Origin of the sequence: Sphingosinicella rhizophila (genome assembly GCF_032378825.1) — a bacterium.
GTDB classification, from domain to species: domain Bacteria; phylum Pseudomonadota; class Alphaproteobacteria; order Sphingomonadales; family Sphingomonadaceae; genus Allosphingosinicella; species Allosphingosinicella rhizophila.
The window spans coordinates 57,672-114,745 of the sequence record NZ_JAVUPU010000001.1 but is presented as its reverse complement, the minus strand read 5'-3'; the positions used below and the strand labels follow the sequence as shown (position 1 = coordinate 114,745).

At 62.6% G+C, this 57,074-nt stretch carries 50 protein-coding genes (2 of these 50 cut by a window edge); 27 read left to right on the top strand and 23 right to left on the bottom strand.

The window, feature by feature from the left end; translation table 11 throughout:
- Positions 1-1,252, bottom strand: the 5' portion of a protein-coding gene (locus RQX22_RS00490; RefSeq protein WP_315723496.1) for an NAD(P)H-dependent flavin oxidoreductase. 155 nt of this gene lie to the left of the window's left edge; only the first 1,252 of its 1,407 coding nucleotides appear in the window; it begins with the start codon at positions 1,250-1,252; the stop codon falls past the left edge of the window.
- Between the two features lie 58 nt (positions 1,253-1,310).
- Complete coding sequence (locus RQX22_RS00485) at positions 1,311-2,450, bottom strand: glycosyltransferase (RefSeq protein ID WP_315722647.1); 1,140 nt, start codon at positions 2,448-2,450, stop codon at positions 1,311-1,313.
- A 240-nt stretch (positions 2,451-2,690) separates the two neighbouring features.
- Between RQX22_RS00485 and RQX22_RS00480 the strand changes: the two genes are divergently transcribed.
- Complete coding sequence (locus RQX22_RS00480; protein WP_315722645.1) at positions 2,691-3,584, top strand: PilZ domain-containing protein; 894 nt, start codon at positions 2,691-2,693, stop codon at positions 3,582-3,584.
- Positions 3,585-3,586: 2 nt separating this feature from the next.
- Here the strand turns inward: RQX22_RS00480 and RQX22_RS00475 are convergent, their stop codons facing one another.
- Positions 3,587-4,474, bottom strand: coding sequence for an alpha/beta fold hydrolase (locus tag RQX22_RS00475; protein ID WP_315722643.1), 888 nt, complete (start codon positions 4,472-4,474; stop codon positions 3,587-3,589).
- Positions 4,475-4,510: 36 nt separating this feature from the next.
- Here RQX22_RS00475 and RQX22_RS00470 point away from each other — a divergent pair, with 36 nt between their 5' ends.
- The gene (locus tag RQX22_RS00470; RefSeq protein ID WP_315722642.1) at positions 4,511-5,923 is read left to right on the top strand and encodes a protein adenylyltransferase SelO family protein; all 1,413 of its coding nucleotides are present in this window, start codon (positions 4,511-4,513) and stop codon (positions 5,921-5,923) included.
- A 20-nt stretch (positions 5,924-5,943) separates the two neighbouring features.
- Positions 5,944-7,377: a succinylglutamate-semialdehyde dehydrogenase gene (gene astD, locus RQX22_RS00465; RefSeq protein WP_315722640.1), complete on the top strand. Its 1,434-nt coding sequence runs from the start codon at positions 5,944-5,946 to the stop codon at positions 7,375-7,377.
- 39 nt (positions 7,378-7,416) lie between these two features.
- Here astD and RQX22_RS00460 read toward each other — a convergent pair whose 3' ends face one another.
- The gene (locus tag RQX22_RS00460) at positions 7,417-8,928 is read right to left on the bottom strand and encodes a replicative DNA helicase (protein ID WP_315722638.1); all 1,512 of its coding nucleotides are present in this window, start codon (positions 8,926-8,928) and stop codon (positions 7,417-7,419) included.
- Positions 8,929-9,032: 104 nt separating this feature from the next.
- Between RQX22_RS00460 and RQX22_RS00455 the strand changes: the two genes are divergently transcribed.
- The 4 genes from RQX22_RS00455 to RQX22_RS00440 are packed head-to-tail and all read left to right on the top strand — an operon-like array spanning position 9,033 to position 10,820.
- Positions 9,033-9,497: a UPF0262 family protein gene (locus RQX22_RS00455; RefSeq protein ID WP_315722636.1), complete on the top strand. Its 465-nt coding sequence runs from the start codon at positions 9,033-9,035 to the stop codon at positions 9,495-9,497.
- 44 nt (positions 9,498-9,541) lie between these two features.
- Positions 9,542-9,952, top strand: a complete 411-nt coding sequence (locus RQX22_RS00450) for a hypothetical protein (RefSeq protein ID WP_315722634.1) — start codon at positions 9,542-9,544, stop codon at positions 9,950-9,952.
- Entirely contained in the window at positions 9,952-10,506 is a 555-nt protein-coding gene (gene dcd, locus RQX22_RS00445; protein ID WP_315722632.1) for a dCTP deaminase, read from the top strand. The genes RQX22_RS00450 and dcd overlap by 1 nt, the downstream gene beginning before the upstream one ends.
- Entirely contained in the window at positions 10,503-10,820 is a 318-nt protein-coding gene (locus tag RQX22_RS00440) for a hypothetical protein (RefSeq protein WP_315722630.1), read from the top strand. Before dcd ends, RQX22_RS00440 begins: the two co-directional genes overlap by 4 nt.
- Positions 10,821-10,873: 53 nt before the next feature.
- Here the strand turns inward: RQX22_RS00440 and RQX22_RS00435 are convergent, their stop codons facing one another.
- Positions 10,874-13,183, bottom strand: a complete 2,310-nt coding sequence (locus RQX22_RS00435; RefSeq protein ID WP_315722628.1) for a ribonuclease R family protein — start codon at positions 13,181-13,183, stop codon at positions 10,874-10,876.
- Positions 13,184-13,608: 425 nt separating this feature from the next.
- Here RQX22_RS00435 and RQX22_RS00430 point away from each other — a divergent pair, with 425 nt between their 5' ends.
- Entirely contained in the window at positions 13,609-14,496 is an 888-nt protein-coding gene (locus RQX22_RS00430) for an ABC transporter ATP-binding protein (protein ID WP_315722626.1), read from the top strand.
- The gene (locus RQX22_RS00425; RefSeq protein ID WP_315722624.1) at positions 14,496-16,334 is read left to right on the top strand and encodes a hypothetical protein; all 1,839 of its coding nucleotides are present in this window, start codon (positions 14,496-14,498) and stop codon (positions 16,332-16,334) included. The genes RQX22_RS00430 and RQX22_RS00425 overlap by 1 nt, the downstream gene beginning before the upstream one ends.
- A gap of 50 nt (positions 16,335-16,384) precedes the next feature.
- On the opposite strand, the gene RQX22_RS00420 is transcribed toward RQX22_RS00425, so the two are convergent.
- Together RQX22_RS00420 and RQX22_RS00415 are read right to left on the bottom strand one after the other, a co-directional pair.
- Positions 16,385-17,392 (bottom strand): fumarylacetoacetate hydrolase family protein, encoded by a 1,008-nt coding sequence (locus RQX22_RS00420; protein ID WP_315722623.1) that lies wholly within the window; start codon positions 17,390-17,392, stop codon positions 16,385-16,387.
- A gap of 84 nt (positions 17,393-17,476) precedes the next feature.
- A complete protein-coding gene (locus RQX22_RS00415; RefSeq protein WP_315722621.1) occupies positions 17,477-18,391 on the bottom strand; it encodes a LysR family transcriptional regulator in 915 nt (304 codons plus the stop codon).
- Positions 18,392-18,539: 148 nt separating this feature from the next.
- On the opposite strand from RQX22_RS00415, the gene RQX22_RS00410 reads away from it, so the two are divergent.
- The 6 genes from RQX22_RS00410 to mmsB are packed head-to-tail and all read left to right on the top strand — an operon-like array spanning position 18,540 to position 24,544.
- A complete protein-coding gene (locus RQX22_RS00410; RefSeq protein WP_315722619.1) occupies positions 18,540-20,036 on the top strand; it encodes a CoA-acylating methylmalonate-semialdehyde dehydrogenase in 1,497 nt (498 codons plus the stop codon).
- Positions 20,008-20,652, top strand: a complete 645-nt coding sequence (gstA, locus tag RQX22_RS00405; RefSeq protein ID WP_315722617.1) for a glutathione transferase GstA — start codon at positions 20,008-20,010, stop codon at positions 20,650-20,652. The genes RQX22_RS00410 and gstA overlap by 29 nt, the downstream gene beginning before the upstream one ends.
- A gap of 46 nt (positions 20,653-20,698) precedes the next feature.
- A complete protein-coding gene (locus RQX22_RS00400) occupies positions 20,699-21,841 on the top strand; it encodes an acyl-CoA dehydrogenase family protein (RefSeq protein ID WP_315722615.1) in 1,143 nt (380 codons plus the stop codon).
- Positions 21,838-22,878 carry an enoyl-CoA hydratase/isomerase family protein gene (locus RQX22_RS00395; protein WP_315722613.1) on the top strand — a complete coding sequence of 347 codons (1,041 nt, stop codon included), beginning with the start codon at positions 21,838-21,840 and terminating at the stop codon, positions 22,876-22,878. Before RQX22_RS00400 ends, RQX22_RS00395 begins: the two co-directional genes overlap by 4 nt.
- Positions 22,875-23,648 (top strand): enoyl-CoA hydratase, encoded by a 774-nt coding sequence (locus tag RQX22_RS00390; RefSeq protein WP_315723494.1) that lies wholly within the window; start codon positions 22,875-22,877, stop codon positions 23,646-23,648. Before RQX22_RS00395 ends, RQX22_RS00390 begins: the two co-directional genes overlap by 4 nt.
- Positions 23,649-23,650: 2 nt before the next feature.
- The gene (gene mmsB, locus RQX22_RS00385; protein WP_315722611.1) at positions 23,651-24,544 is read left to right on the top strand and encodes a 3-hydroxyisobutyrate dehydrogenase; all 894 of its coding nucleotides are present in this window, start codon (positions 23,651-23,653) and stop codon (positions 24,542-24,544) included.
- A gap of 25 nt (positions 24,545-24,569) precedes the next feature.
- Here the strand turns inward: mmsB and glpK are convergent, their stop codons facing one another.
- Complete coding sequence (gene glpK / locus RQX22_RS00380; protein WP_315722609.1) at positions 24,570-26,039, bottom strand: glycerol kinase GlpK; 1,470 nt, start codon at positions 26,037-26,039, stop codon at positions 24,570-24,572.
- Between the two features lie 39 nt (positions 26,040-26,078).
- Between glpK and glpD the strand changes: the two genes are divergently transcribed.
- The 4 genes from glpD (at position 26,079) to RQX22_RS00360 (ending at position 30,038) form a co-directional block, all read left to right on the top strand.
- Positions 26,079-27,572 (top strand): glycerol-3-phosphate dehydrogenase, encoded by a 1,494-nt coding sequence (gene glpD, locus RQX22_RS00375; protein WP_315722607.1) that lies wholly within the window; start codon positions 26,079-26,081, stop codon positions 27,570-27,572.
- Between the two features lie 152 nt (positions 27,573-27,724).
- Positions 27,725-28,138, top strand: coding sequence for a hypothetical protein (locus RQX22_RS00370; protein ID WP_315722605.1), 414 nt, complete (start codon positions 27,725-27,727; stop codon positions 28,136-28,138).
- A gap of 2 nt (positions 28,139-28,140) precedes the next feature.
- On the top strand, positions 28,141-28,629 hold the full coding sequence (locus RQX22_RS00365; RefSeq protein WP_315722603.1) for a hypothetical protein: 489 nt from the start codon (positions 28,141-28,143) through the stop codon (positions 28,627-28,629).
- 95 nt (positions 28,630-28,724) lie between these two features.
- On the top strand, positions 28,725-30,038 hold the full coding sequence (locus RQX22_RS00360; protein WP_315722601.1) for a DUF3422 family protein: 1,314 nt from the start codon (positions 28,725-28,727) through the stop codon (positions 30,036-30,038).
- Between the two features lie 16 nt (positions 30,039-30,054).
- Here RQX22_RS00360 and lysA read toward each other — a convergent pair whose 3' ends face one another.
- The 8 genes from lysA to RQX22_RS00320 all read right to left on the bottom strand — a co-directional run bounded on the left by lysA (position 30,055) and on the right by RQX22_RS00320 (position 40,649).
- Positions 30,055-31,320 carry a diaminopimelate decarboxylase gene (gene lysA, locus RQX22_RS00355; RefSeq protein ID WP_315722600.1) on the bottom strand — a complete coding sequence of 422 codons (1,266 nt, stop codon included), beginning with the start codon at positions 31,318-31,320 and terminating at the stop codon, positions 30,055-30,057.
- Positions 31,321-31,363: 43 nt separating this feature from the next.
- Complete coding sequence (locus RQX22_RS00350; RefSeq protein ID WP_315722598.1) at positions 31,364-32,125, bottom strand: sulfite exporter TauE/SafE family protein; 762 nt, start codon at positions 32,123-32,125, stop codon at positions 31,364-31,366.
- 66 nt (positions 32,126-32,191) lie between these two features.
- Positions 32,192-33,901 carry an assimilatory sulfite reductase (NADPH) hemoprotein subunit gene (cysI, locus tag RQX22_RS00345; protein WP_315722596.1) on the bottom strand — a complete coding sequence of 570 codons (1,710 nt, stop codon included), beginning with the start codon at positions 33,899-33,901 and terminating at the stop codon, positions 32,192-32,194.
- An 11-nt stretch (positions 33,902-33,912) separates the two neighbouring features.
- Positions 33,913-35,736 (bottom strand): assimilatory sulfite reductase (NADPH) flavoprotein subunit, encoded by a 1,824-nt coding sequence (locus RQX22_RS00340; RefSeq protein WP_315722594.1) that lies wholly within the window; start codon positions 35,734-35,736, stop codon positions 33,913-33,915.
- Positions 35,737-35,779: 43 nt separating this feature from the next.
- Positions 35,780-37,492, bottom strand: a complete 1,713-nt coding sequence (gene cysN, locus RQX22_RS00335) for a sulfate adenylyltransferase subunit CysN (RefSeq protein ID WP_315722592.1) — start codon at positions 37,490-37,492, stop codon at positions 35,780-35,782.
- Complete coding sequence (gene cysD, locus RQX22_RS00330) at positions 37,493-38,416, bottom strand: sulfate adenylyltransferase subunit CysD (RefSeq protein WP_315722590.1); 924 nt, start codon at positions 38,414-38,416, stop codon at positions 37,493-37,495.
- Positions 38,413-39,900, bottom strand: coding sequence for a siroheme synthase CysG (cysG, locus tag RQX22_RS00325; protein ID WP_315722588.1), 1,488 nt, complete (start codon positions 39,898-39,900; stop codon positions 38,413-38,415). The genes cysD and cysG overlap by 4 nt, the downstream gene beginning before the upstream one ends.
- Positions 39,897-40,649, bottom strand: a complete 753-nt coding sequence (locus RQX22_RS00320; protein ID WP_315722586.1) for a phosphoadenylyl-sulfate reductase — start codon at positions 40,647-40,649, stop codon at positions 39,897-39,899. Before RQX22_RS00320 ends, cysG begins: the two co-directional genes overlap by 4 nt.
- A gap of 202 nt (positions 40,650-40,851) precedes the next feature.
- On the opposite strand from RQX22_RS00320, the gene RQX22_RS00315 reads away from it, so the two are divergent.
- Entirely contained in the window at positions 40,852-41,319 is a 468-nt protein-coding gene (locus tag RQX22_RS00315; protein WP_315722584.1) for an Lrp/AsnC family transcriptional regulator, read from the top strand.
- Here RQX22_RS00315 and RQX22_RS00310 read toward each other — a convergent pair whose 3' ends face one another.
- On the bottom strand, positions 41,320-42,927 hold the full coding sequence (locus tag RQX22_RS00310; protein ID WP_315722582.1) for a serine hydrolase: 1,608 nt from the start codon (positions 42,925-42,927) through the stop codon (positions 41,320-41,322).
- Positions 42,928-43,301: 374 nt separating this feature from the next.
- On the opposite strand from RQX22_RS00310, the gene RQX22_RS00305 reads away from it, so the two are divergent.
- Entirely contained in the window at positions 43,302-43,880 is a 579-nt protein-coding gene (locus RQX22_RS00305) for an outer membrane protein (protein ID WP_315722580.1), read from the top strand.
- 59 nt (positions 43,881-43,939) lie between these two features.
- On the opposite strand, the gene RQX22_RS00300 is transcribed toward RQX22_RS00305, so the two are convergent.
- Positions 43,940-44,482: a Ros/MucR family transcriptional regulator gene (locus RQX22_RS00300; protein ID WP_315722579.1), complete on the bottom strand. Its 543-nt coding sequence runs from the start codon at positions 44,480-44,482 to the stop codon at positions 43,940-43,942.
- A 213-nt stretch (positions 44,483-44,695) separates the two neighbouring features.
- Here RQX22_RS00300 and RQX22_RS00295 point away from each other — a divergent pair, with 213 nt between their 5' ends.
- The 5 genes from RQX22_RS00295 (at position 44,696) to trpA (ending at position 49,348) form a co-directional block, all read left to right on the top strand.
- Positions 44,696-44,830: a hypothetical protein gene (locus RQX22_RS00295; protein ID WP_315722578.1), complete on the top strand. Its 135-nt coding sequence runs from the start codon at positions 44,696-44,698 to the stop codon at positions 44,828-44,830.
- A gap of 85 nt (positions 44,831-44,915) precedes the next feature.
- A complete protein-coding gene (trpD, locus tag RQX22_RS00290; RefSeq protein ID WP_315722576.1) occupies positions 44,916-45,983 on the top strand; it encodes an anthranilate phosphoribosyltransferase in 1,068 nt (355 codons plus the stop codon).
- The gene (gene trpCF / locus RQX22_RS00285) at positions 45,976-47,379 is read left to right on the top strand and encodes a bifunctional indole-3-glycerol-phosphate synthase TrpC/phosphoribosylanthranilate isomerase TrpF (protein WP_315722574.1); all 1,404 of its coding nucleotides are present in this window, start codon (positions 45,976-45,978) and stop codon (positions 47,377-47,379) included. Before trpD ends, trpCF begins: the two co-directional genes overlap by 8 nt.
- Positions 47,373-48,545, top strand: coding sequence for a tryptophan synthase subunit beta (trpB, locus tag RQX22_RS00280; protein ID WP_315722572.1), 1,173 nt, complete (start codon positions 47,373-47,375; stop codon positions 48,543-48,545). The genes trpCF and trpB overlap by 7 nt, the downstream gene beginning before the upstream one ends.
- On the top strand, positions 48,542-49,348 hold the full coding sequence (gene trpA, locus RQX22_RS00275) for a tryptophan synthase subunit alpha (RefSeq protein ID WP_315722570.1): 807 nt from the start codon (positions 48,542-48,544) through the stop codon (positions 49,346-49,348). Before trpB ends, trpA begins: the two co-directional genes overlap by 4 nt.
- A gap of 297 nt (positions 49,349-49,645) precedes the next feature.
- Here the strand turns inward: trpA and RQX22_RS00270 are convergent, their stop codons facing one another.
- The 4 genes from RQX22_RS00270 to RQX22_RS00255 all read right to left on the bottom strand — a co-directional run bounded on the left by RQX22_RS00270 (position 49,646) and on the right by RQX22_RS00255 (position 55,220).
- Complete coding sequence (locus RQX22_RS00270) at positions 49,646-51,085, bottom strand: FAD-binding oxidoreductase (protein ID WP_315722568.1); 1,440 nt, start codon at positions 51,083-51,085, stop codon at positions 49,646-49,648.
- A 10-nt stretch (positions 51,086-51,095) separates the two neighbouring features.
- A complete protein-coding gene (locus RQX22_RS00265; RefSeq protein ID WP_315722566.1) occupies positions 51,096-52,331 on the bottom strand; it encodes a metal-dependent hydrolase family protein in 1,236 nt (411 codons plus the stop codon).
- Complete coding sequence (locus RQX22_RS00260) at positions 52,328-52,891, bottom strand: SRPBCC family protein (RefSeq protein WP_315722564.1); 564 nt, start codon at positions 52,889-52,891, stop codon at positions 52,328-52,330. Before RQX22_RS00260 ends, RQX22_RS00265 begins: the two co-directional genes overlap by 4 nt.
- A 172-nt stretch (positions 52,892-53,063) precedes the next feature.
- On the bottom strand, positions 53,064-55,220 hold the full coding sequence (locus RQX22_RS00255) for a TonB-dependent receptor (protein WP_315722562.1): 2,157 nt from the start codon (positions 55,218-55,220) through the stop codon (positions 53,064-53,066).
- A gap of 465 nt (positions 55,221-55,685) precedes the next feature.
- On the opposite strand from RQX22_RS00255, the gene RQX22_RS00250 reads away from it, so the two are divergent.
- The gene (locus RQX22_RS00250) at positions 55,686-56,261 is read left to right on the top strand and encodes a MarR family winged helix-turn-helix transcriptional regulator (RefSeq protein WP_315722560.1); all 576 of its coding nucleotides are present in this window, start codon (positions 55,686-55,688) and stop codon (positions 56,259-56,261) included.
- A 142-nt stretch (positions 56,262-56,403) separates the two neighbouring features.
- Here RQX22_RS00250 and RQX22_RS00245 read toward each other — a convergent pair whose 3' ends face one another.
- Positions 56,404-57,074, bottom strand: partial view of an alpha/beta hydrolase gene (locus tag RQX22_RS00245; protein ID WP_315722557.1) — the 3' portion only. 178 nt of this gene lie beyond the right edge of the window; the window shows 671 of its 849 coding nt (coding positions 179-849); its start codon lies beyond the right edge, outside the window — the gene reads right to left on this strand; it ends in the stop codon at positions 56,404-56,406.

Here is a 57,074-nt window from a genome sequence, read left to right as displayed (position 1 = left end):
TCTGGATGCAGAAGCTGCGCGGATCGGCAAGGCGACCGGTGCTGTTCTTCTCATTGTCCGCCCAGGATGAAAAGGCGCACTGACTGAGACAGCCCATGCAATCGGCCTGATCCTTGCGGATCATCTGCTTTTCTTCCGGATTGACGAAAATGAGCGTCTCGTCGGGTGTCTTGAGCGCCTCTGTATAGCCTTGTGCATACCATTGGCGGGCGTGGAGCAGGTCCCCGCGCGTCACCCAATAATTGCGCTTGCCGGCCACGCCCACGTCCAGCTGGAAGCAATGATCGCCAAGCTCTTCCTTGGTGAAGGCGATCTGGCGATGGGAGCGGGCTTCGAGCGCGCGGAGGAAAGGATTGCGCACCGCCGAGCTATAAAAGCCGGTAGGAGAGAATTTGTGCAGGAGGACGTCGCCCTCCTCAAGCGTCATCAGGCGCGCCTTCCATTCCTCGGGAATGGGGCTTTCCTGGGTCAGGAGCGGACGGGTGCCGAACTGAAAGATGATCTGGCCAAGCTCGGGATTGTCGATCCAGTCATTCCATTCCTTGAGGTTCCAGACGCCCCCCGCCATCACGATCGGGACATCGTCCGAAATCCCGCCCTGCCGCATGGTTTCGCGAAGCGCCTTCACGCGCGGATAGGGATCCTGAGGCACGAGCGGATCTTCGGCATTGGAAAGGCCGTTGTGGCCGCCCGCGAGCCAAGGATCTTCATAGACCACCGCTCCCAGCCACTCTGCCGCCTTGGAATAAGCGCGCTTCCACAGGGCGCTGAAAGCCCGCGCGGAGCTGATGATCGGAAGATAATTGACGCCATAGGATGCGGCGATCTCCGACAGCTTGTAGGGCATGCCGGCCCCGCAGGTTACCCCTGAAACGAGCCCCCTCGTCCGCTCCAGCACGCCATGCAGGATACGCTGGGCGCCTCCCATTTCCCAAAGCACATTGATGTTGATCGCCCCCTGTCCGGACGCGATTTCATAGGCGCGATGAACCTGCGCGACGGCGCCGTCGATCGCATATTGGATCAGCTCTTCATGCCGCTCGCGCCGGGTAAGGGCATGATATATCTGCGGAATGATGCGGCCTTCGGGATCATAGCTGTCGGCGTTCACCGCCGAGACAGTGCCGATGCCGCCGGCCGCCGCCCAAGCGCCCGAACTTGCGTGGTTAGTAGCCGATACGCCTTTGCCACCTTCGATAAGTGGCAGCACTTCCCGGCCAGCATACATGATGGGCCGAATACCTTTGAACATCATTCCTCCAAGAGCGGCTATCTTATTATAGGTCAGAACTTATGTTAATGCGTCAAAATTATATGGTTTCCGGCAACAACGCTTCCGGACGGCCAATGGCTTCGCCATAAAGGCGCCCATAGCGCGCAATCATATTTTTCTCATCATATTCGCGGGCAGCGCGTTCGCGGTTCGCGTGGCCGATCGCCCGGCGAAGATCGGTGCGCTCGGCAAGACTGTCCAATGCGGCGATGAAAGCCGCTTCGTCCTCCTGGCCGACGATCAACGGTGCGTTGTCGATGGAAACGATCGCTGCAATGTCGCCCACCGCCGTGGCGACCGCAGGCAATCCGGCCGCCATGGCCTCGACCAGCGAGATCGGAAATTGCTCGCTGTCCGACGACAAAGCGAAGATGTCGAAATGCCCGACATAGCGCCAGGGCTCGGGGATGAAGCCAGGCAGGATCAGCCGATCGGCGACGCCCAAATCACGGGCTTGTGCGACGATCCTTTCGCTTTCCGGCCCTTCTCCGACGATCACCAGGCGGGCATTCTTCGCTTTCATCGCGGCGAACGCGCGGACCAGCCGGGGCAGGTTTTTGACCGCGCGAAGACCGGCCACGGTGCCGACAACTATCTCCCCTTTGCGTCGGACGAGCCCTGGGATCGAACCGCCCTCCGCCGCCGATCGGTAGCGCGCGATCTCGATGCCGTTGGGAATCCGTTCGATCTTGCGCTGCGGCTGCCCCCAGGCCCTGCGCGCAACCGATTCCAACCGTCGCGAAGGTACGACGAGCCGAAACGCTGCGGACAGGCCGAGGCGGCGATATAGATTGCGGCGGCTTTTCAGCTGGTCAGCCTCGTCCTCGTTAAACCCATCCTCATGATGGATGAGCGGCGGTCCCCCGAACAAATGACGCGCCATCACCGCATCGAACGCGCCCCAATTATAGGTGAGTACCAGATCGAAGCCGCGCATGAACCGGCTGAGACGGAACAGCCGCTTCAGCCCCGGCATCCCGGCGAGCGGAGGGGCATCGGCGGGAAAATCGACCTTGATCCCTTCGGCGATCGCATCGCCCGCGGAAACATGGCCGGGCATTGCGCTGAGCACCGCATGCTCCGCCGCGTCGCCGAACATGTTCATCAAACGTACCGCCCGCGCTTCCTTGCCGCCGAGCGAGAAAGTAGAATGCGCGTGAAGGATGCGGACCGTCATGCGCGCCTTATGCCGCACGTCTGCGAAGAACAGAAATCTCCCTCCGCAAGGACGGAGCCGGTCCGCAGCAGGTCCCGGCATTTACCATGAAACTTCACCGGATCTTGACCTTGTCGTGCGAACCGGGAGCGTTGATCCTATTGGCTCGAGGGCAAGGTGAGCGGAGACATTCTCTTTCAGACGGTCTTTTCGCTGTCGGCGGACATTCCGCCGTCAGAGCCGAATGCCGCCGCCCCCAGCTTGGCCAGCCTGCGCGCCGGCGCGTTGATCAGCGGCAGCATCCGCGAAATCTGCTTCATCCGCAAGATCTCCGGTGGCGGTGCTCTGCTCCATGTCGATTCACCTGTTGCCGTCGGGCAGCGGTTGGAACTGGAGCTCATGGCAGGCCAGCAGCTCGCCGGAACCATCAGCTGGCGCCGCGGATCGGAAGTCGCGATCCAGTTCGATACGCCCGTGGACGTCTTCGCGATCATTGCGAGTGACTTGGTCAGCCAACCCGGTGAGCGCCGGCGTATGCCTCGTGTAGAACTGTGCAGCCCAGCGAGGGTGGAGACGGAGCAAGGCCAGGATGTCGCCATTACCCGCGACGTCAGCCAAGGCGGTGTCAAGATCGAATGTCAAAATGGCCTCGTCATCGACCAAAGGGTCGCGGTGACGCTCGAGGATTTCAGGCCGCTGGAAGGCCATGTCCGCTGGGCGAGCGGGATCATGGCCGGCATCGAATTCGAGCAAGAGCTGGCCTGGCAGGATCTGATGCCGTGGCTCAAGGACCGGCGCAATGCGGCCCTTCGTGCGCGGCCGGCCCCCGTCCGGAGCCTGCCTTCGGATGGCCTGCTGCCGGTAGTTCCAAGCTTCTCGGGCAGCGTCGACCTCAATCTTCCGGCACGCATTCGGGAAGGCACCAACCGCTGGAATATCGACGTTGCCGCGATCACGACGCGCCATGTCGAATTCGAATCCTTTGCAAGTCCCCGAATCGGAACCCTGCTCTGGCTGGTCTTGCCGGGTCTCGAAGGCTGGCCCGCCCGGGTCACCGAGGTAGAGCAATGCCATTTCACCTGCGAGTTCACGCAGCCGCTTCACCCCGCGGTCCTCGAGCGGATTCTCGTCGACGCCCGGCGTGGTCGCCACTGAAATCAGGATTCGGTTGGAGATCCTGACATTGTCGCGACCCGCGTCAGCAGCGCTTCGATTCCAGCGACCGCTTCGGGCTCCTCCAGCGTAGGAGCATGACCGACGCCAGCCACGGTTACGCTTTCCAGCATCGGCTTCTTCTTTTTCATCAGCGCGACGGTTTCGGCGGTGAGCAGATCGGACAGCGCGCCATGAACCAGCAAGGCCGGCATGCCGGAAAGCGCTCGAAATGCCGGCCAGAGATCGAATCCCCCGCTTTCTCCGGCCGGCGTCTTGAAAGGCTCGGCGATACGGGCGTCATAATCAGGAACGATACGGCCACTGCCATTGAGTTTGCACAGGCGCTTGGCAAAGATCAGCCATTGCTCGAGCTTCCACTCCGGATAGACGTTGCCCTGATAGTCCTGGAAATGGCGGGCGGCGTGAACCCAGGTCGGCCAGCTTTGCGATCGGCCGACATAAGATCGGATGCGGCCAAGCCCGCGTTCGTCCAACACCGGCCCGATATCGTTGAGCAGGACGCCCGCGAATCGCGCCTTGCCGCGCATGGCCAGCAGCATGCCGACGATGCCGCCCAGGGAAGTGCCGAACAGGACGAAGCGATCGAGCCCCAGCGCTTCGATCAAATCCTCGATATCCTCAGCATAAACGGGGGGCGCATAGGTCGATGAATCGCGTGCATAGGCGCTCTCGCCCCGGCCGCGCAGATCCACGCAGATCAGGCGCCACTCCCCCGCCAGGCGATCTGCAACACCTTCGAAGTCCCGCGCGTTACGCGTCAGTCCTGGAATGCAGAGGATCGGTGGCCGTGAAGGCTTGCCGTCATAATCGCGATAGTGGAGACGCAGGCCATCGCGCGACGACCAGTAACCATCCGACCATGAAGCCATGCCCTGTCCCTCGATCCCGAAGGTCCATATCGACCGATGACCATTGCGCCGCAACCCAGCTCCTACCGGCCGGAAACGGCGATCCTATCCTTGGGAGAGGCATTTTACGATCCCGTGACGGCGGCGCAGTTTCCTCAGACGATCGTGCGTTTTCGCAACGATCGCTGGGCGCCAGCCGTCGGACTGGGCAGCCTGGATGAGGATCAATGGATTAGGCATTTCGGCCGGTTCGAGCCTCTGCCCGACACCTTGGGCGTGCCGCTGGCCCTCCGTTATCATGGCCATCAGTTCCGGGTGTACAATCAGGATATCGGCGATGGGCGCGGCTTTCTTTTCGCACAGTTGCGGGATGGCGCCGGGCGGTTGCTCGATCTCGGCACCAAGGGTTCGGGGCAAACGCCGTATAGCCGATTCGGGGACGGCCGGCTGACGCTCAAGGGCGGTGTGCGCGAGGTGCTTGCCACCGAGATGCTTGAGGCGCTTGGCGTCGAGACCTCCAAGAGCTTCTCACTCATAGAAACCGGCGAGGCGCTGGAACGGAATGACGAGCCATCCCCCACCCGCTCGTCGGTGCTTGTCCGGCTGCAGCACAGCCATATCAGGATCGGTACGTTCCAGCGGCTTGCTTTCCTGGACGACAGGGAGGCTATCCGGTCGCTGGTCGATTATTGTCTTTTCCACTATTTCGGCGAGGAAGGCGGCATCGACGGCCCTGCACGTCTGCTTGCCCATGTCGCCGCCAACGCGGCAAAGCTTGCGGCCACCTATATCGGGGCCGGTTTCGTCCATGGCGTGCTCAATAGCGACAATATCGCCATCACCGCTGAAAGCTTCGATTACGGACCCTGGCGCTGGACCCCCCTCTGGGACGGGACGTTCACGGCCGCCTATTTCGATCATGCCGGCCTTTATTCGTTCGGACGGCAGCCGGAGGCGATTCACTGGAACCTCGTTCAGCTGGCCGCATCACTCCGCCTCGTGGCCGAAGCGGAAGCACTGACGCCGGCGCTCGAAGCCTTTCCACCGGCGTTCCAGACTGCCCTCGTCGCCGCAATGCTCGCTCGGCTGGGCGTTGCGCCGAACGAAGCCGGGCGCGACGCCGATCTGGTCGTGGCGATCGAGCAGGCGTTGGCGATGAAGACAGTCGAGATCGATCGCTTCTTCTTCGACTGGCGAGGCGGACGGAGGCGCGCTCAATCGCCCGCCGACAGTTTCTACGAGGAGGAGGGCTTTGCCAAGTTCCGGCATGCCGTGGCGGACTATATGCCTGCCGTGAGGCTCGATCATCCATATTGGTCGGATGAATCGCCCTGTTCGATGCATATCGACGAGGTGGAGACCATCTGGAGGAAGATCGACGAAGCCGACGATTGGTCGGCTTTCGACGCGAAGGTCGCAGCGGTTCGGCGAATGGGCGAAGCACTGCATGCGCTTGACCCGATGCCTTAAAAAATGTTGGGTCATTTCGGATGCATACCTTGATTTCAACGGAGCCGGCGACCGGCGCAACCTTGTGGACCGGCGGGCGCGGCGACGCGGATGCGGAGGTTGCACGGGTGCGATCGGCTTGGCCGGGTTGGGCCGCGCGCCCCCTCTCCTTCCGCATCGAGACGCTGCGCCGCTTCGGCAACGTCGTCCGAGGCCAGAAAGAGGCCTTTGCCGACCTGATCGCTCGAGAGACGGGCAAGCCGCTGTGGGAGGCATCAACGGAAGTCGACGCCGTCGTCAACAAAGTGGAAATATCAATCTCGGCTTATTCGGAACGGACGGCTCATCGGCGGCTCGAGGGCGCGATGAACACGAGGCTGGCCGTCCGGCACAAGCCGCACGGCGTGCTGGCGGTTCTCGGACCCTATAACTTCCCGGCTCATCTACCGAACGGGCACATCGTGCCGGCCTTGATCGCCGGCAACGGCGTGGTTTTCAAACCGTCTGAGAAGACGCCGGCGACCGGCGAATATCTGATCCGTCTGCTCCACGAAGCGGGCGTGCCCGAAGATGTGGTGCGTTGCCTCCATGGCGGACCGGAGACGGGCCAGGCGCTCGCGGCCTCCGCCGGACTTGATGGGCTCCTCTTCACCGGTTCTGCCCGCGCAGGAATGGCGCTGCACCGGCAGTTTGCGGAAATGCCGCAAAAAATCCTGGCGTTGGAACTTGGAGGCAACAACCCGCTGGTGATCTGGGACGCGCCGGACACCTATGCGGCAGCATTGATCGCGGTCCAGTCCGCCTTCCTGAGCGCCGGCCAGCGCTGCACGGCGGCAAGGCGGCTGATCGTGCGCGATCAAGGCCATCAGGAGGTGGTCGAGCAGATTTGCAGGATCGCCGAACGGCTTATCGTCGATCATCCCCACGCGAATCCGGCGCCGTTCATGGGTCCGGTGATCGACAATCAGGCAGCCGATCAGCTGCAGGAGGCATTCCTCGGCCTGCTGACCAAGGGTGGCCGGCCGATCAAGCATCTCGAACGCCTTGCGGACGACAAGCCGTTCCTGACCCCGGCCGTGATCGACGTTACCGATGTGCGGGATAGGCCGGACGCGGAATTGTTCGGACCGGTCTTGCAGGTCATACGCGTGGCAGATTTCGATATGGCCCTGGCCGAAGCCAATGCGACGCGTTTCGGTCTGGCTGCGTCGCTGATCGGCGGCAGTCCCGAGCTTTACGACCGTTTCTGGTCCAATATCAGGGCCGGCGTGATCAATTGGAACAAGCCCACCAACGGAGCCCCCTCAAATGCTCCGTTCGGCGGCGTGGGCCTCAGCGGCAATCATCGCCCGAGCGCCTTTTACGCCGCCGATTATTGTGCCTATCCGGTCACCAGCTCCGAAGCCGAGCAAGCCCGAAGCTCGATCGGCATCGGCCTTCGCGATCCCTATGCCGCCAACAATCTGGAAGATTGACCGCAAAGGAACGCTGGAACGGCGCGGCCCCCGCCAGAATCAGCCGCGTGCTTCCGGCAGGTAGCTGTCCTCGATATAATCGGAAAAGCGGGTGATCTTGCTTTCGAACCTCATCTTCACCTTGCCGGTGGCGCCGTGGCGCTGCTTGGCTATGATGAGTTCGGCGAGGCCATAGACCCGCTCCATGTCGCGCGCCCATTGTTCGTGCGCTTCATGGGTCTTGACGTCGTCGCCTTCGATCGGTCGCTTCGGCTCGCGCGACTGGACATAATATTCCTCGCGATAGACGAACAGCACGATGTCCGCATCCTGCTCGATCGATCCCGATTCTCGGAGATCGGAAAGCTGCGGACGTTTGTCCTCGCGCTGTTCGACCGCGCGGCTGAGCTGCGACAAGGCCAGCACCGGCACGTTCAGTTCCTTGGCGAGCGTCTTCAGCCCTCGCGAAATCTCGGAAATCTCCTGGACGCGATTGTCGTTGCCGCCTTTTCCCGTGCCCTGGAGCAATTGCAGATAGTCGACGACGATGAATCCGATACCCCGCTGCCGCTTCAGGCGCCGCGCGCGCGTCCGGAGCGCGGCGATGGTGAGGCCCGGCGTATCGTCGATATAGAGCGGGAGCGATTCAAGCTCCGCGGCGGCGCGGGCGAGGTTGCGGAAATCCTGCTGGCTGATCTTGCCCATGCGCAGATTTTCGGAGCTGATCCCCGATTGTTCCGCAAGGATACGGGTGGCAAGCTGGTCCGCCGACATTTCGAGGCTGAAAAAGGCGACGCCGGCGCCAGCGGATTTCTCGGCCGTCAGCCCGTCCTCGAGGTCCCGGACCATGCGCTGGGCAGCGTTGAAGGCCATGTTGGTGGCAAGCGCCGTCTTGCCCATGCCGGGACGTCCCGCAAGAATGATGAGGTCGGAATGATGAAGGCCGCCGGTCTTGCTGTTGATGCCATCGAGGCCGGTCGTGATTCCCGATAGGCCTCCGCCGGTGTTGAGAGCCTTTTCCGCCATCTGCACGGCCAGCTTGGTCGCAGCCGCGAACGTCTTCACTCCGCCTTCGCCGCCGCCTTCCTCGGCGACCCGATAAAGAGCCGCCTCTGCCTCCTCGATCTGCCCCTTGGGGTCGACATCCTCGCTTGTATCGAGCGCATTTTCGACCATGTCCCGGCCCACGCCGATCAGGGCTCGGAGCAGGGCCAGCTCGTAAACCTGTTCGGCAAAGTCGCGTGCGCCGATAATGGCCGCGCCGCTCCCGGTCAGCTGGGCGAGGTAGGAAGGGCCGCCCAGCTCCTTCATCTCCTCGTCCGATTCGAACATGGGGCGGAGCGTGACGGGACTCGCGATCATGTTGCGGTCGACGAGCTTCAGGATCGCTTCATAGATTCGGGCGTGAAGCGGCTCGAAGAAATGGTCCGGCCGAAGCTTGAGCTGGATATCCTCGGCAAGCCGGTTGTCGATCATCAGGGCGCCGAGCAAAGCGGCCTCGGCATCGACATTCTGCGGAAGTGCAGACGCCTCTGCGGGTTGCGGTTCGGCGATTCTGATGATGTCGGCCATGAGCCCATCCTAGCTCAGTTCTGGTCTTCGGGTGTAGCCGAAACGAGATTATTCCGTGGTGCCTATTGTGGACGGACTGTGGATAAGCCCGCTAACAGGCGGAAATGGGCGATCCCCGCATCATCGACGTGAAACTGGACGACCGGACGATCATCTGGCGCAATGCCGATGTCGAACAGGAGCGCAGGATTGCGATTTTCGACTTGCTGGAGGACAATCATTTTCAGCCGATCGGTCATGACGGACCGTTCCGCATATTGCTGCGGGTGGAGGATAATCGTCTTGCCGTCGATCTTAAGGACGAAAAGGACGAGCCGTTGGAGACGATCCGCCTAGGCCTCGCCCGTTTCCGTCGGCCGATTCGCGACTATTTCGCGATCTGCGATTCCTATTTCAAGGCGATTCGGCTGGCTACGCCCAGCGGCATCGAGACCATCGATATGGCCCGCAGAAGCATCCACAACGACGCAGCCGAACTTCTGAAGGAATCGCTGGCCGACCGGATCGAGATGGATTTCGACACCGCACGCCGCCTCTTCACCCTGATCTGCGTGCTTCACATCAAGTGAAACGGGGCTTGAAGGCGCCACAACTTCCGGCGCAAGCTGGATGGATGAAGAAAGCCATGATTTTCGCCGCCGCCTCGACCTTTTGCTCCTTGGCCGGCTGCGCCACGAGTAGCACCCCTTACAGTCCGGTTCGCGACGCCAGCTACAGCGCGTTGGGCGAAGACCCCTTCTGGATGGTCGCGATCGGCGACGACAAGATCGTGCTGACCCTGCCGGCCGATCCCGGCACCCGCAGGTCGCTCAACAGCCATATCTATCCGCGCGTGCTGCCGCGCACCACCGGTGGCGTCAAAAGGTGGGAGTCCGGAGAAGGCGCTGCCGTCATCACGATCGAAGCCCGGCCGGGGCCCTGCGCGACCGGGGGCAAGGAATTCGAAGATCGGGTACGCGTGACGCTGAGCGGGCGCGCCTTCGAGGGTTGCGGTGGCAGGCAGATTCGGGGAAAGCGCACCTGATGTCGATCATGTCGGACAAATGGATCCGCGCCCAAGCGCTGGAAAATGGCATGATCGAACCCTTTGTCGATGGCCAGAAACGCGACGGCACGATCAGTTACGGCCTCTCCTCATATGGCTATGACGCGCGCGTGTCCGATGAGTTCAAATTGTTCACCAACGTGGACAATGCGATCGTCGACCCCAAGGATTTCAAATCGAACAGTTTCGTCGATCGCAAGACCGATTGCTGCATCATTCCGCCCAACAGCTTCGCCTTGGCGCGAACCGTCGAATATTTCCGGGTACCGCGCGACATACTCGTCATCTGCCTCGGCAAATCCACGTATGCGCGCTGCGGGATCATCGTCAACGTGACCCCACTGGAGCCCGGCTGGGAAGGCCATGTCACCCTGGAATTTTCCAACACGACGCCGCTTCCCGCCAAGGTTTACGCCAATGAAGGCGCCTGCCAGTTCCTTTTCCTTCAGGGCAATGAGCCGTGCGAGACCAGCTACGCGGACCGTGCGGGCAAATATATGGGGCAGCGCGGCGTGACCCTGCCGAAGCTTTGAACGGCAATCCGCTCACGGCGACCAGGGTCAACCGGCTTGTTACCTATGGCCTGCTCTTTTCCGCTATTATCATCCTCGTGGCCGGTCGGCTCGGCGCGCTCCAGGGCGGAGGATGGACCGTTGCCGGGCTGATTCTGTTCGGCCTCTCCTGCTTCACCGACCCGCTCCTGCCCGGCAGCACGGAACTGACGCCGCAGCAGGTGGCGATGATCCGCCATATCGGCCTCCCCTATCGCCAAGGCGCCGAGAAAGTCGTCAGCATGCTGGTCGGGACCTGTTTCCTTGCCAGCGGGCTCTACCTCTCTTTGGGCTGAAGATCCTGATCATTCGTCTTCAAAGATGAATGGATAGCACTGAAAAAGCTGGACTATCTCTTTCCCTTGTGACGGATATTGGACGGCCGGCCGCGTTTCCCCTGACGGTATTTGCCCTGATCCTTCATTCTCCTTCCATCCGTACGCGGCCCGCGATCGCTTGTGCCGGGAGATGCGTCGGGAAGCTCGAAGCGGAGTCCGCCCGATACCGGATTGGCTTCGACGAGGCGAAGCTGGAGGCGCTGGCCCGAAGTGAAGGCGGTGCCGCTATCGTCGCCGACGAGTGACTGGCTCTTTTCATCGTAACGGAAATATTCGGTGCCAAGGGTCGAGACAGGGACCAATCCGTCGCCCCCCAGGCCTTCGACCGTCGCGAAAAAGCCGAACGGCTGCACCCCCGTGATGCGGGCAGCGACCAGTTCGCCCACCCGTTCGGACAGAAAGGCGGCGACATAGCGGTCGATCGTATCGCGCTCCGCTTCCATCGCCCGCCGTTCAAGCTGGGAGATGAGCTCTCCGGTGACGTCCATGGCCTCGGCCTCGGCGTCGGTGAGGCTGCCCTCGCCCAGGCCGTAGCTGCGGACGAGCGCCCGGTGGACGACAAGGTCGGCATAGCGTCTGATCGGGCTGGTGAAATGGCCGTAGGATCCCAGCGCCAATCCAAAATGCCCGTGATTTTCGGGGCTGTAATAAGCTTGCGTCTGCGTCCGCAGAACCTGTTCCATGATCTGGGGCTTGAAGTCAGCCTCGCCGACCCGGTCGAGGATGTGGTTGAACGTCTGCGGACGGATGACCTGCCCCAGCGCGAACTCGATCTCGAACGTCTTCAGGAAATCCTTGAGCGCCACGAGCTTTTCCCGGCTTGGCGGTTCGTGCACGCGATACATGACCGGCGCCTTCTTCGCTTCCAGCGCCTTGGCGGCCGCGACGTTGGCGGCAATCATATAATCCTCGATCAGCTTGTGGGCATCGAGCCGCTCGCGCGGCGCAACGGAAAGGATGCGTCCTTTCTCGTCCAGCATCACCCGACGTTCCGGCAGGTCGAGGTCGAGCGGCGCACGCTTCTCCCGGGCGGCGTACAGCGCGCGCCAGCAGTCCCAAAGCGGCTTCAACGCGCTGTCCAGCAGATCCTTCGAGACCGGCCCTCCCTCCAGCTCCGGCATCGAACAGGGCGATGACGCGACCTCGATCCTGTCGTCATCGTCCAGTCCGTCGATCGCCGCCTGCGCGTCTTCATAGGCGATATTGGCGGCGATGCGGACGCGGGCACGGGTGAAGCGCCAGTTCTTGAGTTGTCCCTGCTTCGTCACCTGAAGGTGGCAGGCCAGGGCTGCGCGATCCTCGCCCTGAACCAGCGAGCAGACAAAGGCAGACAGCGTTTCGGGAAGCATCGGGACGACGCGGTCGGGAAAGTAGACACTGTTGCCGCGCCGGCGCGCTTCCTTGTCGAGCGCGGATCCGGGCCTGACGTAGAAACTGACATCGGCGATGGCAACGATCGCTTTCCATCCGCCGGCGTTGGACGGATCCTCGTCGGGGGCAGCCCAGACCGCATCATCATGGTCGCGCGCGTCGGCGGGGTCGATCGCGACGATCGGCAGGTGGGTGAGATCCTCCCGCGGCCCGAGCGTCTGCCCCGCCATCTTCTCCGCCTCCGCCACCACGGTCTCGGGAAAGATATGCGGTATGCCATGTTTGTGGATGGCGATGAGACTGAAGCTGCGCGGTGCGAAAGGATCGCCCAGAACTTCGGAGACTCGTGCGGCAAGCCGCGGTGGCCGACCTGTCTTTTCGGCCAGGACGAGATCGCCGACATCGGCTTTGCCGCGATCGGAAATGGGAAGCTCGTGCCTCTCTTTCTTTTCGACCGGCCGAAGCCAGTAATTTTCGCCCTCTCGGTGCACGACGCCCAGGACAAGTTCGCTGCCCTTGAGCAGTTTCTTCATCGGGTGCGCAGCATAGCCAGTACCTCGCTGCTCGGTGCGGGCGAGAACGCGATCGCCGACGCCAACGGCGCTCGCTCCCTTGCCCCGACGTTCCAGGATCCGGAGCCGGGGTTCCGGGGCGTCCGCTTCCCAGCGTTCCGGCACGGCCCAGGGCTGACCACCATCGTCCACGTCGACGACGCGCAGCACCGTTACCTTGGGGATCCCGCCCATCTTGTGAAAGGCGCGGCCCGGCGTGCTGTCGATCAGGCCTTCATCGGCCATGTCGCGAAGCAGGGATTTGAGCGCGATCTTGTCGGCGCCCGAGAGGCCGAAGGCCCGGGCGATCTCCCGCTTGCCGGCCGGCAGATCGGAACTGACAATGAAATCAAGTATTTGCTCCCGGCTGGGAAAGCCACTGCGCGTCGGTCTTGCCATTCTGATCAATCCTTAATACGGGGCGCCATGCGCCAACGCGCGGACCAGCCATGCCGACGCAGCAAACTGTCCATGCATGAGACAGTTACGGTATCGTAACAATTCAGAGAACAGGTCCCATCGGACAAGCCGTTGAAAATTGGGAATACTCTTTTCCAGACCACTATATGTAGTCGGAAGGACCCGTTTCGGACCAATTTGCGAGTAACAAAGGCAGTCCAAAACCGTAGGATGGACGCTTTTCCAGGCTTGAACCCATCGGTTCTGCCGGTTCGGAGGGCGAGAGCGATCCTATCATTCATCCTGTCTCTTAACCGACCAAAAGACGGCCGCAAGCCCCTTGCACCCCTATCGTCGGCCGCTGGGGCGAGATGCGGCGGCGATATGCGCGAGCGAATTTCGATTGGCTCTATGCGAGGGCTGCGATGCTGGAACTGAGGAACGTCAGCCACGTCTATCCCGACGGAACCCGTGCGATCGATGGGGTGAGTTTGTCGGTCCAACGGGGGATATACGGCCTGCTCGGGCCGAACGGCGCAGGCAAGTCGACCTTGATGCGGGCTATAGCGGGGCTGCAGGTACCGACACGAGGCGAGATCCATTTCGACGAGATCGACATATTGGCGGAGCCGCAACGGCTTCGGCGGCGGCTTGGTTATCTCCCGCAGGATTTCGGCGTCTATCCGCGCATATCCGCTTATGAAATGCTGGAACATATCACGATCTTGAAGGGTATCGTCTCGGCCAAGGACCGCCGCGCGACCGTCGAAAGGCTGCTCGACCAAGTCAATCTCTGGCCGGCGAGGGATCAGCTCCTCACGAGCTTTTCCGGTGGAATGCGGCAACGCTTCGGCATTGCCCAGGCGCTGGTCGGCAACCCCGACCTCATCATCGTGGACGAACCGACCGCCGGCTTGGACCCGGAGCAGCGCAACCGCTTTCTGAACCTCCTCGCAGAGATTGGCGAAAATGTTATCGTCCTGCTTTCCACCCATATCGTCGAGGATGTTTCGCATCTTTGCTCGCGCATGGCGGTCCTGTCGGAAGGCCGAATACGGCTGGAAGGCGCGCCAGGCGAACTCATACGCGAGACCAAGGGTCGGATCTGGATGAAGGTCATCGATCGCTCCGAACTCGACGAGGCTAGGGCACGCTACGATCTCATTTCCACGCGGCTCCTGGCCGGACGGACGATCGTCCAGATCCTGTCCGACGATCATCCCGGCAATGGCTTCATCCCGGCCGACGGCGGGTTGGAGGCGGTCTATTTCTCGACACTGGCGCCCCAGACGCGCCAGATCGAAACCGAGTGATGTTGCTCCAAATCCTGGCATTCGAGTTCAAGCTGCAGCGGCGCGCGCCATTATTCTGGGTTGCGGCGGGGCTGTTCTTCCTGTTCGCCTTCGGAGCGACTGCAAGCGACGCCATCACGCTCGGAACGGGAAGCCCTGTCCTTTTGAACAGTCCGTTCCGGATCGTCGAGCAGCATCTGGTCATTTCGATCTTCTATATGATCGTTACCCCAGCCTTCATCGCCAGCGTCGTCGTTCGTGATGACGAGACGGGCTTTCGTCCGATCATCTGGTCGACGAGGGTGAGCAAGTTCGATTATCTGATGGGCCGCTTCGCCGGGGCCTCGCTCGCCGCGATCGTGGCTTTCGGTTCGGTGCCGCTGGGGATGTGGCTCGGCTCGCTTATGCCGTGGCTCGATCCGCAGGCTTTGGGGCCCGCTCGCGCCGATGCCTATTTCTTTGCTTATGTCATCCTCGCCGCCCCCGGCATCCTCTTCACGGCCAGTATCTACCTCACGTTGGCGATCATGACGCGTTCGTTGATGGCGACCTATCTCGGCGTGATCGGCTTGATGATCCCGATATTGGTTGCGGCAAGCCTTTATTCGAAGATGCCGGAATTTCGATCGATGATCGGCATTGCCGAGCCGTTCGGTTTCGGCGCCTTCCTGGAAATGACGACGGACTGGGCCATTGCACGACGCAACCAGGATCTGCCGAACCTGACTGGTCCGCTGCTCGGCAACCGGCTCTTCTGGGCATCTTTGTCCATATTCTGCCTTGCCGCGGCTTATCGGCGGTTCAGCTTCGCCAGCCCGATCGGCGCCGGCCACGCCCGGCGCAAGCGAATATCCCTGCCATCCGCCGGTCCGATCGGAAGCCCATATTCGGGGCCCCTTCCCTCCGGCTGTTTCGATGCCGCGACAGCATGGGGTCAATTTCGGGCGCGCGCGGCGCTGGAAATATGGCAGATGGTGAAGAATCCCGCCTTCCTCGTGCTGATCGCCCTGGGCCTCGCCAATGCGTCCCTCAGCGTCTGGAATGTCGTCAATGAAGGCGGCCCCGCCACGGACGCATCGATCGCCGCCGTAAGGCGCGCCTTTACCTTGGTCTCGCTGATCATCGCGATTTATTTCAGCGGAGAATTGGTGTGGCGTGAGCGAGACAGCCGGGTGCATGAGATGATCGATGCAACGCCCCTGCCGGATTGGGCTTATGCTGCCCCCAAGACTGTGGCCATGGGCGTCGTGCTTGCGGCAATCCTGGCCGCCAGTGCTTTGGCCGGACTGCTCGCCCAGCTCCTGAAGGGCGACGAAGGAATAGAGCCATCGGCCTATCTATGGCTCTATCTGTTGCCGGGTGCGTTCGACGTGACCTTGATCGCCATCCTGGCGGTGTTCGTCCAGTCCGTCTCGCCGAACAAATATGTCGGCTGGGCGGTCATGATCCTCTGCATCCTGACGCGGATCGTCGCGGCCGATACCGGCTTCGGGCACGACCTGATCGTCTATGGTCAGGTTCCTTCGGAAACTCATAATGGGTTCAGGATCGAACAGGATGGCGCATGGTGGTTCCGTCTTTACTGGGCCAGCATCGCCGCATTGCTGATGGTGGCCTCGCATCTGCTGTGGCGGCGAGGCAATGACCTCCAGCTTGGGTTCCGGTTCAAGCGGGGCTCCGCGCGATTGCGGGGGCCGGTCGGTCTGGTTGCGGCCGCGGCCGCGACAATGGCGCTTGTCGTCGGTCTGTCGCTCTCCACGACAGGCATGCAGGACCGGGAGCCAGAATCTATCGCACGATCGTCGGATCGAATGGATGACGAAAGTCTGTACGCTGTCGGCGACGTGCCCGGTGCCTGATCGCCCGAGAGGCTATTTTCCCTGGGCGCCTCGATAGGCTCGATTCCGATTCAGGCGGCCGCCACGATTTGTTCGATGAGGCCGAATATCGGATGGCCGTCTTCATCATCCATCCAGATTCGCACCTGATCGTCCCGCCGCAGAAACTCGGTCTTGGCCTTGCCGCCTTGAATCGTTTCGATGGTTCTGATCTCGGCGATGCAGCTATAGCCCAGGCCACCCTGGTCGATCGGCCGGCCCGGCCCGCCATCTTCGTCACGATTGGAAACGGTACCGGAACCGACGATCGATCCGGCTCCCAGATTGCGGGTTTTGGCGAGGTGGGCGACCAGGGTTCCGAAGTCGAAAGTCATGTCGATCCCGGCGTCGGCCCTTCCGAACGGCTTACCGTTGATATCGACTTTCAACGGACCGTGAAGCTTCCCATCCCGCCAGCGCTCTCCCAGCTCGTCCGGGGTGACGAATACCGGCGACAGGGCCGATGCCGGTTTCGACTGCAGGAAGCCGAAGCCCTTGGCGAGCTCGGCCGGGATGAGGTTGCGGAGCGACACGTCGTTGACCAGCCCGACCAGAAGAATCCGGTCCAGTGCCTCCGTTCTCGTCGTGCCGCGGGGGACATCGCCCGTCACCACCACGACTTCCGCCTCCAGGTCGCAGCCCCAGCTTTCGTCCGGAAGAGGGATCGGTGCACGCGGCGCCAGCATTTCGTCCGAAGCGCCTTGGTACATGAGAGGATCGGTCCAGAAGCTGTCCGGCATCTCGGCGCCGCGCGCCTGGCGGACGAGCGCGACATGGTTCACATAGGCCGAACCGTCCGCCCACTGGAAAGCCCTCGGCAGGGGCGCCAGCGCTTCGCGCTCATGAAACCGTTCGCGCGGGATCGCTTCGTGTGAAAGATCGGTGTCGAGCAGGCGAAGCTGAGGCTCGACATGCCCCCAATCGTCGAGAGCGGCCTGGAGCGTGGGCGCGATATGCGCCGCATCTGCACACCAGGCGAGGTCGTGGCTCACCACCACCAGCCTGCCGTCGCGTCCACCCTTTAACGATCCGAGCTTCATGGCTTCTCCTTTCGGTCACGCGAGCAAGTGACATTTTGGCGTCGCCTTGGCTAGACCAGTTTCTTCGGAAATCAGGGCGAAGAATCAGCGATCATCCTCCGGCGCGCATTGGCGCAGATTGCCCATCATCCGGTCGCGGCGCTGCCTGCTCAGCTCGGTGATCCATTCCACGAAGGCCTGGATGCGGGCCATTTGCCGCGTCTGCTGGTGGGTCACCAGCCAGAAGGAGCGATTGATGTGAAGCTCCGGCAGGATCCGCGCCAGGGACGGATCGGCGTCGCCGATGAAGCACGGCAGAACGGCGACGCCAACGCCGGCCGCGGCCATCCGGTATTGGGCATTGATGCTGGAACTGCGGATCGTCGGCTCCAGGTCCGGCGCGATCTCGTCCATGTAGAGCAGTTCGGGCGCGTAGACGAATTCCGGTATGTAACCGATGAGACAATGGGATCGCAGCGCATCGACGTCCCGGATGGGTCCGTGGCGCTGCAGATAGGCATGGGAGGCATAGGGCCGAAGGACGTAATCCGACACTTTCTTGCTGATCAGCGGCCCCGTGCGCGGCCGCGCCAGCAGGATCGCGACATCCGCTTCCCGCTTCGACGGACTGAGGAAGCCGTTATTGGCGACCAGATCCACCCGGATGCCCGGATAGGCCTCGACGAAGGAGCCGATATGGTGGGCAAGGAGCCAGGTGCCGAAGCCTTCCGATGCACTTATCCGGATCAGCCCCGCAAGTTGAGTATCCCCCGCCGGCCCGGATTCTACTTCGCTGATCGATTGCTCGATCGCCTCGGCCCTGGTCATCAGATGCTCGCCCGCCTCGGTCAGCACGTGACCGTCGCGGGTCTGCTCGAACAGCCTCTGCTCCAACCTGAGTTCGAGCCGGCGAATCCTGCGGCCGACGGTGGTAGCGTCTACGCCGAGCACGACCGAAGCGCGCGACAATTGGCCGAGCCGTGCAACTGCCAGGAAGAAACGAAGATCGTCCCAGTGCATTGGCTTTCCGGATTCCTCCTATAAGGCGCGCCTTTGACCCTGTTGGCTGCGCTTCACAGCCTGCATTTATGCAGGTGTCGACTGCAAGTCGAGCCATTGCGTGGAAGCGGCCATGGGTTCAGCGTGCGACTCGAAAGGATTTTTAGCGATGCGGAATATCGATCATTTCATCGGCGGCGGCGCCGTCGCCTCGGGCGCCCGGAAGGGAGAGGTCTTCAATCCCAGCAATGGAAGCGTTCAGGCGCAGGTTGGCTTTGGAACCGCGGCCGATCTTGAAAAGGCAGTTGCCGGCGCGCGTGAAGCCGTCCCCGACTGGGCGGCGACCAATCCGCAGCGTCGCGCCCGCGTCCTGTTCAAGTTCAAGGAACTGGTCGAGAAGAATATGGACGAGCTGGCGCTCCTGCTGGCTTCCGAACATGGCAAGGTGGTCGCGGACGCCAGGGGCGACGTGCAGCGCGGGCTCGATGTGATCGAGTTCGCCTGCGGCATCCCGCATGCATTGAAGGGCGAATATACCCAGGGCGCCGGGCCCGGCATCGACGTCTATTCGATGCGCCAGCCGCTCGGCATCGTCGCCGGAATCACGCCGTTCAACTTCCCCGCAATGATACCGATGTGGATGTTCGGCGTGGCGATCGCCTGCGGCAATGCCTTCATCCTCAAGCCGTCCGAGCGCGATCCCTCGGTGCCCGTGCGCCTCGCGGAACTGATGAAGGAGGCGGGTCTTCCCGACGGCATCCTTCAGGTCGTCCATGGCGACAAGGAAATGGTCGACGCCATTCTCGATCATGACGATATCAAGGCGATCAGCTTCGTCGGATCCTCCGATATCGCCCAATATATCTACAGCCGCGGCACGGCGAACGGAAAGCGCGTCCAGGCCTTTGGCGGTGCCAAGAATCATGGCATCGTCATGCCTGACGCCGATCTCGATATGGTGGTGAACGATCTTGCCGGCGCCGCCTTCGGTTCGGCGGGCGAACGCTGCATGGCACTGCCGGTCGTCGTGCCGGTCGGCGAGAAGACCGCCGACGCCCTTCGCGAGAAGCTCGTCCCGGCCATCGAAAAGCTTCGCGTCGGTGTCTCGACCGATGCCGATGCGCATTATGGCCCGGTCGTCACCGCAGCCCACAAGGCGAAAATCGAGCAATATATCCAGATGTGCGTGGACGAAGGCGGCGAGCTGGTCGTCGATGGCCGTGGCTTCAGCCTGCAGGGCCATGAGGAAGGCTTTTTCGTCGGTCCGACCTTCTTCGATCGCGTGAAGCCGCATTTCAGGTCCTATCAGGAAGAGATTTTCGGTCCCGTTCTGCAGATGGTCCGCGCCGACAGCTTCGAAGAAGCGGTTCGCCTCCCTTCCGATCATCAATATGGCAATGGCGTCGCCCTCTTCACCCGCAACGGCCACGCCGCGCGCGAGTTTGCGGCGCGGGTCAATGTCGGCATGGTCGGGATCAACGTGCCTATCCCCGTGCCGGTCGCCTATCACAGCTTTGGCGGCTGGAAGCGCAGCGGCTTTGGCGACATCAATCAGCATGGCATGGAAGGCGTTCGATTCTGGACCAAGACCAAGACGATCACGCAAAGGTGGCCCGATGGGTCGCCGACCGGGGAGAATGCGTTCGTCATCCCGACCATGGGGTAATGAAGCGGTGAAGCTCTATTTCTCTCCCGGCGCCTGTTCGCAGGCTCCCAATATCGCCTTTCGCGAAGCGGGGCTCGACATCGAGCTCGTGAAGGTGGATTTGAAGAGCAAGCGGCTTGAATCGGGGGAGGATTACCGCGTGATCAATCCGAAAGGCTCGGTCCCGGCGCTCGCGCTCGACGATCATATCGTGCTCACCGAGAATGCGGTCGTCCTTCAATATATCGCCGATCAGGCGCCCGAAGCCGGTTTGATCCCGCCTTACGGGACCATTCGGCGCTATCAATTGCTCGAATGGCTGAACTATATCGCCACGGAGCTGCACAAGGGCTTCGCCCCATTGTTTCACCCGCAAAGGTCCGCGGAAGCGACAATTGAAGCGCGGGAGCTGCTTGCGGCCAAATTCGATTATGTGGCCAGCCGCATGGAGGGCAATCCGTTCCTGACCGGTGAAAGCTTCACCATCGCCGATTGCTATCTGTTCGTTGTATTGCGGTGGAGCCGCATCCACCATATCGACCTCGGCCGCTGGCCCGCTTTGGCCGCCTTCGTGGCCCGCGTGGCCGAGAGGCCGGCGGTCCGGGCAGCGCTCCACTCCGAGGGCATGGCACGTTAGACATATTGACGGGCTGCCGGTCGCCCGTTTTCGATGAAGGCAGAACATGAACCAATTCGACCTCACCGACGAACAGCGCCAGATCCAGGAAATGGCCCGAACCTTCACCGCCGACGCGATTACGCCGCACGCAGCGGAATGGGACGAGAAGCACATTTTCCCGCGCGACACGATACGAGCGGCGGCCGAGTTGGGCTTCGGCTCCATCTATGTCTCGGAAGACTCCGGCGGGATCGGCCTCGGCCGGCTGGAAGCCGCCTTGATCATGGAAGCCATGGCCTATGGCTGCCCCTCGACATCGGCCTTCATATCGATCCACAATATGGCGAGCTGGATGATCGACCGGTTCGGATCGGCCTCGGTGAAGCAGAAATATCTTCCTTCGATGGTGACGATGGAGCGGATCGGAAGCTATTGCCTGACCGAGCCTGGTTCGGGCTCCGACGCCGCGGCGCTCAAGACCCGGGCGGTGAAGGATGGAGATTCCTATATCGTCAGCGGATCCAAAGCCTTCATCTCCGGCGGCGGCGAGAATGAGCTTTACGTGACCATGGTCCGGACCGGCGAGGAAGGACCCAAGGGGATCAGTTGTCTCGTCATCGAAAAGGATATGCCGGGCGTCAGCTTCGGCGCCCCGGAAAAGAAACTCGGCTGGCACTCACAGCCGACCGCGCAGGTCAATTTCGACGAGGTCCGCGTGCCGGCGGAGAATCTTGTGGGCAGCGAAGGCGAAGGCTTCCGTATCGCCATGATGGGCCTGGACGGCGGGCGTCTCAATATTGGCGCCTGTTCGCTCGGTGGCGCCCAGCGCTGCCTGGACGAGGCGATCTCCTACACCAAGGAGCGCAAGCAATTCGGGACACCGATCGCGGATTTTCAGGCCACCCAGTTCACCTTGGCGGACATGGAAACCGAGTTGCAGGCTGCGCGGATGCTCCTCTATGTGGCGGCCGCCAAAGTGTCTGACAATGCAGCTGACAAGACGCGCTTCGCTGCCATGGCCAAAAGGCTGGCGACCGATACGGGCAGCTCCGTCGTGGACCGCGCGCTGCAGCTTCATGGCGGCTATGGCTATTTGATGGATTATCCGGTCGAACGCTTCTGGCGCGACCTTCGCGTCCATTCGATCCTTGAGGGCACCAACCAGATCATGCGCGTCATCGTCGGCCGGGATCTGCTGCGCCAATGAACGAGATTCTCACCCGGATCGAAGGCAGAGCGGGCCGGATCCGGCTTGATCGTCCCAAGGCTATCCACGCTCTCACCAAGGGCATGTGCACCGCCATGATCGCCGCATTGCTCGAATGGCGGATGGACGATTCCGTTGAACTCGTCCTGCTCGACCATGCACAAGGTCGCGGCTTCTGCGCCGGCGGCGATGTGGTGATGATCGCCCGCAGCGGTGCCGGCGACGGAAGCGAGGCGCGCGCATTCTTCCATGAGGAATATCGCCTGAACCACCTCCTCTTCACCTACGCCAAGCCGACCATCGCTTTCATGGACGGCATTACCATGGGTGGCGGCGTCGGCATCTCGCAGCCTTGCCGCTTTAGGATCGCCACCGAAAATACGCGTTTTGCCATGCCGGAGACGACGATCGGCCTGTTCCCCGACGTTGGTGGCGGCTGGTATCTGTCACGCTTGCCCGGTCGCGTCGGGCAATTCCTCGCACTGACCGGAGCGCGCCTCGACGGCGCGGAATGCCTCCATCTGGGGCTTGCGACCCATTATATTCCGTCGGATGCGCTGGAAGGGCTGAAGAAGCGCCTGGCGAGCGAGCCGGATCGCATCGAGGCCTTGCTGGCGGAAGCGGCGATCGAGCCTCCCGAAGCGCGCATCGCCGGCCATCGCGCGCAGATCGACCGATTGTTCGCCGCCGACGATTTCGAGCTCATATTGGAGGCGCTCGGCCAGGATGAATCGGATTGGGCGCGGAAGGAGCTTACGACGCTTCGCGCCAAGAGCCCGCAATCCTGCAAGGTCTCGCTGCGGCTGCTTCGTGACGGTGCGCGCATGCAGGATTTCGCGGATGAGATGCGGCAGGAATATGCGGTGGCCGCGCATATCGTGCAACGCCACGACTTCGTCGAGGGCGTCCGTGCCCTGCTGATCGACAAGGACAATCAGCCGCGCTGGAACCCCGCTTCCCCGGAGGCGGTCAGCGAACATTTGATCGACACCATCTTCGCGCCGATGCCGCAAGGAGAGGAATGGACCCCATTATGACCTATGAGACGATCCTGGTTGAACCGCGTGGCGCCGTGACGTTGATCACGATCAACCGGCCGAAGGCGCTTAACGCATTGAACAGCCGCGTGCTCGACGAACTGATCCAAGCCTTCGCGGCATTCGATGCCGATGAAAGTCAGCGTTGCGCCGTCCTGACCGGCAATGAAAAGGCGTTCGCGGCCGGTGCGGACATCAAGGAAATGTCCGATCAGGGCTTCGCCTCGATGTATGCTTCCAATTTCTTTTCCGGATGGGAGAAGGTCACGGCGACGCGCAAGCCATGGATCGCGGCGGTGGCCGGCTATGCGCTCGGCGGCGGCTGCGAGGTGGCGATGATGGCGGATTTCATCATCGCCGGCGAAAATGCCCAGTTCGGTCAGCCCGAAATCAAGCTTGGTGTCACGCCCGGCATGGGCGGTTCGCAGCGGCTCACCCGCGCGATCGGCAAGGCCAAGGCCATGGAGATGTGCCTGACCGGACGGATGATGGATGCCGCGGAAGCCGAGCGTTCGGGCCTCGTCGCCCGTGTCGTACCGCTCGAGAGCCTCGTCGAGGAGGCGCTGAAGACTGCTGAAACCATTGCCCGCATGGGGCCCCTTGCGGCTATTGCCAATAAGGAGATGGTCAATGCAGCGTTCGAAACCGGCCTTGCCCAGGGAATAGTGTTCGAGCGTCGCCTGTTCCACGGTCTGTTCGGCACTGAAGACCAGAAGGAGGGCATGGCCGCCTTCGTGGAGAAGCGTAAAGCGGATTGGAAGGGGCGCTGAACATGGCACGGGTAGGTTTCATAGGTCTCGGAAATATGGGCGGCGGCATGGCGACGAATCTCGCCAAGGCCGGACATGACGTGCGCGCCTTCGATCTTTCGGAGGAAGCGCTGGCGCGGGCTGAAAGGAACGGCTGCCTGCGCGCGGCCTCCGCTGCGGAAGCAGTCGCCGAAGCGGAGGCGGTGGTGACGATGCTTCCCGCCGGAAAACATGTCCGCGAGGTCTATCAAGGCAGCATCCTGGGAACGGCACCGACCACTGCCATCCTGATGGACTGTTCGACCATCGACGTCGACACTGCGCGCGAGGTGATCGCTACCGCGCAGAGCCAAGGCTATGCAATGGTCGATGCTCCCGTATCGGGCGGCATCGCCGCGGCCGAAAGCGGCACGCTCACCTTCATGGTCGGCGGCACCAAGGAAGCTTTCGGCCGGGCTGAACCCTATCTCGACATCATGGGGAAGGCCGTGATCCATGCCGGCGGCGCCGGTGCCGGCCAGGCCGCGAAGATCTGCAACAACATGCTGCTCGGGGCATCCATGGTCGCGACCTGCGAGACTTTCGTTCTCGCCCAGAAACTGGGCCTCGATCCGCAGACCTTCTTCGATATATCGAGTCAGGCGTCCGGCCAATGCTGGTCCATGACCAGCTATTGCCCCGTACCCGGCGTTGGGCCCACGACGCCGGCGGATCGCGACTATGAAGGCGGCTTTGCCGCGGCCCTCATGTTGAAGGATATGCTGCTTGCCATGGAAGCGGCACGAAGCGTCAACAGCTACACGCCGATGGGTTCCCTGGCTCAGGAACTCTATGGGCGCTTCAATGACCTTGGTGGTGCCGGCAAGGATTTCTCGGCAATCATCAAGATGATCGACGACAGTTGGAAAGCGCAATAGCGCTGAACCGGTGGGATGGGATCGCCTATCCCAAGACCGCAGCCAGCGCTTCTCGCCAACCCGCCAGTCTGACGTCCCTGTCTTTTTCCTCCATTTTCGGTTCGAACCGCTCGACCGGCCCGCGCATTCGCGCGGCCTCCTCGAGCGATCCGAACATGCCGCTGCCCACGCCGGCGAGCATCGCCGCACCCAGCGCGGTGGTCTCGATGAACACCGGCCTTTCGACCTTCAGGTCGAGCAGGTCGGCCAGATCCTGGGTCAGCCAATCGTTGGCGATCATGCCGCCATCCACCTTCAGACTTTGCCAATTCGCACCGTCGGAGGCGAAGGCGGCCATCAGATCGCGGGTCTGGTGTGCCATCGCCTCAAGTGCCGCACGGACGATATGGGCTCTGCTCGACGCGAAGCTGAGGCCGGAGATCGCCGCCCTTGCGTCCGGCTGCCAGTGCGGCGCACCGAGTCCCGATAAAGCGGGAACGAGATAGACGCCCCCATTGTCGGCGACCGAACGGGCAAGCGCCTCGCTTTCGTTCGAGGAGGCCAGCAATCCAAGATCGTCCCTGAGCCATTGGATCAGGCTTCCGGCGACGAATACCGAGCCTTCCAGCGCATAATTGCGATCGCCGCCGAGCTGCCAGGCGATGGTCGACAGCAGGCGATGCTCGGACCGGCGAAACTCGCACCCGGTATTCGTGAGGATGAATGCGCCGGTGCCATAGGTCGCCTTCGTGTCCCCCGTGGCCAGGCACGCCTGGCCGATCGCGGCCGCCTGCTGATCGCCGGCCATGCCGCAGATCGGGATCGGAGCCCCGAACAGGTCCGCCGAGGTCGCTCCAAACCGCCCTGCACAGTCCGCGATTTCGGGCAGCGCTGTTCCCGGCACTTGCCACAGGTCCATCAACGCGGCGTCCCATCGGCCAGTGCCGATATTCATCAGCGCGGTGCGCGAAGCGTTGGTGGCGTCACTCACGTGCAACCCGCCGGTGAGACGGTGGATGAGCCAGCTTTCGACGGTGCCGATGCACAAGTCGTTTCCGGCTTCCTCAAGCTGCGGCCAAGTGCCGAGGGCCCATGCGATCTTGGAGGCGCTGAAATAGGGATCGAGGAGCAGACCGGTACTCGCCTGGACCTCGGCTTCGTGCCCCTTGTCCTTGAGATCGCGGCAGAGATTGGCGGTGCGACGGTCCTGCCAGACGATGGCCGGCGCCAGCGCCCTCCCCGTCCGCCGGGACCAGAAGACGATGGTCTCCCGCTGGTTGGTGATCCCGATCGCTTCGATCCGGCCCGCTCCACCTGCCTTGGCGACCATCGCTTGCGCGCACGCTAGGCTCAGTGACCAGATTTCCTCCGCATCATGCTCGACCCAGCCGGGCGCCGTGTAATTTTGGGTGATATCCTTCTGCTCCGAACCCAGACAGGTTCCGTCCGGTGTGAAAAGCATCGCCCGGGTGCTGGTCGTTCCTTCGTCGATGACGAGCAGTGCGCGTTCGGTCATGCTTTTAGGTAGCGGCGCATCAGGCTAACAGGCAAGCGGATGGACAGTTTCGACCTTCTCGTCATTGGCGGCGGCATAAACGGGGCCGCAATCGCGCGCGACGCGGCGGTTCGGGAGGCCAAAGTCCTGCTGGTCGAAAAGGACGATCTCGCCTCCCACACGTCGTCCGCTTCGTCGAAGCTGATACATGGCGGCCTGCGCTATCTCGAATATTATGAGTTCCGGCTCGTACGCGAGGCGCTCCAGGAGCGGGAGATATTGCTTCGAACCGCGCCCCACATCGTCCGTCCCTTGCGCTTCGTACTGCCCCAGACCCAGGGCATGCGGCCCTGGTGGCTGCTTCGGGCCGGCCTCCTGCTCTATGATCTGCTGGCGCTGAGGGGCAGCCTGTCCTGGGCTCGCTCCGTCGGCCGGAACGAAAGCGCGCTCAGAGAACCGCTCAAGGATGGCAGCGCGCGTCGTCTTCTATCCTACTGGGATGCTTGGGTGGACGATGCTCGATTGGTCGTCCTGAACGCCATGGACGCGGCCGAGCGGGGAGCGGAGATCGCCACCCGTACGAAATTCGTCTCGGCGCGCCGCGAGGGGGAATATTGGCATGCGCTCCTCGCGGACGGCCGGCAGGTCCGCGCCAAGGCCATCGTCAACGCCGCCGGACCGTGGGTGGCCGATGTCCTGAAACGGCAGCTGCGGGAAGGCAGCGCGAGCAAGATCAGGCTGATCAAGGGTAGCCATATCGTCGTCCCCCGCCTCTCGGAAGGTGACCATGCCTATATCCTTCAACAGCCTGATGGACGTGTGGTCTTCGCCATTCCCTATGGCGATTTCACCCTCGTGGGCACGACCGACATCCAGGTTGCCGCCCCTGGCGACGCATGTATTTCCCCCGAAGAAGTGCGCTATCTCTGCGATGCCGCCAATCGCTATTTTGTCCGGCAAACCGAGCCGGACGATCTGGTCTGGAGCTATTCCGGCGTCCGCGCCCTTCATGACGACGGCGCAGCAGAAGCCAAGGCCGTCACGCGCGACTATCATCTGGAGCTGGACCAGGACCCGGGTGCAAAGCTGCTCTCCGTGTTCGGAGGGAAGATCACGACAGCACGGGCGCTTGCCGAGGAGGCGCTCGACATGCTCGATATGGAAGGGCGCAGGTCCACCCGTGTGGCGCCACTTCCAGGGGGTGACCTGACCCCTCCCTTCCTCGCCTATCTGGACCAGTTGCGCGATGGGCTCGATCCTGCGCTGGTCGAACGGCTCGGCCGCGCCTACGGCACCAGGCTTCGCGATCTGCTCGGTGACGCGGCCACTCGCTCCGATCTCGGGCGGCATTTCGGGGCCGGATTATACGAGAGAGAGGTGAATTATCTCGTCGAACATGAAATTGCCCGCTCCGCCGAGGACATATTGTGGCGGCGCACCAAACTCGGCCTCGCTATGACGGAAACCGAGCAGAAGCGGCTGGCGGACTATCTCGGAGATCAAGGCCCCTCGTGCAATGGATCGGTTCCGGGCGCCGGCACTTCGTCCATCTGACGTTGGTTCTTCTTTCCTTCTTCGGCGATATCCTGATCGTCCGACGGCAGGTCCTGATCATTCACGTCTCGGTCGCGGTCCACTTCTCACCTCCATCCTCCGTATCAACGTTCGAAGCCGGAACCTGATCCGCTCGGCTCGGTTGATCCGCCATGGCTCCCAGTGCAAGCAAGGCCGCTGCTGCTGCCGGCACCGGCGACAGCGTGATCGGATGGAAAATAGACCCCGAACAGCGCAAGGAGTTGCTCCAGCAATTCCCACCGCGGTTCCGCAACGTTGTAGCGGATCATGTAACGCTACGAACGAAGGCGGCCGGCGACGCCCGGCTTCCCGACGAAAATCATGGGGAGATCGTCGGACGGGTCAGCGACGGATCCGGCGTCGAAGCGATGATCGTCAGCATAGGCGGCACCACCGATCGGCCGGGCGAAGGCACTTATCACATCACCTGGTCGCTGGAGGGTGGACGCAAGGCCAGGGAAAGCAATGAGGCACTGAGGCAGCAGCCCTGGGAGTTATTCGATCTGCCCATGCCGGTCCGGCTTCGGCCGGCAAGGTTCCGCTGAAAATGACACGGCGCCTTTATCTCGACTGCGACGGTGTGCTGGCGGATTTCGACACCGGAGCGACGGCAATATTGGGCCTCCCGCCCAGGACGTATGAGAAGCGCCGTGGCCTCGGCAGGTTCTGGCGAAAGCTGGCCGAGGCGCCCGATTTCTATTTTGGCCTGCCGCTGCTACCGGATGCCATGGTGCTGTTCGAGGCAGTCCGGCATCTCGACCCGATCATTCTCACCGGCCTTCCCCAAGGGAATTGGGCAGCCGACCAGAAGAAGCGTTGGGCTGCCAAGCATTTCCCCGGGACACCCATCATAACCTGCATGGCCCGCGACAAGCGAGACCATGCCGAGGAGGGCGACGTGCTCGTCGACGATCAGATGAAGCATGCAGGTCGATGGGAAGAGGTCGGCGGCATCTTCATTCACCATCGGACCACGGAGCAGACGCTGGCAATATTGAAGCGCTACTTCCCGCTACGGATGTCGAGCGTGACCTGACACCTGCAAAAATGCCCAGCAGGCCGGCAACCCAGTCGATTGACATTGGCGACGGAAGTGACCCAGCGGGAGCAGGAAAGATCTGGGGGCAGCTCATGGTCCGATTGACAATGCCGGCGGAAGCGGCACGCGCATTCGCAGCGCGCGACCATCCGGATCGCTTTTCGCTTTCTGAGGAGATGCACATCCGCAAGCTGCCCGCCTTAGGCGGGCCTGCTTCGCTGACGCAGATCGTCTCGTTGATCGGCGAGGACGAGATCGGCCAGAGCAGGGCGCACGTCGAACGCCTGTGTGCGCCAAGCGGCATCGCGGTGCCAACGACCAGAAAATATTTCATTTGCGCTCTCGGCGATCTGCAATTCGTGTGGGAGCGGCACACCGAGGTCGCCACCTACACATTCATCCGTTCGACCGAAGCCGAACCCCGATTTGACGCCGACCCCTTCGAAGGCTTGCCACGGGATTGGATCGAAGCCCTGCCCGGGCAAGTCATCCGCGCGACCCGAATTGCCCTTGTCGACGGTGAAGCGCCATCCGACTGGACCGACCGCCTGGACAGCTGGTTCTCCCCGAGCGACCTTGTCGTTTGCGACGTCGCCGGTGGGCGAGCCCGCATCTGGGCCGATTTTCGCCTGCATGGGGACGGCTTCGGGCGCCTCCTGATCCTTGACCGCGACCTGCTCGGCTACGAGCCCTCGCAGCTTGTTCAGCGTCTACAGGAACTCGGCAATTACCGAAAGCTGGCGCTGCTGGGACTGCCGGTGGCGCAACGCCTGACTCCGCGCGTCTCGGATCTGGAAAAACGTCTCGCAGAAATTACCGCTGCGATTGCCGAGCGCACGTCGCAGGACGATCGGCTCCTCGACGATCTCAGCGCACTTGCCGCCGAGCTTGCGCGTGTGACCGCCGACACGCGCTATCGAATGAGCGCGACCCACGCTTATGCGCAACTTTGCGCGGATCGCCTGGACAGCCTGGAGATCGCCAAAGTGAAGGGTCATCCTACCCTCGCCGACTTCACGGAGCGGCGGCTCCTGCCCGCGGTGCGGACCTGCGAATCCTTTTCGCAAAGGCTCGAAGACCTCTCGCAGCGGACTGCGTGGACGAGCTCTCTTCTGAGAACGCGCGTAGATACCGCGCTTGCCAGGCAGAATCGCGACCTGCTCCATTCGATGGACAAACGGACACAGGTCCAGCTTCGGCTACAGCAGACCGTCGAGGGATTATCGATCGTGGCGATCAGCTATTATGCGGTCGGCCTGCTCGGCTATCTCTTAAAGGGCATTCACCACCGCTGGCCCGTCGAACCGGAAGTCGCGACCGCCCTTGCCGTCCCGGCCATTTTGTTGCTGGTAGCGATCATCCTGCGCAGGCTGCGGCGCCACACCGGTGGAGATCGCAACGTCTGATCCCGCCGATGCAGGATCAGTTTCCCACCCAATCCGGGATCGGCATGCCTGCCAGCATGGTTTCCACGGCAATCCTCGGCCGCACCACCGCCCATTGCGATCCATTCACCAGCACCTCGGGCGCCAGCGGCCGTGAATTGTAGGTGTTGGACATGGTGGCGCCATAGGCACCGCAGGTGCGGAAGATGGCGAGGTCTCCCGCTCCAACCCGGCCCATCCGCCGGTCGACCGCGAATGTATCGCCACTCTCGCAGACCGGGCCGACGATGTCGGCGATCATATCTTCGCCGTCCGGCCTTACCGGTTCGAACGCGTGCCACGCATCGTAGAGGCTGGGGCGCATAAGGTCGTTCATCGCGGCATCGACGATGACGAAGGGATGATCTGGACCTGGCTTCACGCGGATCACCTGGGTCAGCAGGATGCCGGCATTGCCCACGATCAGGCGCCCCGGTTCGAAGACCAGGCGGACGTCCCACTTTTCCGTCACACGCTGGACCATTCTGCCATAATCGGCCGGGCTGGGTGGCTCCGGTTCGGCGGGATCATAAGGAATGCCAAGACCCCCGCCAAGATCGGCGACGTGGATATCGTGTCCGCCCGCCCGCAGTTCGAAGATAGCCTCGCCGATCCGCGTGAAAGCGGCCTCCAGCGGATCGAGGCTGGTGAGCTGGCTGCCGATATGGACGGCGACCCCCTGGACTTTCAGGCCCGGCAGGTCCCTTGCCCTCTTATAAGCCGCCGCCAGCTCGGAATAAGCGATCCCGAACTTGTTGTGCGCGGAGCCCGTGGAGATCTTGGCATGGGTGCCGGCGAGGACATCGGGATTGATCCGGAAGGCGATGGGGGCTTCGATCCCGGTTCGCACCGCGACTGTCGACAGCATCTCGGCTTCATCGAGGGATTCGAGATTGAACTGGAAGAGGCCGCCACGAAGCGCCTGTTCCATTTCCGTCGCCGTCTTGCCGACGCCAGAGAAGACGATCCTGTCGGGGGCAATGCCCGCCGCTCGGGCAATCTGATATTCTCCGCCGGAAACGACGTCCGCGCCGAGCCCCTGCGTTGCGAGCGTCGCCAGCACGGCCGGGTTGGGATTGGCCTTCACTGCAAAGGCGATCAGCGGATCGGTGAGGCCGCCCAAGGCGTCACGGAAGACCCGCACATGTCTCTTCATGGTCGATGCCGAATAGACATAGACTGGGGTGCCGACCGCCGCCGCGATGGCAGGAAGGGCTACATCCTCGCAATGGAGAATGCCGCCGCGCAGTTCGAAATGATCCATGCGCTCTCACACGAAAAAAGAGGGGCCATGGCAAGCGAAACCGTCACCAAAGCGCGGCCACGATCCCCACGAGACTTGTCACCGTCAAGACGCCGCCGACAATCTTCAAAAGCAAGGATGCCGCGATGCGCTTCGCCATCCAGGCTCCGAATGGGGCGGCCGTCAGCCCGCCGATCAGCAAGCCGATGCTGGCGATCGTGAACGCCTTGAGGCCCAAGGTCGCTATGAAAGTCGCAGAGATGGTCACCGTCACGAAGAATTCGGCCGTGTTGACCGTGCCGATGACCTTGCGCGGGTTGGCGCCCTGGATGAGCAGGTGGCTTGTCACGACCGGACCCCAGCCACCCCCGCCGGCCGCATCGAGGAACCCGCCGACGAGGCCGAGCGGCTCGACCGCCTTGGGCTTCTTCTCGATCGGCTTGTGCGTAATTCCCCGCCACAGAAGGTAGATCCCCATCAGGCAGAGATAGGCCAGCACGAATGGTTTGGCGGCGTCCGCGTGCACCTGCGTCAGCACGTAGGCGCCCAGCACGGCGCCCGTCACGCCCGGGATCATCAGCCGCGCGAACAGCTTCCAATCCACGTTGCGGTGAAATACGTGACTGAGACCCGAGGCCGCGGTCGTGAAGCTTTCCACGGCATGGACGCTGGCCGAGGCCGAGGCCGGCGGGACGCCAAGGCTGATCAGCAGGGTGGAGGAAATCACCCCGAACGCCATGCCAAGCGCGCCATCGACCATCTGAGCGGCGAAGCCCACGGCGATGAACGGCAGCAGGTCGAGGAGTCCCCACTCCCCGCCGATCAATTATGCCCCCCGCGGGCCGGGCCCGCAATCATGAGCGTAAGCGATCGGTTTGTTGGCAGGCCAGCATCAGGCCGCTTCCAGATAGCCGGCGCGTTTGATGAAATCGCCGAACCTTTCGCCCGTCTCGCGCTCCTTGGCGTAACGGGCCAGGATCGGACTCAGGATCTCGAGGATCGCATCCTCGCCGATATTCTCGCGATAGAGCGTGTTCAGCCGTTCACCGTGAAAGCCACCACCGAGATAGAGATTATATTTGCCGGGCGCGCGGCCCGTGAGCGCGATCTCCGCGACATAGGGCCGCGAGCAGCCGTTCGGACATCCGCTGATCCGGATCGTGATCGGATCGTCCCGCAAGCCTTCCTTCTCGAGTATCTTTTCCACCTTGCCGAGGAAGTCGGGCAGATAACGTTCGGCCTCCGCCATCGCGAGCGCACAGGTCGGCAAGGCGACGCAGGCAATCGAATTGAGGCGAAGAGCACTCGTTTCGTTGCTGTCCTCGAGGCCATGTTCGGCGAGCAGGGCCTCGATCTCCGCACGATCCTCGGCTGCGACGTCCGCAATGATCACATTCTGGTTCGGCGTAAGCCGGAACATGCCCTTGTGAATCCGGGCAATGGCGCGAAGCCCTGCCAGGATCTGCTTCCCGGCACCGTCGACGACCCGCCCGCTGGCAACGTAGAGAGTGTAGTTGAACCGCCCGTTGGCGGTCTCGCGCCATCCGAAAATGTCGCCGTTCGAGTCGAACTGGAACGGACGCGCCGGCTCCAGCGCCGATCCCATCCTTCTTTCGATCTCGCCCTTGACCCAGTCGACACCCTTGTCGTCGACCGTATATTTGAAGCGGGCGCGCGGCCGCTCCACACGATTTCCGTAGTCGCGCTGCACCGACATCACCGCATCTGCGGCCGGGATCATCAGCGATTTGGGAATATAGCCGATGAGGTCGGCAAGCCTCGGATACGTGGTCGGCACGTTGTCCGTGCGGCCCATGCCCCCGCCGATGGTGATGTTGAAGCCCTCGACCCCGTCGGCGCCGCCGATGGCGATGTAGCCCAGGTCCTGGGTGTAGATGTCGATGTCGTTGGACGGCGGAATGGCGAAGCCGATCTTGAATTTCCGCGGTAAATAGGTCTTGCCGTAAAAAGGTTCCTCCGGCTCCGATGTCGCGACCCTTTCGTCGCCATACCAGATTTCGTGATAGGCCCGCATGCGCGGGATGACATGGTCGCTCAGCTCCTTGGAAAGACGGGCGACCTCTTCATGCAGGGCCGAATCCAGCGGATTCGCCGTCGACATGACGCCGCGGGCATCGTCGCCGCAGGCTGCGATCGTGTCGAGCAGGACATCGTGCAGGCCCTGGATGGCGGCGCGCACATTCTCCTTCAGCACCCAGTGGAACTGAATGGTCTGCCGGGTGGTGAGGCGGATGGAATCGCCGCCATAAGCCCGCGCCAGCTCGTCGAGTTTCAGCCAATGTTCGGGTGTGCAAACCCCTCCCGGCATCCGTACACGGATCATGAAATGATAAGCCGGCTCCAGTTTCTGGCGCCGTCTCTCGTCGCGTATGTCGCGATCGTCCTGCTGGTACATGCCGTGGAATTTCAGCAGCTTGATATCGGGGTCCGGGACCGCGCCGGTGATCCGGTCGAGAAGCCCGGTGGAGATGGTGCCGCGCAGATAGTCGCTTTCGGCCTTCAGCGTTTCGTCCGGTCCCAGCCGGTCGAGCGGCTGCGAAACGTCCCTGCTTCTATCCACATTCTTGTCGTTCGTGCTCATCGGAACAACCCTCAATAGACGTCGCGCTGATAGCGGTGGTCCGCCTGCAGCTTGCGCACATAATCCTCGGCGGCATCACGCCCGCCGCCGCTCTGGCTTTCGACGATCCTGATCAGCGTGTCATGGACGTCCGGCGCCATATGGGTCGCGTCTCCGCAAACGTAGACATGGGCACCTTCCTCCAGCCAGGCGTAGAAGTCCGCTGCCCGTTCGAGCATGCGATGCTGGACATAGGTCTTGTCGGCACGGTCGCGGGAAAAGGCCACATCCATGCGGGTCAGCACCTCTTCCTTCAGCCAGCTTTGCCATTCGATCTGGTAGAGGAAGTCGCTGCGGAAATTTCGCTCGCCGAAGAACAGCCACGAACGGCCGCCATGGCCGTCGGCCTCGCGCTGCTGGAGGAAGGCGCGATAGGGCGCGACTCCCGTCCCGGCGCCGATCATGATGATCGGTGCATCGCCCGCGGGCAAACGGAAGTGCGGATTAGCCTGGATATAGACCGGCAATGTCTCGCCGAGTTCGATCCGGTCGCACAGATGGGCGGAAGCCACACCCGAACGTCCTTCGCCATGCAGATCGTAGCGGACCGGAGCCAGCGTGATATGTACTTCGTCGCCGGTGACGGCCTGGCTCGATGCGATCGAATAGAGGCGCGGCTGCAACGGCCTCAACCCGGCGATCAGTCCGGCCCCGTCGATTCCGGGAAGCGGGAATTTGCGGACGATGTCGACGACATGATGGCCTTCCAGGAAGGCAAGCCGCTCCTTGGCGTTTTCGGGCGCGCGCAAGCGTTCGAGCTCGGCTGCTCCGCTCAATCCCGCCCATTGATCGATGAAGCGAGGCGAAGCGATCATGATCTCGTAATTCCGCTCGAGCGCTTCGCCGAGCGTTTTCGTCTCGCTCTTGATCGTCACCGGCGCGTCCGCCGCGAGGCCGGCGGCCTCGATCAACGCGCCGACGGCGGCCGGATCGTTCCGGGCCACGATGCCGACGGCATCGCCGGGTTCATAGCTGAGGCCGGATCCGTCAAGGTCGAGCTCGATGTGCCGGGTTTCCTTTGACGAGCCGCGTCCGACGATCACGATATTGTCTATGATCTTCGCTTCGAACGGATTGCGCTTGTCATAGGCGCTCGCAGCGGCGGCGACCGGCACGGCTGCGAAGGGGCTCGCCTGAGCCGGCAGCTCAGCCAGCTCCGCGGCCAGCAGATCGACGATCTCGGCGCTCCAGGCTGCGGCCGGCTCCTCATAATCGATGTCGCAGTCGACCCGCGGAAGCAGCCGTTTCGCGCCCAGCTCCTCGAATCGGCGATCGAGGCGTTTGCCGGCTTCGCAGTAAAATTCATAAGTCGAGTCACCGAGCGCAAGCACGGTGAACCGGACACCATCCAGCTTCGGCGCCTTGTGGCCCTCGATGAATTCGAAGAAGCCGACGGCCGGCTGCGGGGGATCGCCTTCGCCATAGGTGCTGACGACGACGAGCACATCCTGCTCCTCCTTCAGCCGGCGCGGCTTGTAATTGGCCATGTCGACCACTTCGGCCGAAAGGCCGCGGCCGGCAGCGGCGGCCGCCAGCGCCTTGGCGAGCTCGGTGCTGTTGCCGGTTTCAGTCCCATAGAGGATGGTCAGCGTGCGGCCGGAGGCGGCCGGCACGGCGCCCGGCGCGGCCAGAGCAACCTCGCCTTGGCCAAGACGGACCAGCGCGGCGTCGAAGCCGGCGAAATAGCCGCTCAGCCAGCGCGCCTGGTCCGACCCCACGACCCGACTCAAGGCCTGGACATGCTGCCATTGCTCCGGCGTCAGCGGGCCTTCCGGAAACACTTCCCGAACCGTCATGCCGCACTCCCCGAAATATCCTCGGCTCGCTCCCGCGAGATCCTCAGATGACCCATTCGTCCGCCCCCTTCTGGCCAATATCGTCGGCGCTGATGCTGCGGCCCGGATGCGCCTCGTCGGGCGCGATGTCTGCCGCTACCAGCACATGGACCCCCGCCCGGCTCATCAGCCTGGCAATTTCACGCACGCGGCGCGCATATTCGGCGCGGTCACCGGGTGCCTCGCCCAGATCGCTGCCGATACCGCCGCGCAACGTCTCCTCGTCCAGGAGGAAATTGGAATGACCGAGGGCATCCAGCTTCTGCTGGGTGGCCGCGGCCAGCGCGAGCTGTTCGGCATGCGAGGCGCCGGTGAGCCAGAGGATCCGGCCTTCCTCGTCATCTGCGACCGGCCGTTTCTCGGCCCGCTGGACGATCGCGTCCACCATGCCTGCGGCTAAAGTCTCGTGGCTGACCTTGTCGATCAGGATGAAGCCGCCCAGCCTGCGGCTCTCCGCATAAATTATGGCCGGGATCCGGCGGTCGAGCCGGATGGCGACCGCGCCGATATCGTTGAGCGCGAGTGGACGGCCTGGCCCTTTTTCCAGGCTGTTCACGTCCACCACATGGTCGACCTTCTCGATATGAGCGGCCACCGTTTGCGTGCCCATTTTCAGCCAATAGGAGCGTCCGGGCACCAGGGCTTCTTCCGACATCCAGACCAGGGTCGCGGCAAGACTGTCGACGACAGGCTGCGGCTCCGTCGACGCGACGATGATATTCCCGCGCGAGCAATCGAGCTCGTCCTCCAGGGTCAGGGTGACCGATTGGCCTTCCACGGCGATATCGAGATCGCCATCGAAGGTGACGATGCGCTGCACCCGCGAACTCTGACGCGAAGGATAGACGGTGATCAGGTCACCGGGACGGATGCTGCCGCCGGCGATCCGCCCTGCATAGCCACGAAAGCCGGCATGCGGACGGTTGACCCATTGCACATCCAGGCGGAACGGCGCCGTAACAAGATCTGCGGCGATCGGAATCGCTTCCAGATGTTCGAGCAATGCGGACCCGCCATACCAGGACATGGCCTCGCTCCTGGCGGTGACATTGTCTCCCTTGAGACCCGAGACCGGAATGGCGGTGAACGCTTCGATTCCTGCCTCGTCGGCAAAAGTTCGATACTGATCGACGATCTCGTCGAACCGGGCTTGGCTGTAATCGACAAGGTCGATCTTGTTGACCGCCAGTACGATGTTCCGGATCCCGAGCAATTTCACGAGATAGGAATGGCGGCGGGTCTGGGTGAGCACGCCCTTGCGCGCATCGATCAGGATCACCGCCGCATCGGCCGTCGAGGCACCCGTCACCATGTTACGCGTATATTGTTCATGGCCCGGCGTATCGGCGACGATGAACTTGCGCTTGTCGGTCGCGAAGAACCGATAGGCCACGTCGATCGTGATCCCCTGCTCCCGCTCTGCGCCGAGACCGTCGACCAGCAGCGCGAAATCCAGTTCCTCACCTTGCGTGCCCGATTTCAGGCTGTCGCTGGCGAGGGCTGCGAGCTGATCCTCGAACAGCATCTTGCTGTCGTAGAGAAGCCGTCCGATCAGCGTCGATTTGCCGTCGTCCACCGATCCGCAGGTGATGAAACGCAGCAGCGACTTGCGCTGCGCGGCGTCGAGATAGGCGTCGACCTCCTGACGCGCCGCCTCGGCGACGGACAGCATTTGGTGTGCCGCTTCTGCGGCTGCGGCCTGAGCTGCGCTCGCCATCTAGAAATAACCTTCCTGTTTCTTGCGCTCCATGCTGCCGCTGCCGTCATGGTCGATGGCGCGCCCCTGCCGTTCGGAGGTGGTCGCGATCAGCATTTCCTGGATGACTTCGGGCAAGGTGCTCGCCGCACTCTCGACCGCGCCGGTCAGCGGATAGCAGCCGAGAGTCCGGAACCGTACCGACCGATCGACGGGCACTTCGCCGGGCCGCAATGGGAAGCGATCGTCATCCACCATCAGCAGCAGCCCGTCCCGTTCCACCGTCGGCCGCGGCGCCGCCAGATAGAGCGGCACGATCGGGATGTTCTCCGCATAGATATACTGCCAGATGTCGAGCTCGGTCCAGTTGGACAGCGGAAAGACCCGGATCGTTTCGCCCTTCGACTTGCGGGCATTATAGAGGCTCCAAAGCTCGGGCCGCTGGTTCTTCGGATCCCAGCGATGCTGAGCGGAACGGAAGCTGAAGATGCGCTCCTTGGCGCGGCTCTTCTCCTCGTCGCGGCGCGCACCGCCAAAGGCTGCGTCGAACCCATATTTGTCGATCGCCTGCTTCAAGCCCTCCGTCTTCCACATGTCCGTGTGGAGGCTGCCATGGTCGAACGGATTGATGCCGCGCCTTTCCGCCTCGGGATTGCGATAGACGATCAGCTCCATCCCGCTTTCCTGGGCGGTGCGATCGCGAAGTTCGTACATCGCCTTGAACTTCCAGGTCGTGTCGACGTGGAGCAGCGGAAAAGGCGGCGGCGCAGGATAGAATGCCTTGCGCGCGAGATGCAGCATCACCGCGCTGTCCTTGCCGACCGAATAGAGCATGACTGGCCGCTCGGTCTCGGCAACCACCTCGCGCATGATGTGGATGCTCTCGGCCTCCAGCTGCTGGAGATGGGTGAGGCTCGGCGGAGCGATCTTGGTGGGGGCGTTCATGATGCAAGGCTCATCTGGCTGTATTCGGGAAGGTCGGTGGCGAGGGCGGGCCGCTCGCGCGCTACCCGACCGAGGATGACGATAACGGGTGCGCCGGCCGGCAAATCGGCGGCAAAAGATGCGATCGTCGCAGCGGTCCCCGACACCTGGCCTTGATCGGGCGTCGTGGCTGATGCGACGGCCACGGCAGGCGTCTCCGGATCCAGTCCCGCGGCGATCGCCTTGGCGGTAAAATGTTCGAGCGTCTTGCGCGGCATGTAGATCACGGTGGTCGTGTCGGGATCCGCGACCGCCTTCCATTCGATCGTCGCGGGAAGGTCGCCGCCGGTATCGTGGCCGGTGACATATTGGACGCGTCTGGCCTGGTCACGCTCGGTGAGCGAGAAGCCCAGCGACGCTGCAGCGCCCTGCGCGGCCGATATGCCCGGCACGATCCGCACTTCGATCCCGGCCGCGCGGCAGGCGTCGACCTCCTCGGTCGCGCGGCCGAAGACCAGGGGATCGCCACCCTTCAGGCGGACCACATTCTCACCGGCCTCGGCGAGTGAGATGATGCGGCGATTGATCTCGGCCTGGCTGCACGAAGGACCGTGGCCGGTCTTGCCGACCGCGACGCGTTGCGCTTCCCGCCGGGCGAGCTCCAGGATCGCCGGACCGACCAGGTCGTCATAAAGGATCACGGTTGCGGATTGCAGCGCCCGGACGGCCTTCAGGGTCAGTAGCTCGGGGTCGCCCGGGCCGGCGCCGACGAGCGTCACGATTCCGTTGCGCTGCTCCGGGTTCACGCCACCGACGAGCGCGCCGAAATCCGCATCGACGGGATCGCGGTCGACATTCGCCCAGGCAAGAGCGGTGAAACGCTGCCAGAAGGCGCGACGGTCCTGGAAGCTCCTGAACCTCTGCTTCAGCAATGGCCGCCATTTCTGAGCAGCCTTCGCCCAGCCGGACAGGCCGAGCGGGAGCACGCTTTCCACACGGGCCCGGATCGACTGGCCAAGCATCGGTGCGCCACCGTCGGTCGAGATGGCCAGGACCACCGGCGAACGATTGACGATCGTTCCGAACTGAACATCGCAAAGGTCGGTCTGATCGATCAGATTGGCAGGCGCTCCCGCCGCGTGCGCGGCCGCAACGAAGCGAAGCGCGGCATCGCGGTCGGCAATGTCTGCGACGGCGAGGGCTGCACCATCCAGATCCTCTTCCGTCCACTCGCGCGGCAATATCGTCACTGGTCCGGAGACCGGGCGTGCGGCGAGATCACGATAGAGGCTTGCCCCAACCTCATGATCGGCCAGCACGAGCACATCCGCGCCCGATGCCGACAGCAATTCGGCCTTCCACAAAGCGCCTTGCGAGCTGCCGGCGACAACAACCTTCCGGCCCTGCAGCTTGTGAAACAAGGGTAGGTTCGGAAGGCTGGCGATGCGTGCGGGCGTGACAGCAAGGGCGCGGCCCGCCTTGGTCCCGCCAAGGATATCGGTCACGCGGCCTTCCTTCTTACCAACTTGCCGTCGGCGCCGACATGGAGGCCGCATTCCTTGGCGTCCTCCGTCTCCCACCACCAGCGCCCTGCCCGCTCCGGTTCACCAGGCTGCAGCGCGCGCGTGCAGGGCGCGCAGCCGATCGAAAGGAAGCCCTTGGCGTGGAGTTCGTTGATCGGAACGGCATGTTCTGTGCAGAAATCGGCGACCCGCTCCCGCGTCCAATCGAACAAGGGCGCGATCTTGATGAGCTGACGCTCATCATCCCAGGATGCGAAGTCAATGGCGGCGCGGTTGCCGGACTGGTCCGCTCGAAGCCCGGTCACCCACGCTTCCGCACCGGCGAGCGCGCGACCGAGCGGCTCGACCTTGCGGACGTGGCAGCAGGACAAGCGCGCTTCCTTCGAATGATAGAAACCGTTGATGCCGGCATCGGCGACCATCGCCGCCACATCGTCCTGGTTCGGATAGAAAGCGCGGATGCGCCTGGCATATTTGTCCTCGGTCTCCGCCCAGACCTGATATGTGGAAGGAAAGAGCCGGCCGGTATCGAGTGTGACCACGTCGATCTTCAGCTTCTCGGAGAAGATGATGTGGGTCAGCGCCTGGTCTTCGATGCCGAAGCTGGTCGTGAAGACGATACGGCCGGGCACAGCGTCGCGAAGCGCCTGCAGCCGTTCCGCCGGGCTGGCGCCTTCGAGAATTTGCAGGGCCGCAAGGCGATCCTGATCCTGTCCAGTGTCGAGCGGCATGACCTGCCTCCCTTCAAGCGAAAAATAGAATAATCTTCTAAAAGTGCCAGCTGCAGCTGCAGGAGCGGACAGCGCGCATCTTGTAGGCGCACGAGGTATGCCCAGCGGTTAAGAAGATCAATCGCACCGCGCATATAACAGGATCATTGCGCCGCAGCATGAAAGGAATAGAAGTTTATTCCAATTCTGCTAGGCTGGATAGATGGACAGTACAGACCTGAAAATCCTGGCGATCCTGCAGCGTGACGCATCCGTATCGGTGGCCGACATCGCGGCCAGGATCAACCTCTCGCAGACCCCGGCATGGCGCCGGATCCAGAAGCTGGAGGAGAGCGGCGTCATTCAGCGCCGGGTTGCCTTGCTCGATCCCGAGGCGATCGGGCTGGGGCTCACGGTCTTCGTCGAGATCGAGACCGGCGATCACAGCCGCGAATGGCTGGATGGCTTCGCGGGTAAGGTGATGGACATGCCCGAGGTCATGGAAGTGTATCGCATGGCCGGCGACGTCGATTACCTGTTGCGCATCGTCGTCGGCAACATGGCTGATTTCGACGATTTCTACCAGCGCCTGATCACTGCCTTTCCGCTGAAGAACGTCACCTCCCGTTTCGCGATGGAGCGCGTCAAATCGACAACGGCCTATCCGCTTCCGCAACTCGACCCTGGTTGATCATTCCGAGACGCGCAGGAAGGCAAGATCGCGCACCCGGGAAACGCCGAAGCTCATTCCATTGACCTTGCCCGACGCATCACGACGGAAACGCAGCAGCGTGTCACCCTCGATAAATGCATCCCGATAGGCCGGCTTGGTGACGACGCTGAGCTTGGGGCGCGACACCAGGGTCAGTCGCAATCCCTCACCGTCCACGGCGACGTCATAAGCCGCTTCGGCCTCGTCGCTGGAGTAGCGCCCGGCATAAGCCGCGAGCGTTGCGGCATCGGGGGCGAAATGCGCGGTGCGGACGAAGGTCGAACGGCCATCGGGTGCGATCAGGTCGAAACTGTCGCCAGTCGTGAAGGCGAGCTCGGTCTCGCCGGCGCGAAACCTTCCCTCACCGACCATGTCCAGAACGGGGCCACCCTCGGGCTTGAGGCGTCCCTCCGCGACCACCAGCTTCATCGTCTTGCCGGTGGTCCGGTTGTAGAAGAGTCCGCCATGCGGGTCGTCGGGAGCGAGCGCCTTGGCTTCAGCAGTACTGGCCGCGGTCTTAGGGAATCGGGTGTCGACGAAAGCGCGCCCGATCGCGACCGGATTGAAGCTGCCGCCATTGCACAGGATCGCGACCGACAACCCTTCTGCCGGATAGCGTTCGAGCCAGGCGCGATAGCCTCCGGTCGCGCCGGAATGAGAGATGGTGACATGGCCGTTATAGCGCCCTACCGACAGTCCGCGCGCATAAGCGATCTTGCGGCCATCGTTGAGCGCGGCCTGTTCCTGCAGACGGGCCGTGATCCCCGGTCCAAGCCGGTCGGCGCCGAGCGCCTCGTTCCAGATCAGCAAGTCGCCGACTGTGGTCAGCAGCCCGCCATTGCCATAGACATTCTCGAACGGCCGCGCCTCCTCCCAACCCTCGCCTGCAGGATTGTATGCGACCGCATGGTCCTTGACGATGCGGCGGAAATCGTCGCGCCACTGGGTGTGGCTCATGCCCAGCGGCGCGAACATGCGTTTCTTGCTGAACTCGGCGAGGCTCTCTCCGCTCACCCGCTCGACGATCACGGCCATCAGATTATAGCCGCTATTGGTGTAACTATATTCGTCGCCGGGACGGTAGTTGAGCGCCTTCTGCCGCGCGACGACGCGGAGTGCATCGTCATTGGTGTAGGCGCGGGTGCTGCGTTCCCATCCGGCGATCGACATTATCGCGCCCCAGTCGCGCAACCCGCTGGTATGGCTGAGCAGATGGTTGATGGTGATCGGCCGGCCATAATCGGGAAGCTCGGGCAGGTATTTGCGGACATCGTCCGTCAGCGCGAGCTTGCCGTCCGCCGCAAGCAGCAGAATCGCCGCGGCGGTGAATTGCTTTGAAACCGACCCGGCTTCGAACACGCTGTCGGGCCTGTTGGCGATCCCATGTTCCAGATCCGCCATGCCGAAGGCACTGGTCGCGATCCGGTTGCCGTTTTCTGCCACCGCCGCCGCGCATCCGGGCGCATCCCGTTTGGCCAATGGCGCGACCACCGCGTCCAACGCCGCCTGCGGGCCTGGAAGGGACTGAGCCAAGACCGGCGCAGTCGCCGTCGCCGTGAAGATGAGCAGGGTCGCCAACTTGCGCACGAATAGGACTCCTATGATGTCTTGTCGGACGAATCGCTTCCTACGATGATGCTCCGACGAGGCCAATGCTTTCCAGGCAGGACAGATTGCGTCGAATCCGGGCACTTCACGTCCACTGACCCGGCATTGCATTTTTTTCGGGATAAGCCTCGGCCGGATCGACCCTCTCGGTGCGCATATTCGGAACTAAGGCACGTGTTTCAACAGCTTGCCGCAGCGTCAATTAAAAGAGAATGGCTGCTCCAGCCGCGGAACTTGTTGCACGAAAGATACAATCGTTATTCCGAACCAACCCGGTTGAGATTGGCTGATGACATCGCCGCCGGAGCACGCAATTGGCCGCCCCGCCACAACATAAGAAAGGGGCAAAATCCATGAAGTTCAAACTCATTCTCGCCGCCACCGCCGTGATCGCCGCAGCTGCGCCATCGATGGCGCAGGTCGCCGGCGGACGCATCGAAGCCGTGGTCGGCTACGACAATGTCCGGGTCGATCTGGACGATTTCGGCTTTGCCGGCAGCGAGGACAAGAGCGGTGTCGTGTACGGCATCGGCGCGGGCTATGATGTCGCCGTCGGCAGCGGTGCCTCGCTTGGCATCGACGCTGAAGCCACCGACGCTTCGACCCGCTATCGGGTGGTCGACGGCGCGGATCAGGGCCGCATCTCGGCCGGCCGTGATCTCTATGTCGGCGGCCGTATCACGGCGGCCGTGTCTCCGCTGTTCAACCTGTACGGCAAGCTCGGCTACACCAACGCCCGCTACAAGGCTGCCGCCACCATCGGTGGAACGACGATTAGCGGTGCGTCCAATCTGGACGGCATCCGTGCCGGCATCGGCGGCCAGTATCTGCTGGGCGCGAACCTCTATGTCGGCACCGAATATCGCTATTCCAACTATGAATCCGGCGTCTCCCGCCACCAGGTGGTCGGCGCGCTCGGCTTCCGCTTCTGATCTGGATGGAGGGGCCGGATTCGTCCGGCCCCTCTATGTCTCGTGACCCGAAACGCCGATCAGGCGTCGGCAGCAACCTTCCTGGGGCGCCCACGGCCACGTGGCTTCGCCGCGGTGGAATCGGAAGCGGCTTTCCCGCGCGCTGCGGGAGCCTTGGCGGATGCGGACTTGGCTGCCGGGGCCTTGGCCTTGGCGGTGTTCCCATTTCCCTTCCCGCGCTGCCGGCCCAGGCCGATCGCATGGGCGAGGTTGCGTCGTTGCTCCGAATAATTGGGGGCGACCAGCGGATAATCGCGGGGAAGCGAATAATCCTGACGATATTGATCGGGAGTCATGTCGTGGGCGCGGACCAGATGGCGCTTCAGCATCTTATGCTTCTGTCCGCATTCCAGGCAGACGAGATAATCCGGCTTGATCGATGCGCGGATCGATACGACCCCGTTCTTCTTCTGCTCCGGTGCGACTTGGGGCTCGTTGAGGCCCGTTAGAGCGGTATGGACGCTTTGGATCAGATTGGCCACGTCGCCGACAGACACTGTATTGTGAGCAACGTGAGCCGCGACAATATCCGCAGTCAAGTCGACGAGCTGTTGATTTTCCATGTTGGCCCTCTTTTACGAACAATAAGCGCCTGCATTAGCGAGATGCTTTAATTGGCGCAAATCCCTCGATCGAAATGCACCGTACTGAAACGATTGTCATGCCTGACTGGCACCCTGGAATAGCTGTGAGACGGCAGACGGCGGGCGCCCATGGGCGGGATCGGGCCTGTTCGTGCTTGACGGCGGCCGCAAAGATGGAGAAAGGGGGCGACGATGAAGATCCGCTTCGCCTGCGCCGTTTCCAGCTCCGCCATTGCTGCGGATGCGTCGGCGCGCGTCGCGAACAGCCAGGCTTGGCTTTGGTGGCAGGACTATTCGCGCACGGCGGCCAGCATGGATCGATGGTGATACGGACTCCCTTCTAAAGTCCAGATCTTCGAGACAGGCCCGCCGAAAGCGGGCCTTTTTCTTTGCCTTCATCAGGAATTCCACCATGCCCACGACCAGTAATGTCGCTCCGTCCCTGCCCCTCCCGACCATCGATACCGAGGGGCCGGACCGCGCCTTGTCCGCTCTTTATGACGGACATTCACTCAACCAGGACGAAAGCGAGACCCTGTTCGAAGCCCTGGTCCAGGGCCGGCTGTCCGAACCGGTGATCGCCGCCATGCTGGTCTCGCTGCGTCTCAAGGGCGAGACGGCGGACGAGCTGATCGGTGCCGGCCGCGCGCTGCGGGCGGCCGACGAGGATTTCGAGCGGCCGGACTATCTGTTCGCCGACAGCTGCGGCACCGGCGGCGACGGATCGGGATCGATCAATGTCTCCACCGCCGCCGCCTTCGTCTGCGCGGCTGCCGGCCTGCCGGTCGCCAAACATGGCAACCGGTCCTTTTCGTCGCGTTGCGGATCGGCCGACGTGCTCGAACATCTGGGCGCGAAGCTGGACATCAATCCGGCGGCTTCGCGCCGCGCACTGGACGAAGCCGGCATCTGCTTCCTGTTCGCGCCATTCTACCATCCGGGCTTGCGCCATGCCGGGCCGGTGCGCCGGCAACTCAAGATCCGGACGATCATGAACATCCTCGGCCCATGCCTCAATCCGGCCGAGCCGCCGGTGCAGTTGCTGGGCGTCGCCGACACCAAGTTCCTGGAGCCGGTCGCGGCGACCCTTGCAGCGCTGGGAGTCGGCCGGGCGCTGGTCGTCCATGGCAGCGGTCTGGACGAAGTCGCGCTTCACGGCGAGACGCAGGCGGTGAGCGTCAGGAACGGTACGTTCGAACGGCTCGTGCTCACCCCCGAGCAGGGCGGTTTGGCACGCGCCCCGATCGATGTGCTGAAGGGTGGCGATCCGGAGGAGAATGCGGAACGGTTCAGGCTGCTGCTGCTCGGCCGCGCCGGCGCCGCTGAAACCCAGATGGTCGCCCTCAATGCCGGAGCCCTGCTGATGACCGCTGGCCTTGCCGCCGATCTCAAGGAAGGTGTCGGCATGGCCAATGAGGCGATCGCATCGGGCGGCGCACACAAGCGGCTGGCGATGTTCGTGGACGCCACCCATGCCTGAACCGGAGGGGATCCTGGGAGAGATTGTCACCCGCAAGCGGAGCGACGTCGCCACGCGGCTGGACGGCACTAGCCTGGACGGCCTCCGCGCCATGGCGGCGCCGACGATGCGCAGCCTGCGCGCGGCGCTGGCGCGCAACGGCGCCCGGTTCGTGATGGAGGTGAAGCGCGCCTCCCCGTCCGCCGGCGCGTTGCGCGACGGCGCCGATCCCGTCGCGATCGCCCGCGCCTATCGCGGGGCCGCCGATGCAATCAGCGTGCTGACCGACACACCCTATTTCGGCGGCTCCTTCGCCGATCTGCGCGCGGTCCGGGCGGAATTCGACGGCCCATTGCTGGCGAAGGATTTCATGATCGACCTTCGCCAGGTCGCCGAGGCGCGGATCGCGGGCGCCGATGCCATCCTGGTGATGCTGTCGGTGTTGAACGATGCGGAGGCGGCGGCGATGGTGGCGGAAGCCAAGACGCTCGGCATGGATGCCCTGGTCGAGGCGCATAGCGAAGAGGAGGTCCGCCGCGCCGTGGCGCTCGGCGCGGAGATGATCGGCATCAACAATCGCGACCTCAAGACATTGAAGGTCGACCTCGCCACGACCGAGAAGCTGGCGTCGCTGGTGCCCGCGGACCGGCTGCTCGTCGCCGAATCCGGGATCGAAAGCCGGGCCGATGTCGAGCGGCTCGCTCCCCATGCCGACGCGTTCCTGGTTGGATCCTCTCTGATGAAAGCCGAGGATCCGGCGCTTGCGGCCCGCGCGCTCGCCTTCGGCCGGATCAAGGTCTGTGGCCTCACCGACGCCGCCGCGGTCGCCCTGGCGGCCGGAGAAGGCGCGGCTTATGCCGGCCTCGTCATGGTCGCGGGGACGCCCCGCGCGGTTTCCCAGGTGGAAGCGCAGAGCATCGTCGAAGCCCATCCCCGGACGAGGTTTGTCGGCGTCTTTCGCAACGAGAAGGTGATGCAGGTTGCAACCGATGCGAAGCTGCTTGGCCTGCATGCCGTGCAGCTCCATGGCGAGGAAGACGCCTCTTATATCAAGGCCTTGCGGACGCTGCTCCCGGGCGGGTGCGAGATCTGGGCCGCGGGCGCTGTGGCGGAGCGGGTTCCTGAACCCCGCCTCGGCGCCGACCGAACCTTGTTCGACACCAAGGTGGACGGCCGCTCCGGCGGGACCGGCAGGACGTTCGACTGGTCGCAGCTCCAGGGACGCCCCGATCTCGAGAAAGGCGTGCTCGCCGGCGGGCTCAATCCGGGCAATGCGGCCGCCGCGGCACGGGTCGGTACCTATGCGCTCGACGTCGGCTCGGGCGTCGAAGCCGCGCCGGGCAGGAAGGACGCGGCCAAGCTTCGTGCCTTCTTCGATGCGGTGCGGGTGCCGGTGCGGAGCGATGCATCATGCTGATGTCCGGACGTTTCGGCGATTTCGGCGGCGCCTATGTTCCCGAAATATTGATGCCGGCACTCGAGGAGCTGGAGGCGGCATTCCTGCAGGCGCAGGAGGATGAGGGCTTCCAGGCGGAGCTGGCCGAGCTGCTCGCCAAATATGCCGGCCGGCCGACGCCCCTGACGCGCTGCCGCAATCTCGGCAGCAAGCAGACGCGCATCTATCTGAAGCGCGAGGATTTGCTTCACGGTGGCGCGCACAAGACCAACCAGGTACTCGGCCAGGCCCTGCTCGCCAGGCGCATGGGCAAGACCCGGATCATCGCCGAGACCGGCGCCGGCCAGCACGGCGTCGCCACTGCCCTTGCCGGCGCGCTCTTCGGCCTGGAGACCCGCATCTATATGGGCGCGCACGACGTCGAGCGGCAGAAGCTCAACGTGTTCCGCATGCGGCTGATGGGCGCGGAAGTGATCCCGGTCGAAAGCGGGCAGCGCGGGCTCAAGGATGCGATCAATGAGGCATTGCGGGACTGGACGGCAAGCTTCGCCGACACCCATTATCTGCTCGGCACGGTGGCCGGCCCCCACCCCTTCCCGCTGATGGTCCGCGAATTTCAGCGCATCATCGGCAAGGAAGCGCGGGCGCAGATGATCCAGGAGGAAGGGCGGCTTCCGGATGCGGTCATCGCCTGTGTAGGGGGCGGTTCCAACGCGATGGGCGCATTCAGCGACTTCGTCGGCGACGAAGCGGTGCGGCTGATCGGCGTCGAACCGGCCGGCAAGGGCCTCGACGGCAATCAGCATGGGGCGACCCTGCTCCGCGGCCGGCCGGGCATATTGCACGGATCGGAAACCTATGTGCTGCAGGATCAGGACGGCCAGATCAACGAGAGCTGGTCGGTTTCCGCCGGGCTCGATTACCCGGCCGTCGGCCCGGAGCATTCCTTCCTGAAGGACAGCGGCCGCGCCGAATATGTCGGCGCCACCGATCAGGAGGCCCTCGACGCCTTCGCCCTTCTCGCCCGGTCCGAAGGCATCGTCTGCGCTTTCGAATCCGCCCACGCACTGGCGCATGCGCTGAAGATGGCGGAGGCTGGCGAGGGCGAAGTACTGCTGGTCAACCTGTCGGGGCGCGGGGACAAGGATATGGAACAGGCACAGCGCCTGCTGGACCTGCCGCAATGAACCGGTACGACAAGATGTTCGCCCGCCTGAACGCCCGCAAGGAAGGCGCGTTTGGAGCCTTTGTCATGCTTGGCGATCCGAACCTGGAACGGAGCGCGGTCATTCTCGATGCCCTCGCGGAGAGCGGCGCCGACATGCTGGAGGTCGGCATTCCCTTCTCCGATCCGATCGCCGACGGCCCGGTCATCCAGGCGGCAGCCGATCGCGCGCTCAAGCGGGGCGTCACTCCGGCCGACTGCTTTGGCCTGCTCCAGGGCTTTCGCGCCCGCCATCCCGAGATTCCGGCCGGTATCCTCACCTACGCCAATCTCGTCCTAGCCCGCGGCCGCGAAGCCTTCTACCGCTCCGCGGCCGAAGCCGGCGTCGATTCCATCCTCGTCGCCGACGTGCCGATGCTGGAGGCGGAACCGTTCGTCGACACGGCGGCCGCGCACGACATAGCGCCGGTACTGATCGCCGCGACCAACACGCCCGGCCAGACGCTGACCAGGATCTCGCGCGCCGGCAAAGGCTATACCTATTGCGTCGCCCGCGCCGGCGTGACCGGCACCGAGACGGCGATGCAGCTCAACCATGGTGCATTGTTCGCGGCGCTCAAAGTCCATGGCGCCCCACCCCCCGTGCTCGGCTTCGGCATTTCGACTCCTGAGCACGTCCGGGCGGCGCTCGACGCCGGCGCGGCGGGGGTGATTTCAGGCTCGGCGGTGGTGAAGCTGGTCGAAGCCGACGACGAAGCGCTCAGCGCCACCCGCCGGTTCGTCCGCGAGATGAAGGCGGCCACAGGCTCTACGCCGAACGCCTGAAGGGACTCCAGGAGCGACGACCTGCTCAATCCGACAATGAGAAAGAACGGAGCGGAAAGTTCAGAAAGTTCGGCTTCCTAAGGGATGAAAAAAACTGTCCTCACGGCCGACGCTCTGACGCACGAAAGTAGCAGCGAATCCAGGGTCGGCGCGGACAGAAAATGCCCAAAGGAGAAATATAGTTCACTGCCGTCCCGTAGCAGTAAAAACGGAACATTTCAAGAACGATGTGACGGGATCGTCAAAGGGGAAGTCCTCGATAGGACAAGCCACGAATGCTCTGAGGCCAGGGCTATGCTACGTCGCCCCACCAGCCGGCATATCTGGTTCGATGGCACCCAAGGCGAAAATTTTGCCCGGGTTGAAGAGGTTGCCCGGGTCGAGCGCGCGTTTGACCGAACGCATCAAATCGACCGCCTCGCCAAGCTCCTCGACCAGCCATTCCTGCTTGCCGAGGCCGATGCCATGCTCGCCGGTGCAGGTGCCATCCATCGCCAATGCGCGGCGGACCAGACGGGCATTGATTCCCTCCACCTCCTGGAGTTCCTCGGCAGATTCGCGATCGATCGCAAAAACAACATGGAAATTGCCGTCGCCGACATGGCCGAGAATCGTCGCCGGCACGCTGGACGCCGCCAGATCAGCCTTGGTCTCGGTGATGCATTGAGCGAGCCGGCTGATCGGCACGCAGACATCGGTTGCCCAGCCCATGGCTCCCGGCCGAATGTTCACTGCCGCATAATAAGCTTCGTGGCGCGCTTTCCATAGGCGGGAGCGGTCCTCGGGCAGATTCGCCCACTGGAATTCTCCGCCGCCATTGGCAGCGGCCAGTTCGCCCACGGTCTCGACCTGCTCCGCCACATAGCGTTCCGAACCGTGGAACTCGAAGAACAAGGTCGTAAGCTCGGGCAGATCCATGTTCGACCAGCGGTTCACCGCCCGGATCTGCATATCATCGAGCAACTCGACGCGGGCGAGCGGTATGCCGAGCTGGATCGACTGAACGACCGTGTCGACCGCGCCCCCGATCGTCTCGAAGCTACAGGTGGCGGCGGAAATCGCCTCGGGGATGGCATGCAGCCGCAGCGTCACTTCGGTGACGATCCCCAATGTGCCTTCGGAACCGACGAAGAGCCGGGTAAGATCATAACCCGCCGAAGATTTGCGGGCGCGCTGCGCCGTGCGTATCACCCGTCCGTCGGCTGCAACGACCGTCAGCCCAAGGACCGCCTCCCGCATCGTGCCGTAGCGCACCGCATTTGTGCCGGAGGCCCGGGTGGAGGCCATTCCGCCGATCGTCGCATTGGCTCCAGGATCTATCGGAAAGAAGAGACCCTGGTCGCGCAGATGTTCGTTGAGTTGCTCGCGGCGGACGCCCGCTTCAACCGTGCAATCGAAATCCTCATTGTTGACCGCGACGATCTTCGTCATGCGCGACAGGTCGAGCGACAGTCCGCCCTGCACCGCCAGCGTGTTGCCCTCGACCGAGGTTCCAGCACCGAATGGGATGATCGGCACGTAGGCCGTGCCGCACAGGCGGACGATGGCGACAACTTCAGCCGTGGATTCGACGAAGGCCACCACATCCGGCGGCATGGGCGCGAAGTGGGATTCACTTCTTCCATGTTCCAGGCGAATGGCATCCCCCGTCTGGACCCGATCGCCGAGAAGCGCTCGGAGGTCGTCCAGGAAGCCGTCCGGAAGCGGCCGGCGCGAGGATATATCCTGGGTGGTCATCGCGCTTGCCTCACGAAAGGCGATCCTTGACGATCTCGCCAGCGCGCATGATCAGGTCGAGCTTCTCCCCGTTTGCGGCAAGCAGGCCGATATCCCTCAGGGGATCGCCGTCGACCACGATCAGGTCGGCAAAAGCGCCGGGCTTGATACAGCCGAGCTTGTCTTCCTGCATCAAGATCTCGGCACCTATAGACGTCGCCTGGCGCAGCAACTCGAGCGGCGTGAAGATGTCGCGCCGGAATTCGAACTCGCGGCATTGCTGGTCGTAGGTTGGCCCGAGCAGATCCGTGCCGTAACCCATCTTAACCCCGGCATCGCGCATATGCTGGAGTCCCTCGAGCGCCGAGTCCGCGGCGATCTTCAGCTTTCCCATACTGTCGGGCGTCATGCCGAGCGCAGCGCCGACGTCCATGGTCACGAAAATCACCGACATCGTCGGTACGACATAGACCCCGCGCTCCGCGACAAATTGCGCGGTTTCGGCGTCGATCAAGGTTGCGTGTTCGATGCAGCGGACGCCGAAGTCGACCGAGCGTCGGATCGCACTGACCGGATGGCAATGGGCAGAGACATAGGTGCGGCGCTCGACGCACTCATTGACGATCGCCCGTGTCTCATCCTCGCGGAACTGGTTCATCCACATCGGATCGCTCGGCGACATCACTCCGCCCGATGCGACGATCTTGATGCAATGGGCGCCGCGGCGAAGCTCCTCGCGCGCCGCCTTGATACATTCGTCGACACCGTCGACGACCACCCCGCCCCAGTTCATCGAACCGCACGAGCAATAACCCTGCGTATGGTGCCTCTCGCCGGGAAGCCGATAATCGACATGGCCGCCGGTCATCGACAGTACCTTGCCGGCATAGAAGAAGCGCGGCGCGCGGATCAATTTGTCATGAATGGCAGCCGCCAGCGGATAATCGCCGCCGCCAATGTCGCGGACGCTGGTGAACCCGCAATCGAGCGCGTGGCCGAGCTTCCTCACCGCATGGGCGGTGCGGTAAGGGGCGTCGCGGCTGTCGACCAGTTTGGCGTTGAGATCGGAGAAATAGGCATGGATGTGGAGATCGATAAGGCCCGGCATCAAAGTCTTGCCGGCAAGGTCGATCCGTTGTGCATTGTCGGCCTTGATCGGACGATCGGAAACTTCACGGATCACGTCATTTTCAATCAGCAACGACATGCCTTCGGCACAGTCGGCGTTGACGCCGTCGAAGACGCGTGCATTCTCAAACAGAATCATGGGTGGTCCGCTTCCATAGTAGGTGATGCGTTGGGAAAGTGACGGCGCCGGCCTCCCTCGGAGAGCTCTTTCAACGTCGCCAGCTCCTCGTCGAAGCGCTTGCTACTCTCCGCGAGAATTCGGGCCCTGTCATCCGGCTTCGCCAAGTCGGGCGTTGCCGGAAATACTGCTAAGACATCGTATCGGACCAATGTCGAGCGACCATGTGGTATCAATCGCAGTGTGGCGTAACCGATCAATGTTCCGTCAGGCCCGTTCATCCGGAGCGTACGGATTTGCTGCGGGACAAGTTCGACATTTTCGAATGTCCAGCCCACGTTCCCGCCCTCTTGCAACATCTTAAATTTGCTCCCGAGCCGGTTCGGGGCACCGTCTATCGGGACGAGACTCGCTCCCTTCTTCCACCGCTCCATTTGCATGACGAATGGCCAGATCGCCGACGCGGGAGCGTTCACCTCGATCTGATTATGCGTAATGAAATCAATCGGTGTCGCCGCCACCGCGATCTGGCCCGTAAGTCCAGCAAGCAAAGCGACGAACCCATATTTGATGTTTGTCATTCCGCACCCATCCGATCGAACCATATTCTGGGATCCCTCGCGCCGTGACCTCCCCGATCGGTCGGCCAAGAGTCCGAGGGCGCCGTGACGGATCCAAAGAACCGCCTCACGCAGCATTTGGAGAGAGGAGATACCCTGGGGCAGCCAGCTCGAAAGCTGGCTGCCCGGTCCATTAGAATTTCACGGTGCCGCGGACTCCCCAATAACGTGGCTCCCCATAGACTGCACCTGCGCTCGTCGCACCGAATTGTGCCAAGGCCGATTTGGCCAGGAAGTCCGACGCATAGATTTCGTCGAACAGATTGCGCGCGAACAGCGACAGCCGATAACGCGACCAGACCAGCGAGGCACTGGCATCGACCAGATGATAGGTGTCGCGGAGCGGGCATGGGCCGAAGACCGCGGATTCCCCGCAGAAGCGCGTCGGCCCCACACCATTCACCGCGCCGCTGAGCTCCAGCGATAGATCGTCTGACAGCGGCTGAGTGTAGGTGGCGGAAACGCGATAGCTCCATTTGGGCGCACGCTGGAACTGCTCGCCGACATTGCCGACACCTGGGGCGATGGTTGGCGACAAAGTGGTCGGCGTGACTCGGTTGTAGCCGCCGCTCGCCTCCAACACCAAATTGGGCGTGACGCGATAAGAGGCATCGACTTCAAAGCCATAGGATTCGACCTTGCCCACGTTGACGATGACCACTCTCGGCCCGAGGGGCGTCGGAATGGTCGCCGCAGCGTTGAAGGATTGCGCATCGATATAGAATAAGGCGACGGAGATGTTGCCGAGTCGATCGTCGAAGCTGCTCTTGAAGCCGGTTTCATACTGCCACAGGACCTGGTTCGGAAAGGTTTCCAAGGGGCTGCCGGTCCCGGCCAAGGCTTGATTGAAGCCCCCTTGGGTGAAGCCCTTGGTGATCGATCCATAGATCTGGGTGTCGGGATTGAACAGGTAACGGGCCGTCACCTTGGGCTGGAAACCATGGAATTTCGCTTCCGACCAGGGGCCGACCAGCTGTCGCAATTCCTGCTTGACCTCGTCGTACCGCGCACCGCCACCAAGCACGATATGATCGCTCAACTTATATTCGAAGTCGGCGAACGCCGCATAGGCATCATAATGGAGCGGGGCGGTATTCTGAACGATCGAGATGCCGCCAAAGATGTTGCCGGCAAGCACGTTGCCGCAGCGCCCAGCCCCACAATCGCCAGACGTACCGCTATTATAATATGCCCCGACCAGCCACTTGAAGGGGCCATTATTGCTCGACTGCGCACGCACTTCCTGACTGAAATCCCGTAGCGCACCACTTCCCCGCACCACCAGGAAATCCGCCGGCCCCATATCGACGTCATAGGTGTCACTGAAGCGAAGCTTATTATAAGCGGTGGTGCTGACGAGTTCGAAAGAATCTGCGGAATAGATCAGCCGCGCAGAATGGCTGTTGCTGCGCAGACGGCTTCCCGGCCGCTCCCCCGCAAGCACTCCGGTCGCTGGGCCGAAGCGAGGCGTTTGGAGCAGCTTCCCGTCATCATCATTGATGCCAGTAACCTGATGATAAAGAAATGACGGTCCGGCCTTGTTGACATACGTATATTTCAGATCAGCTGACAGATTGCTCGTCGGTGTGATCGTCACCCGGCCGCTGAACGCTTCGTAATTGTCACGATCGGCGTCGCTTCCGTCGCTGAAGTTTCGGAATCCTGAGCGGCGCTGGATCGAGCCCGACACCCGCGCTTTGATCAAATCCTTGATGATCGGCCCGGCGATCGTCCCGGAGCCGCGGAACGTTTCAGCGTTGCCAGCTTCGGCATTGATCTCGCCCTCGAAATCGTTCGTTGGGGCGCGAGTCACGTAACTGATCGCGCCCGAATAAGCGTTTCGACCATATAATGTGCCCTGCGGCCCCTTGAGGACCTCCACGCGTTCCAAGTCGAACAATGGGATAGAGAAGGCGACGTCGCTGGGCTGATAAACGCCATCGATATAGAGGCCGACGCCGGGGACTCCGAGACCGCGCATCGTCACCGACACCCGGGTAACACGCGGCGAGGTGATGAAGAAATTCGGGATCTGGGTCGACAGGTCGTTCAGCGTCACATTGCCCGATGCAGCCAGATCATCCGACGTGAACACCTCGATGGTCGCCGGAATTTCGAGCAGCCGCTCCTCGCGCTTGCGCGCGGTGACGACGATGTCGCCATCGGGAGCTTCGGCATCCGCCGTGTCGCTTGCGTCGACGGGATCGGTTTGCGCGACCTCTTGAGCAAAGGCTGCCGAGGGCAGGCTCGCGATCGTTCCTAGCAATATCGCTTTAATATGAAATTTCATCTCTCCGGCCCCTTAGCTCCATGTCCAGGTCGCGATGCGACAATCGCCGACAAGACGGCATCACATCATTCCACCCGACCAAACTTGTTGGTGTCGCAATTTTCTTATGTGACTCCAAAATGTCATGATACCTGTTGACATGTCAACGACCAATTTCAAAGTTTTTGAATTGGCTGGACGCTTGCCGTGCGCCGCTGCTACGCTTTGACGTCGGTGATGAAGGAGCGGCCATGGCTCGGATCAGGGCGATATAGGTGCGCGGCAATGACGCTCTGACAGTCGCGCCGACCCCGCAAACCGCGCTCGCAATATTCGGCCAGGGTCATGGTGATGATTAGACGACCGTGACCACTGAAGAATTGGCACGCCTGTCGGCGGCTAAGCCGGTCCGGGAAAGTCACGCTTAGATTCAAAACTCGCTCCGGCAAACACCGAAGCCACAAACAAGCGGGCATAAGATGGAAAGTGCTTGACCACCCTTCCCCATCTCCGCTGTATGTTGACGACGATTTCTTAAACGAGGTTGATATGTCAACGAATGGATCGGCCCTGGCCGATGCCGACAATTCGGAAGCGCAGGGGCAGGATCTGGACGCCCACGCCCTTGCGATCATCACCTTCATATCCAACCGAATGGCGGCTGGAGCTGCAGGCCCCTTGCGCAAGCATTTCGGACTGAGCGTCACCGAAGCGCGGATCGCCTTTCTGGTGGGTGGAGGCGAGTTGACGAGCTCGAATGCGATCGCCCAACATATCGGCCTGGACAAGGCAGCGATCAGCCGCGGCGTGAATAGCCTGGTGCAGATGGGACTTCTCACCCAGGAACGCGATCCGCGGCATGCATCCCGCCTCCGGCTTTCGCTGACCGAGGAGGGATTGAAACGCCGGGAAGGGTTGCGCCGCTTCAATTTCCGCCGGGAAGCCCATCTCTTGTCTTCTCTCAGCGCCAGGGAGCAGAAGCAGCTCGTTCAAAGCCTTCGGAAAGTCCTTGAGAACGTAGAGGCGGCCAACAAATTGTCTCAGCTTGGAGTCTTCTTCTAAGCGACCCACGTCGATTGCCGAATGGAACGGGCTTGTTAGAATTGCCTTCGTGCCCGCAGGCGCTTCTCGATCCACGGCTGCCATATCCAAACTTGCCTGCATCGCAGTCGTCGAGATCCCGCTCTGGGTCCGGGAAAAACGCTCACTTGCCGAGGAGGTAGAGCAAGGCATCGTTCAACGACGGGGCGACCACGGAAGTATGGGTGTAGCCGTCATAGATTTTCGACTTGTATTCGAGGTCATCCCGGCCAGCTTTTTCGAGCACGCTCACCAGGCGCTGATAGTTGCGGCCCATATCTTCATAGAAGTCCACGCCGCCATCCATCTCGCGTGATCCCATAGACAGGAACATCTTGGTCGGATGGACGAGCTTGCCCTTCAGCCGCTCTTCAAGCTGGGCGATATAATCATTGTCCGTGGTGAATATTCCCGGGCTTCCCAGCCAATAGCGGTCGAACAGTTTCGACTGCTGCAGGAAGGCGTAAAAGGTGAAGGTGCCGCCCCAGCTGTCGCCGAGAATGGCGGCTGGCCTGTCCGAGACATTATATTTGGAGCGGATGAACGGATCGAGCTCGTCTTCCAGAAAGGCGAGAAAATTGCCGGCGCCACCGAGCTTCGGGATCGATGCAAGGGCATCCATCATCGCCGGCGGGAATGAATCCGCCATCGTATAGTCGCGCGACCGCGCGTTCACCTGGCCAACCAGATAATCCAGACCGACCAGCAGGACGGGCTTGAAGCCGGGATCGATCAAATCGGCATATTGCAGCATGCAATTGCCCGCGGCCATGCCGAGCATGAACGATGCGTCCA

Coding starts and splice junctions, on each gene's coding strand:
- trpD (WP_315722576.1), top strand. CDS start 44,916: ATGCCCACGACCAGTAATGTCGCTCCGTCCCTGCCCCTCCCGACCATC.
- RQX22_RS00315 (WP_315722584.1), top strand. CDS start 40,852: ATGGACAGTACAGACCTGAAAATCCTGGCGATCCTGCAGCGTGACGCA.
- RQX22_RS00400 (WP_315722615.1), top strand. CDS start 20,699: ATGAACCAATTCGACCTCACCGACGAACAGCGCCAGATCCAGGAAATG.
- cysN (WP_315722592.1), bottom strand. CDS start 37,492: ATGGCGAGCGCAGCTCAGGCCGCAGCCGCAGAAGCGGCACACCAAATG.
- RQX22_RS00365 (WP_315722603.1), top strand. CDS start 28,141: ATGACACGGCGCCTTTATCTCGACTGCGACGGTGTGCTGGCGGATTTC.
- RQX22_RS00270 (WP_315722568.1), bottom strand. CDS start 51,085: ATGACCACCCAGGATATATCCTCGCGCCGGCCGCTTCCGGACGGCTTC.
- glpD (WP_315722607.1), top strand. CDS start 26,079: ATGGACAGTTTCGACCTTCTCGTCATTGGCGGCGGCATAAACGGGGCC.
- RQX22_RS00340 (WP_315722594.1), bottom strand. CDS start 35,736: ATGACGGTTCGGGAAGTGTTTCCGGAAGGCCCGCTGACGCCGGAGCAA.
- RQX22_RS00450 (WP_315722634.1), top strand. CDS start 9,542: ATGAAGAAAGCCATGATTTTCGCCGCCGCCTCGACCTTTTGCTCCTTG.
- mmsB (WP_315722611.1), top strand. CDS start 23,651: ATGGCACGGGTAGGTTTCATAGGTCTCGGAAATATGGGCGGCGGCATG.
- RQX22_RS00420 (WP_315722623.1), bottom strand. CDS start 17,392: ATGAAGCTCGGATCGTTAAAGGGTGGACGCGACGGCAGGCTGGTGGTG.
- trpB (WP_315722572.1), top strand. CDS start 47,373: ATGCTGATGTCCGGACGTTTCGGCGATTTCGGCGGCGCCTATGTTCCC.
- RQX22_RS00470 (WP_315722642.1), top strand. CDS start 4,511: ATGACCATTGCGCCGCAACCCAGCTCCTACCGGCCGGAAACGGCGATC.
- dcd (WP_315722632.1), top strand. CDS start 9,952: ATGTCGATCATGTCGGACAAATGGATCCGCGCCCAAGCGCTGGAAAAT.
- gstA (WP_315722617.1), top strand. CDS start 20,008: ATGCGTTCGTCATCCCGACCATGGGGTAATGAAGCGGTGAAGCTCTAT.
- RQX22_RS00390 (WP_315723494.1), top strand. CDS start 22,875: ATGACCTATGAGACGATCCTGGTTGAACCGCGTGGCGCCGTGACGTTG.
- RQX22_RS00425 (WP_315722624.1), top strand. CDS start 14,496: ATGTTGCTCCAAATCCTGGCATTCGAGTTCAAGCTGCAGCGGCGCGCG.
- RQX22_RS00260 (WP_315722564.1), bottom strand. CDS start 52,891: ATGACAAACATCAAATATGGGTTCGTCGCTTTGCTTGCTGGACTTACG.
- RQX22_RS00395 (WP_315722613.1), top strand. CDS start 21,838: ATGAACGAGATTCTCACCCGGATCGAAGGCAGAGCGGGCCGGATCCGG.
- cysI (WP_315722596.1), bottom strand. CDS start 33,901: ATGAGCACGAACGACAAGAATGTGGATAGAAGCAGGGACGTTTCGCAG.
- trpCF (WP_315722574.1), top strand. CDS start 45,976: ATGCCTGAACCGGAGGGGATCCTGGGAGAGATTGTCACCCGCAAGCGG.
- RQX22_RS00455 (WP_315722636.1), top strand. CDS start 9,033: ATGGGCGATCCCCGCATCATCGACGTGAAACTGGACGACCGGACGATC.
- RQX22_RS00460 (WP_315722638.1), bottom strand. CDS start 8,928: ATGGCCGACATCATCAGAATCGCCGAACCGCAACCCGCAGAGGCGTCT.
- RQX22_RS00295 (WP_315722578.1), top strand. CDS start 44,696: ATGAAGATCCGCTTCGCCTGCGCCGTTTCCAGCTCCGCCATTGCTGCG.
- RQX22_RS00435 (WP_315722628.1), bottom strand. CDS start 13,183: ATGGCAAGACCGACGCGCAGTGGCTTTCCCAGCCGGGAGCAAATACTT.
- lysA (WP_315722600.1), bottom strand. CDS start 31,320: ATGGATCATTTCGAACTGCGCGGCGGCATTCTCCATTGCGAGGATGTA.
- glpK (WP_315722609.1), bottom strand. CDS start 26,039: ATGACCGAACGCGCACTGCTCGTCATCGACGAAGGAACGACCAGCACC.
- RQX22_RS00300 (WP_315722579.1), bottom strand. CDS start 44,482: ATGGAAAATCAACAGCTCGTCGACTTGACTGCGGATATTGTCGCGGCT.
- RQX22_RS00410 (WP_315722619.1), top strand. CDS start 18,540: ATGCGGAATATCGATCATTTCATCGGCGGCGGCGCCGTCGCCTCGGGC.
- RQX22_RS00475 (WP_315722643.1), bottom strand. CDS start 4,474: ATGGCTTCATGGTCGGATGGTTACTGGTCGTCGCGCGATGGCCTGCGT.
- RQX22_RS00255 (WP_315722562.1), bottom strand. CDS start 55,220: ATGAAATTTCATATTAAAGCGATATTGCTAGGAACGATCGCGAGCCTG.
- RQX22_RS00305 (WP_315722580.1), top strand. CDS start 43,302: ATGAAGTTCAAACTCATTCTCGCCGCCACCGCCGTGATCGCCGCAGCT.
- RQX22_RS00320 (WP_315722586.1), bottom strand. CDS start 40,649: ATGCCGCTCGACACTGGACAGGATCAGGATCGCCTTGCGGCCCTGCAA.
- RQX22_RS00370 (WP_315722605.1), top strand. CDS start 27,725: ATGGCTCCCAGTGCAAGCAAGGCCGCTGCTGCTGCCGGCACCGGCGAC.
- RQX22_RS00265 (WP_315722566.1), bottom strand. CDS start 52,331: ATGATTCTGTTTGAGAATGCACGCGTCTTCGACGGCGTCAACGCCGAC.
- trpA (WP_315722570.1), top strand. CDS start 48,542: ATGAACCGGTACGACAAGATGTTCGCCCGCCTGAACGCCCGCAAGGAA.
- RQX22_RS00360 (WP_315722601.1), top strand. CDS start 28,725: ATGGTCCGATTGACAATGCCGGCGGAAGCGGCACGCGCATTCGCAGCG.
- astD (WP_315722640.1), top strand. CDS start 5,944: ATGCATACCTTGATTTCAACGGAGCCGGCGACCGGCGCAACCTTGTGG.
- RQX22_RS00430 (WP_315722626.1), top strand. CDS start 13,609: ATGCTGGAACTGAGGAACGTCAGCCACGTCTATCCCGACGGAACCCGT.
- cysD (WP_315722590.1), bottom strand. CDS start 38,416: ATGAACGCCCCCACCAAGATCGCTCCGCCGAGCCTCACCCATCTCCAG.
- RQX22_RS00485 (WP_315722647.1), bottom strand. CDS start 2,450: ATGACGGTCCGCATCCTTCACGCGCATTCTACTTTCTCGCTCGGCGGC.
- RQX22_RS00415 (WP_315722621.1), bottom strand. CDS start 18,391: ATGCACTGGGACGATCTTCGTTTCTTCCTGGCAGTTGCACGGCTCGGC.